The sequence below is a fragment of the Neobacillus sp. 204 genome (genome assembly GCF_046562815.1).
Lineage (GTDB): Bacteria > Bacillota > Bacilli > Bacillales > Cytobacillaceae > Neobacillus.
In genome coordinates, this window is record NZ_JBJORY010000008.1 from 1 (window position 1) to 57,671 (window position 57,671).

The window sequence follows — 57,671 nt, forward strand, 5'->3', positions numbered from 1 at the left end:
TATTCTAGAGATAGAGCAGAAAGTATCTAAAAAACTGCATTTTATAGACAGAAACACCACGCCAAGGAAAAAAGTGTTACTTTTCATTTGATTTGTCGAATGTTTTTTCAATAAAAATGGCAAGAATACTCTTTGCTGTATCAATGACCTCTTTATTGATACCGGATAGATAATTGATTTTCATGATTCGTTCAATTTGAGCAAGTATCCGATCTAGTGTTCGGAAGTGTTTCTTTTAAAAAGGCTCTGTTAAACTTGCCTGGTGATTTCCGCTTCAGGCGCTTCGCTATCCGCGGGCGGTCCGGGGAGCCCTAGGATTTGGTCTATTTTTGACCAACTCTAAGAAGAGAAGCTATTTTTCGCTTCTTCGCTTACTTGGTTAGATAGTTAGCCGTACTGGCTAGAGTAGCTCCTTCTTTAGCACGTTAGTTGAACAATAAATATCCAAAAAATCCAATTTATGGTATTGTTTAATTATACAGATAAATCCAAAGGGGGATATAACAACATATGAAAAAAATAATAACTATTGTAATTACTTTATTAGTTTTATTAGGTTTGAGTTTTGGGATAACTTATCTTACGCATACAAAATTCATTGATTATTCGTTTCTGATTGGATTGATAGCTACAGTTATTATTTGGGCTTCTAACTCCAAAGGGGGTTTCACATCACGACATATGGATATGACTATTCAAGGAAGCACAGGAATTAAAATGGAAGGACAGAAGTTTGAGTTCTCACCTAATATTGCTTTTTTCACATCCTTGGCATATACCATCATCACATTAGGTGCAATGCTATATTATTACAGAAATTTATTGGATTAAGTTCGTTCGGCTACATACATAAAAGGGCTACCCATTGATAATTCAGCAAAATTAAAAGGACTCAATAGGAGTTCTTTTTTGATTTTCCTAAAATTGTAATAAGATAGAATATTACAAAATAATGGAAAAAACCTTCTTGAACTCCCTCAGTTTGATACGAATATCTCTTGAATGCTCACTTATTCGTAGGATTTCATAATCCTTATAAATAGAATGACTGGTAATTGGAATAAATTCAGATCATTTTGCTTCGTGAAGGCATAGTTAAATAAAGGAGTTAGCTACTACTCCATATTTTAGTATGTACATAAAAAATTCCCGTTTGGCTTGCCCATTCTGCCACTAAAACGTAGTCTCATCTATTCTAGTCGTAGTATTTTTTATATACTCTTTTGTTTCTTTACATAGATAATTAGCTACATAATCCGTTCATGTCAAAGAGGTATCTTTGTCCATACAACTGACACGAGACAAACATATACTGAATAATACCTTTGATTATATATAGAGAGGAGAAATCAGCTTTGACAAGATATCGGATCATCTCCTTTGATGGCGGCGGCACCTTAGGTGCATTAAGTTTACAACTTTTGAACAGACTGGCTCGACAAAAACCACAATTAATTCGTCGAACCAATGTTTTCGCGGGGAATTCAATCGGTTCATTCACTGCCCTTGCGTTAGCAAGTGGAAGATCGCCGAAGGAGACACTTCAGTATTTTAAGGATAAAATCTTACCGGCATACAGCGTCTCCCGACCAGGTGGGCCTGTTTTTAATCAACAATTACCATATTCCGGTTTTATCGAAGCGGTAGAATCATTTTTTCCACCAGATCTTCGTCTCAAAAACTTAAAAAAACGAATTGTTGTCCCTTCATTTCAATTATTCTCACCGGAGCTGAATCGTTGGACTCCTGTGTTATTCCACAACTTTCCTGGCTCTCCCTATTTAAATGAAAAAGCAAGTGATGTGATACTACGGAGCAGTGCTGCTCCCGCTACGCAACGAGCCTATCAAAATTACGTGGATGGGTTTGTCATAACAACTAACCCTAGTACAGCTAGTATCTCGTTTGCAGTGGATAAAGCCAAACAGCCGTTGGATCAAATTGCGGTCTTATCCATTGGAACAGGTGAATCCCCGATTCAGTTAAGAAGAGATACGAAGGGGTGGGGGATGGTGAGTGCAGATAACATACGCCCCGAAAATCTAAACAACCTTCCTCCAAATTGGGGAGTCCTATTCGACCGATCGCCCAATGAACCCCTACTACCATTTCTTCAGCTTGTCAGTAATGGAACCAGTTACTATGAATCCATGGTCAGTTCTCAACTTTTAGGAGATCGTTTTTTTCGGTTAAATCCACGAATCCCTAACTTCTCCAAAACAGATCCTTCAGTGTATCCCGCTCTAATTGAAATTGCTAACAATACCAATTTATTACCTGCAATTCAATTTATCGGGAAAAATTGGAACTAACTTTCGTTGAAGAACAAACATTCTCCGGGCATTTCTGAAGTCTAGCTGAATGCTAGGCTTTTTTACTTTTTTAGCGTACGCAAGGGGAAAGTCGAAGGAATTCATGGCTTATGAATGGTTTAGGAAGATTTGAAGGGAAATGCCATTCGACGCGAAGTTAGTGAAAGTCATCGCGGACGGAGATGATATCACTGAAACAGTAAGGGAATGTGAAACCAGACAAATTTAATGATTACACCCGAAAAATTCGGTATACCTTTGTTAACGAATGAAAAAGCAATCTAGGATGGGGCTGTTGACAAATAATTAATTAATACAAAAAGAAGACGAATTCCTACTACATATAGGATTCATCTTCTTTATTAATATCTATATCTTTTGCCATCAACTGTAACTTTTTAGTTTGTCAACAGTCCCGAATGGATGCCTTAATTTAAGAAATGTTGGATATTAGCCCTTGCTTTAGTCCGCAGGACGAGTGAGCGACTTCTCCCACTAACGCACCCTTTACTTGAATAGGAATGTATATCCATAGTTATTTAATATTTAAGTTTATTTATTGAACAACAGTAAGTTCTACGTTTAGAAGCCATTTGTCTATTGTTGTTTCATAGCTGCTCCTTATTTCTAAATCTTATACGTCTATTCACCCTCTTTAATAATATCCATATCCCTTAATGTTTCAATCGTAATCCGTTTTGCTTCTGTTCCTGACCCATTAAGATTCATTGCAAATACCCAGGTATCTTTTTCTGTATCAATAAATCCTACATACCATCCTAAGCCCATATCCGAAAGCCTTGTTCCTGTTTTTCCATGAAGCGTATATTGGTCCTGTTCATCTTGTATCATCATTCTTTTTACTGTTTTCTGGTTTTTTTCCTTAAAAGGAAGATTTTCTTCCACAAGGTCTTCGATAAAGTCAACTTGTTCCATAGCTGAAATCTTTAGTGTGCTATCGAGCCAGAATTTATCAATACCTCCTGATATATCCCCGTTTCCATATCCTATTTGGTTGATATAATCTTGCATTTTCGTTACACCTATTTCCCTCGCCATATCTTTATAAAACCAGATGGCTGACTCTCTCATAGCGGAAGCTAATGAGTGATCCCGATTCCAGCTTTCGAATTCCCTTGTCACACCATCCCAGCGTTTCACTTCATACTCGTCCCTTACAGCACTTGTTTCCAGCCCAATTAACGAATTTGGCACTTTAAAAGTTGATTCAGGCGTAAGCCTTTTTTGGCTTCTTTCGCTGTTATAAACGTAAATATTATCGGTTTTTAAATTCTTAATGACCAAGGTGCCGTCTTTTCCATTAAATAATTCTTCAATCTCTAGATTCTTTGCTTTTTGAACCTCTGCTTCAGTGGACGTTGACAGACTTGTGAAAACCAGGATGACAGAGAGTAAGAAAAATACTAACCCTTTACCTTTGTAAAATTTGTACATATTCTATTTCCTCCTTTTTTCTGAAGTATATGAAACTTCTATCATTTATACTAAAGAGGAAACTTGCATTGGGGAAGATGTTAAAATTGTCATCTGTACCCATACAAAATAAAGGGGTGAAGGAAATTTTGGAAACCAAATATCAAGAAATCATAAATCAGATTCATGTTCAAATAGCTGACGGCCGTCTTCAACCCGGGGAAAAATTACCCTCAATTCGGTCACTTTCAGAAGACTATGGTTGCAGTATAAACACAATCGTCAAAGCTTATAGCGAATTGGAAAAAGAGCATAAGATCTATTCTGTTCCCAAAAGCGGTTATTATCTTGTTGGCAGTCGGCACTTTGAACATGATCCTTCACAGGAAATGATTGATTTTTCATCTGCAGGCCCTGACAAATGGAACATGCCCTATCGGGATTATCAGCATTGTATGAACCAGGCGATTGAACTGTATAAAGAAGAAATGTTTCAATACTCAGAACCACTAGGTTTGTCTACTCTAAGGTTTCAACTATCGAAGCAGCTGCAAGAGTTACAAGTATTCGCACCAGCTGAAAGGATTTGTGTTGTCTCTGGTTCTCAACAGGCCCTTGATATTCTTGTGGCTCTACCCTTCCCAAATGGAAAAGAGGAAATCTGTATAGAGCAGCCTACCCATTTCAGTATGATAGAATCTATTTCATCAAGAGCATTAAATGCAATTGGAATAGAAGTGACAAGCGATGGAATTGACCTAAACAATTTAGAGAAGATATTTAAAGAAAGGCCCATAAAATTCTTTTATACCGTTTCCAGATTTCAGAACCCTACGGGATATAGTTATACTAATAAGGAAAAGAAGAAAATTGTGGAGTTGGCTAAAAAATATAATGTATACATAATCGAAGACGATTATATGGGGGATCTTGATACAAGAAAAAAGTCTGACCCCATGTTTGCGTATGATCCATCTGGCAGAGTAATATATACAAAAAGTTTTTCCAAAGTTCTATTACCTGGTTTAAGGCTCGGGGAAGCCGTTTTGCCTGATTCACTTATTGATTCGTTTACCAAGGCCAAATTCGCCGCGGATGTTCATACCCCTGTATTAACTCAGGGAGCCTTGGAAATTTATCTGCAAAGTGGGATGTATGGTGCTCACATACAAGGCCTGAGAAAAATCTATAAGAAAAAAGGAGAAATACTTAAACAAGCTTTCTATACCTATCTTCCCGACGAAGTTACATTCACTGGTGCTGAATCAGGTTTTTATTCAACGATTCAGTTACCCTCCCATATGAAGGCATCACATCTCGTCCACTCCCTTAAGAAAAAAAATGTCCTTGTACAAGATGCGACAGGGATGTATCTTCCACAATATAAAAAGGAAAATGTAATCCGTTTGAGTGTTTCTCAGGTAGAAGATACGAAAATTGCTGAAGGAGTTCGGAGACTTGGAGAAGAGGTTGTTGCTCTATTAAGGTAAAGGTTAAATATAAACAAATAATGGCTCCATACCTTGTTCATAAACCATCCCCTACCAGGATGGTTTAGTTTATATATCACTATATTTTCTCGACTAAATGGGTAAACATTATACATGATTGTCCATTCTTTCTTTAACTAGCCTTTAGTTGAACAATCTTGATTTTAGAATTAAAAAAGCATTCTTCATTAAGAGAATGCCCCAAAACAACAGTTCTGAACTTCCGAATGGGTAGGAGTTCTGAAACCATAGGAGATTGAAAAATCCTTCTTCAACCTGCCTCCTTTAGTACAATATTCCCTAAAAGGAGATAAGATCTACCATATTCCTTAACCTATAAATACACCTAATACCAATGTTACCACTGATCCTTCATTATCTTTGGTTACTCCTAAACCTGAGAAAATACCAATAAAAGATAGTATCCGCATCATGGTCTGTAACAAACTTCGCCCACTTCCCTCAAGATTCTCTTCTAATCAAACGTTTGATTAAACTTACTTCTTCCCTTGGTAAATCTAGGTTAGTCCTTCCCCATGCAAAAATAAATTGTTGAAAAATGAACAAAAAATTGGTGAAAAACATCATTTTAACCTCAATCGGCACGAACCGACACTCTTTCGACTAAATACGATATAGGCTATACTAATCAAACGTTTGGTTGAAACATCTTCAAGTCCTGATTTATAAGACTTTCAACTGCAAAATTAGCACGAAGAATGTCGAGAAGTGCTTAGAAATTTCGCAGGAAATAATCCATCTTTTTACAAAAACAGATGGGTTTCTCACAAACTTCCATTATTCTATTTAAACCCCGCCTATTCGATACTACTCAAACGTTTGATTAAGAGTCCCCTCAGCTGGCACCAATTCTGAATTTATCCCTTCAAATGTGCGAAAAGAATGTCGACAGTTTCTTCCAAACAGGCATCATTTAAAAAGGAAGCTACTCTAACAACCGAGTGAGGAAATGTGCCCGAACTTTATACGGTCATTTTTTATATAGTATCTCTCAATAGATTTGGTTTTGATTACACGTAGAAAACTCTCCTTTTCCAGGATACCTACAATATCGTAATAAATGATTGATCGAGCTATCTTTTCACCGATATTTGTCTAAAAAGGAACTATTTATTATTTGATATTGAAAGATCCAAGATAAGGAATACAATGAATCTTAAAGGAATGGAGGAGGGTATTAGTTGGATTTAAAATTTGAGAATGTTATTTTTCCAAATGACGTGATAAAAGGTAAACAAATTGAAAATATCATCGTTAGTCCAATTGACAACCGCGTTGCCATAGCTGCGTTATCAGGCAAACTGAAGAATATGCACTTATTGAGACTGTACCAGTTGAAACGTGGAGGAGATCAGAACTACTTTCCAACCCATGAAATTGGGGCATTTACGTTTTACTCAAGGAAAGAATTAAAGGACTTTGTGAATCGGTTACCTAAGATGTCAGCGATTGAAATACTGATGGTCATGAGTCCAGAACCAGTTATTACTCATTAAGCTAAACAAGGTAAGAGCAGTAAATGCTCTTACTTTGGTTCATCTCATTTTTATTTGCTGATTAAGGATTTACCATGACTCGAACTTTACAAATTATACGGAATTTCCCTTGTTGCTTGATTCTCTAATTCTGCTATTCTTGATGTATTCTACATAAACTTATCTATATTGTATTTTTAAATTGAATAAGAGGAGGATTGTATTATGGCAAACTTTTTATTTTTTTTTCATATTAGGGTAGTCAATATCAATCATTGGCTACCCAAAATGCACTTTTTCCCCGATTGCGGTCGCCAATAGCCTCGATTGGCTACCCAAAATGCAACCTTTCGTTTAAGTAGAAACCTTCACAATCTCTTTTACACCTCATGTCTATGCTCGGCGCATATATGCACGTACTGTGATAGGTGCAAAAATCACTACAATGACAGCAGCCCCAATGAGCGAGATGCCGAAATCCGTACCAATGGTTCCAGAATTGGCAAGCTCTCTGACAGCTGTTACAAGATGGGAAACTGGGTTGAACTTCACGAACCACTGAAGCCAATTAGGCATTGTCTCAACCGGGACAAAAGCATTAGAAAGAAAAGTAAGTGGGAACAATACTAGCATCGAGATTCCTTGTACGCTTGAAGCCGTACGGGCAATCACACCGAAGAAGGCAAAAATCCAGCTAATTGCCCAAGAGCATACAATCACAAGTAGTCCAGCGATTGCGACATAACCTAGACCTCCATCAGGTCTATACCCCATAATATATCCCATAACAAAAGTAAGAACAGTGGCAATGGCATACCGAATGTTATCGGCCAACAATGCTCCCGCTAACGGAGCAATACGTGCAATCGGTAATGACTTAAATCGATCAAACACGCCTTTATCCATGTCCTCACGCAGTTGGACGCCAGTGACAATAGAGGTTGAAATCACAGTTTGAACGAGGATACCAGGAATAATGACTGGTAAATAGTCCTTTACGTTTCCAGAGATAGCCCCGCCAAAAATGTAAGTAAACATCAGAGTGAAAATGATTGGCTGTAGTGTAACGTCAAACAATTGTTCAGGTGTGCGACGAATTTTCAACAAACCTCGATACGCCATTGTAAACGAGTTTCGTACTACTTGACCGAAGCTCGTGTTATTTTTTAATTGGCGATTAGAAACCGACTCCATCGTATTGTTTTTCATATGCCTACCTCCCCTACTTCTCCCGATTCACCAGGCAAGTTTACTGTGTCCTCTACACCATGACCAGTAAGGTTCAAAAAAACTTCATCAAGTGTTGGTTTTTGCACACTCAACTCAGCCAATTGGATTCCTGACTCACGGAAGGCTAAAAGTAAGTCAGTCACTCTGTTAGCATCCGCCATTGGTGCAATAATCTTTACACCTTCGGACGACACATTTGACTGAACCTGGAGCACCCGTTCAACCGTTTGACGAGCATTCTCCATATCTTGTGTATTTTTTAATCTCAATTGTAACGATGAGTTCCCAACTGACGCTTTCAATTCGTCGACAGTTCCCTCTGCAACAACTCTGCCACGATCGATAACCGCTATCCTATCAGCCAGTTCATCTGCCTCTTGTAAGTATTGCGTTGTTAACAATACCGTTGACCCCATCATTACCAATCGGCGGATGGTCTCCCACATTTGATTACGTGTACGTGGATCCAGTCCTGTTGTCGGCTCATCCAAGAAGATAAGCGGCGGCTGTGTAATGAGACTTGCCGCTAAATCTAATCTGCGACGCATACCACCAGAGAAATTTTTCAAAGGACGTTTTGCAGCTTCTGTTAAACCAAATTCCTCTAACAACTCGTTTGCCTTACGCTTTGACTCCGCTCGTCCTAGTCCTAACAGTCGTGAAAAGATGACTAAATTTTCCGTAGCACTAAGTGACTCGTCTACCGATGCGTACTGGCCAGTCACTCCAATTAGTTGACGTACAATCTGTGCTTCCTTCACTACATCGTGTCCAAAGATTCTTGCTGAACCCTCGTCAGATCGTAAAAGTGTCGCCAGCATTCTGATTGTGGTAGTTTTCCCTGCTCCATTAGGACCAAGCACACCGTAGATCGTACCTGCACGTACGTTCAAATCTACCCCATCAACAGCACGGTTGTCGCCAAACGTTTTAACAAGTCCACGCGCTTCAACAGCCCAATCTCCATTTTCCGGAAATGTTATCTTTCTATTTATATATTTCATTTCATTTCCTCCTCTTATAACTAAATACTCTTAAAGAGAGTAGCAAACATTTGTGAATTCAAAATGAACTATCGACTATTTCAACTAAAATCGCCACAGGATATCCTAGTATGTTGGCCGCACTTTTATGTCTGAAAAGCCCCCCTTAAGTTAATAATTTTTTTAGATCAATTTCATCTCTAGTCCTGACTTCTTTTAACGCAGTCATCTTTTCGTTACATTAAATTAAAACGCGAATCACTTGGTACTCAAGAGATTCGCGTTTTTGTATTAAATCATATATGCTGGAACAATTTTTCAGTTCACAGTACCTTTATTTAACTTCAATTCCTTTTCTTGAGGAACGGACCGTTTGATAAAAAATGTGGCAAACCATGCGATGGCTACAAGCCCAAATGCAAGCAAGAACGAGTTTTTCATTCCAGCAATCATCGCTAGAATTTGCAGTGGAGACTCATCAATTGTAGTTAAGGTATTTTCCATAAAACGCCTTGAGGTAGTTGTCATGATGGATACAAGCAATGCTGTACCGACTGCGCCTGCCACCTGTTGAAGTGTGCTGATAATAGCCGTACCGTGCGGGTATAAATGAGGTGGCAGTACATTTAAAGCGTTAGTCATGACCGGCATCATAACCATCGAAATACCCAACATCAATAGCGTATTATCAATCAAAATTTTGCTGTACGAGGTTGAAAATGTGATAAATGCAAATTGCAAAAGTGAATTTGCAACCAACCCTAAACCTACGAGCGCAAGCAGCTTGGCACCAAACTATCAAATAATCGGCCTGTAATCGGAGACATAATCCCCATGACAATACCGCCTGGCAGCATAACCAATCCTGCCTCCAACGGACTGTAATTTAACGCATTTTGGAGAAAAATCGGCAACAACATCATCGCAGAAAACATCGCCATCATGACGATCATCATAATCAAAGTCGACAACCTAAAAATGTTGTATTTAAATGTTCTTAAATCTAGCAACGGTTGTGCAATTTTCAATTGCCTCCATGTAAAGAGGACTAGAGATACAATGCCGATTACAATTGAAAGAATGACTTCATTGCTCGACCAACCCCCATGACCTTCACCAGAACTGCTAAATCCGTACACAATCCCCCCGAAACCAATTGTTGAAAGAAGAAGTGATATTGGATCAATCTTAGGATTCGTTGTCTCCGTCACATTTTTGAGCCTAAAATAGGCAAATATCATAACAATCAGCGCAATTGGCAGAACACCGTAAAAGAGAACCCGCCAACTAAATTGCTCGACAATGATGCCCGAAAGAGTAGGTCCAATCGCGGGAGCAAATGTAATGACAATTCCAATCGTCCCCATTGCCGAACCTCTTTTTTCAATCGGAACCATGGCAAATACTACATTGGTTAGTAACGGAAAGAGCAGCCCGGTTCCCGCCGCTTGAAGCATCCTTCCAGTTAAAAGAACGGCGAACCCTGGGGAGATTGCAGCTACAAATGTCCCTACCGAAAAAAGTCCCATAGCCGTAAGGAATAAGGTTCTTGTCGTGAACCGCTGAATTAAATAAGCAGTGACTGGTATAAGAACACCTATGACTAGCAGATATCCTGTTGACAGCCATTGCGCCGTACTTGGCGCGATTCCGATGTCATCCATGATTTTTGACAAGGCTACGTTAAGTAGCGTTTCATTCAAAATGGCTACAAATACACCTAGAATCATTATTAGGACTAATAAAAAGTTTCCTTTATTACCAAAGGTCCCTCCGTGTTGTTCTGATGCGTTATGATTCTTCAAATTCTTTCTCCTTTCATTTCCAAATGTCTACCTAATGTGTTGTTGAATCACTAGTTAAAAAGGTATTTATTAAAACGTACTTTATACATATTTTAATATCAAGAACATACGTTCCTATAAATACTACCACAATATAATTACCTATTTCAATTATTTTATCCAATTTTTGAATATTACCAATTCCCGCCCCAATAATCAATGCCAGTTAAAAATGACAATCCTGAAAAAGCCATCGAACCGTCCATGGTCTGCTAAAATTAAGATTAACAAAAACCCAAATCAATAATGTTAATTTATAAATTAATCATTTTAATTTTTTTTATAAAAAAATTAATTTTCATTATTTACTATTTGAATTTATTGATTTATAATCAAATCAAATAAAGGAAAGGAATTCATTATGGCATATAAAGTAATCACAAATTGTCCTGTCTGCAGCAAAACATTGAAGATTACCAAGCTGCATTGCTCTCATTGTCACACGACGATTGAAAATGAGTTTGAATTATCCAAGCTGGCGTCATTATCAAAGGATCAGCTTCATTTTGTGGAAGTATTTTTAACGTGCAGAGGGAATATCAAAGAAGTTGAAAAAGAACTGGGGATTTCGTATCCAACGGTTCGAGGCAAGCTAACAGACATCATATCAGCCCTTGGATATGAGCAAAAGAAGAAAAATGAAGTAGACGAGAAAAAGGTTGTCTCCATGTTGGAAAATGGCGAAATCACTCCTGAAGAAGCCATTAAGCTCTTAAAAGATGAATAGGGAGGAATTTACCATGAAAGAAGAAATTGCAAAAGTATTAACCATGGTGCAAGAAGGGAAAATTGATGCAGATAAGGGGTCAGAACTGATCCAAGTATTAAAAGAGAAAGAAGAAGCCGGAAGTAAGCTATTAGAAAAACCGACTAAATATTTAGATAAAACATTAAAAATTCGTGTTATATCCGCTGAAAATGATAACGTCACGGTCAATTTGCCTATAAAACTTATCAAGGTTGTATTAATGGCTGGACACAGCATCGCATCGAGTATTCCTCAGTCAGAAAAATATGTAAAGGATCTCGACATAAACCTTATTATTGAGGCAATCGAAAACGAATTGGATGGCCAAATTGTTGATGTTAAATCGGCAAACGGAGATACCGTTTCTGTCATCATTGAATAGTGGATTGCTTATGCTGTATGTAAAAGTGAAAGCAAAAGACGTTAGCTTCACCATCCCAATCCCATATGCGATTTTAAACATTGGTATTTCCATTTTGTCTTCAAAATTTATTCATCAACAGGCAAACAAATGGACAAAAGAGCACTTCGAAAGAAAAAAACTGGACTTTTCCATCCCAATGATAGACAAAAAAATGCTAAAGCCCATCGTCAAGGAACTGAAAAATCATAAAGGGACCGTGCTGGTAGATGTCAAAGCTAAGGACGGTACTGAGGTTAAGGTTAGACTCTAATGTTTTAAAGAATTCACCGGTCACTGACCGGCTTTTTTATTTACCTCTTCGTAAAAGCAAAATCAACTGCAGCTTTTGCATGTAATAATGTTGAATCAAATAATGGGACAGATGTATCTTCTTGTTTTACTAGAAGAGGGATTTCAGTACAACCCAGGATGATTCCTTCTGCTCCTTGTTTATAGAGGCGGTTTATTATTTGTAGGTATTGATTTTTTGAATCCTCCTCAAACACTCCCTTACATAATTCATTATATATAACGTCATGTACGATTTTTCGATCTTCTTCATCTGGAATTACAACCTCAATGCCATTTTTACTTAAATATTCTTTATAAAATGGCTGCTCCATTGTAAATTTGGTTCCCAGTAACCCAACCTTCTTCATACTTTGTTCATTAATTTTTTCAGCCACAGCATCAACGATATGGAGTAAAGGAATCTTCACTTCATTTTTTACTTCTGGAGCCATTTTGTGCATTGTATTCGTACAAATCACGATCATATCGGCTCCACCATTTTCAAGCGTTTTAGCAGCATGAATCATTTGATTTGTCGCTTGATCCCAATCACCGTTATGCTGCAGGTCCACCATTTCCTGAAAATCAAATGAATGCAATAAACACTTCGCCGAATGTAATCCACCCAATTTTTCTTTTACGAAACGATTGATATAACTGTAGTATTCTGAAGTGGATTCCCAGCTTAACCCACCTATTAATCCAATGGTCTTCATATTATTCATAATATATAGCCGCCTCCTTATTTATTAAACATATGATAGCATGCTATACTGGTATGGTTTAGTGCCAATTAATCATTATATTTATAGTACCAGTTAACAAAAAGGGGTTTGCTAATGCTATCGATTCAAATAGATCGCTTACAAAATAAAACATTAACCAAACAGGTATATGAGCAAATTAGGGAAATGATATTAAATCAAAAATTAAAGGATAATGAGCGTCTTCCCTCAACAAGAGAACTCGCAAACTCCATTGGTGTATCAAGAAATATAACACTTGAAGCATATGAGCAGCTTGTTGCAGAAGGATATTTAATTGTTCGCCCCAGGTCCGGTACATATGTAGCTCCAGGAGCGTCTCTTCAGGTAAAAGGAGGAAAATCTCAGCATGCTATTTTAAAAGGAGAATATCCAGCAATAAAGGATGAGGGAGTTATTGACTTTCGGGCAGGAAATCCAGCAACGGATCATTTTCCTAGACAAATATGGGGGAAGCTTGCAAAGGAAGTTTGTCTTGAAGCGCCAGACCATATATATGGTTACAACAACAGCTCTTTAGGTATGAAGGAATTAAGAATGGTCCTATCAAGCTATCTTTCAAGAACAAGAAATGTTCAATGTCACCCAGATCAAATTTTTATTACCTCTGGAGCCACACAGGGTCTTTCCCTAATTACAGACTTATTAGCAAAGAGGGAAAACTATGTAGCAGTTGAAGATCCTGTTACAGATGAAATGAGAAATATTTTTTCTTTTGCAGGTGCAAAGATCCAGCCAGTACCGGTAGATGAACATGGGATAATCCCTGAATATCTTTCTAAATCAATTATACCAAGCTTTGTTTTTGTTATACCCTCACACCAGTTTCCAATAGGAGGGACATTACCGATTCAGCGTCGGATCCAACTTATTGAATATGCACGAGAAATGAATTGTTACATTGTAGAGGATGACTATGATAGTGAATTTACTTACGAGGGAACAGCCGTTAATTCGATGCAAGGACTTGATCAGGAACGTGTAATATATGTTGGTACCTTTAGTAAAATACTCTCTCCTGCATTAAGGATTGGATATGTGATCCTTCCAACCCAGTTAATTGAGAGATTTAAGGAAATAAAATGGTATAGTGATCGCCATAGCTCATCACTCGAGCAATTAGTATTAGCACGTTTTATAAATGAAGGATATTTCGACCGGCATGTTCGAAATATGAAAAAAATCTATCGGAAACGAAGAGAAGCACTAGTAACTAGTTTATACGAGCATTTTAATACTCCAGTTATTTTAGGCCAAGCAGCAGGAATGCATTTAGTCGTTGAATTCGCTGGTGTAAACTTTAATGATTTATTAATGAACTGGATCCAAAATTATGGTGTTAAAGTCTATCCAGTTGAAAGGTATGCTATCAAAAAAGGGTACCACATAAATCGTATTATTATGGGCTATGGCAGTTTAACAGTCGAAGATATTCAGGAAGGAGTAAAAAGACTTAAAAACGCAATAGAGAATTATCATGAAAAATAAAATAGAAAAGTTGGACCTATTCTCTATTTAAATTTTTTCGCTTTAAACTTTAGCTGAATGGGGGTATCCCCAATATTCTAGAAGAGGTGTCTAAGCTTAAGGAAATTGTAACAGAACCATTTAATTTGATAGAAGTTGGACACTAGGAAGATTTATTGCAACATACGGACAAAAATACAGATAACCTTTCGTATAGTTTATTAGCTTTCTTTTTTTCATTTCGGTCATTCTCCCTTCAAATGAGATGACCGCTTTTTTATATCTAAACCTACACCTCTGAAAAGAAGGTGTATTTTTTTTATGCCTTAAAGGGGTGATGGAAATCTGTGAGTTGGTGCAACCATCCCCATCGACATTTACATTACCACTTCCTGTGAATAGAAAAACCCGAGCAACAGTCACTTTTTATTCAGTGTCCATTATTCGGGTTATAGTTCATCCTGACCACGTCCTTTTTTAGATTAATAGTATCAGTATGTCCAAGATAGATTTAGAGGTTACTTGTAATTGTGTTAAACTTTTTGCACCAGAACCATTTTTTGAATTTCCCTGACTTTTTTCGAAATAGCAGATGCAAGACCTTCTATAAATTCATCATTTGCATTTGGCATCTTTGGACGATAATAATTCACGCCCAACTCATCCGTAACTACTTTACATTCATAATCATTATCATATAAGACCTCTAAATGTTCGGCTACAAAGCCGATAGGACAGTATATAAAAGATGTATAACCATGTTGTTTGTATAGTTCCCTCGTGAGCTCTTGTATATCTGGACCAAGCCAAGGTTCTTCAGTCCTACCTGCACTTTGCCAACCAACTGAAAAACTTTTAATATTGGCTTTATTAGCTATTAATTCGGCTGTTTTAGCAACCTGTTCAGGATAGGGATCACCATTTAATAGAATTCTTTCTGGTAGACTATGAGCAGAAAAGATAACAATGGACTGGGATAAATCATCTATCGAAAGCATAATTTTCTTTATTTGATTTGCCCAAAAAGTAATAAACTTAGGCTCGGCGTACCAAGAATTAATGGCATGGATCACAGGACCATTAATTTTTTTAGACATATTTTTAGCACGATCATTATACGCTTTTACACTATAGATAGAATAATGTGGGCTAAGGATAATACTTATTGTCTCTTCAATTCCATCATTCTTCATTTGCTGAACGGCATCTTCAATAAAGGGAACAGTATGCTTAAATCCTAGATACATAACAAATTCATGTGTTTCAGACCAATTATTTAGTTTAAGAACTAATTTCTTCGCTTGGTTTCGCGTTATTTTAGCAAGTGGGGAAATTCCACCTATCCCCCTATATCGCCTTTTTAAATCTTCTAACAAATCTGCAGAAGGCTTTTTTCCATGACGAATGTGAGTATAGTAGGATTCCACCTCATGTAAGTTATTCGGAGTTCCATATGACATAACTAGTAACCCTATTTTTTTCATCATAACACCTCGCATAACTAGTTTTAAACTTAACATGTATAATAGTGGCATCGTTTAGAAATGAACAGCTATTTTCCTGCCGTCTGGTTCAGGATAACGAACATCCGTTATTTCCGATTCAGTAATTCGTTGTCTCATTCGACTTTGTTTTTCCATTTCTTCTTCTACAGCAAATATTTTTATAAAAAGATCTAATACATGGTCCTGATTACCATTAGCAACCATTTCTTTCATCCTGACTAGAGGATAATGAAGCATCTGATTCACAATGGTTTTAGAGTACTTTCGAATAATTTTCAGTTCTCTTTCTGTCAAATCCGGTAATTTATTCTCTATATGACGATAGGCCTCTTCCTGTATCGCTAATGACTTTTCACGTAATGCAGCAATGACCGGAAAAACCCCTAAGGTGTTTAACCACGAATTAAAATGAGCTAGTTCTTGTTTAATCATATACTCGATTTTTTCAGCTTCTCGGGCTCGCCCCTGGAGATTACTCTCGACAATGCCTTCCAAATCGTCAATATCATATAAGAAAACATTATTTATATCGTTAATGGTGGGATCGATGCTCCTAGGAACAGCAATATCAATTATAAATAGAGGACGCTGGTTTCTTTTTTGAGTAATAACTTCCATTTCTTGTTTTGTAATGAAGTAGTCTTCTACTGTTGCAGAACTAATGACGATATCAGACTGGATTAGAGCTGACGAAAGTTGCTCTACATGTAAGGCTTTACCACTAAATTTATCAGCTAAGCTCCTTGCCCGTTCATACGTTCGATTAACCACAATCATGGTGGTAACTCCGTTTTCATAAAGATGTTTTGCTGTCAGTTCCCCCACTTTTCCAGCACCAATCATAACAACCTTCTTATTATAAAAATGTCCAAAGATTTTTTTACAAAGCTCGATAGCGGCATAACTGACTGATACAGCCTTTTTCCCTATGTCCGTTTTGGAATGAGCCTGTTTTGCTAGTGTTATAGCCTGTTTAAAGAGCATATTAAATACTGTACCTGTCGACTTAAGAATTTGACTTTGAATAAAGGAATCTTTCACTTGTCCTAATATTTGGGTCTCTCCTAGAACCATTGAATCTAATCCACAAGCAACACGAAATAAATGTCTTACGGCATCGTTGTTTTCTTTAATATATAAGTAGTCTACAAACTCGCTTTTATCTGTTTGAAACCATTCAGCAAGGAAGCTTTTTACATAATGTCTTCCAACATGTAATTGATCGACTACCGCGTAGACTTCAGTCCGATTGCATGTTCCAACAATCACACACTCTTGAATACTTTTTGCCTTCAGCAACATCTGAGTTGCTTCCACTTTAGTCTCTTCCTTGAAAGCAAAACGTTCCCTGATCTCAACGGATGCTGTTTTATAATTTAAACCGATAACTATGACGTGCACTTCTTCCACTCCTTTCATAAGATATTTTTTAATTACAGTCTAAACAGATTCCATGAACCTCAAAGAGATGTCGGCTTACCTTAAAATCTAATTTTTTCTCAACATATTGCTCTACTTCTTTTAAACTAGGGTAGTTAAAATCACTTATTTTGCTGCATGATGTACAGGTAACATGGTAATGAAAGGAGGTTTTCCATTCATAACGGCTTGAGAATGGGCCAAAAGTGAGTTCATTTATAAGGCCGAATTTTTTTAAACATTTTAAATTATTATATATGGTAGCACTCGTCATATTAGGCAACTTATTTGTTAATGCTTTAAAAATGTCATCCGCCGTTGGATGGGATTCACAATTCGCTAAATATTCCAGTATCGCAGCACGTTGGGGTGTCATCCTGATGCCATTCTTTTTTAAGACGTCCGCCCCTTCCTCTAAACGATGTTGACTCATATTCAACACCTCCATTATTAATTTTTCAAACTATGATGTAGAAAAGATCATCATCAAGATGATCTTTTCTATGGGGATATTTGTAGTTATGTTAAATCACTAGTAAATGAGAATAACAGATTAAACTTCTTGTGGAACAGATAAACCAAGTCCCTCAGCGACACGTCTTCCATACTCTGCATCTGCTTTAGAAAAATGCGCGATTTGGCGAAGCTTAATGTCATCTCGCTCCACTGGTTTCATTGCCCCAACAACCGTTGCAATCAAACGTGATTGCTCTTCTGCACTCATGAGACGGAACAGGTTGCCAGCTTGTGTGTAATGATCATTATGATCATATGGTACTTCCTCTGCCAGACCGGTAATCGGGAAAGCAGTTTGCTTATGTTCTGGAGCTTCAGTTGGTCCATTAAGGCTGTTCGGCTCGTAATAAACAGAGCGGCCGCCATTTCCATCGAATCGCATTTGTCCATCACGCTGGTAGTTGTTCACTGACTTTGGCCTGTTGATCGGCAGTTGGTTGTGTTGAACGCCAACACGATAACGGTGGGCGTCAGCATAGGCAAATATACGGCCTTGAAGCATTTTATCCGGGGATGCTTCAATACCAGGTACAAAGTTTCCAGGTGAGAAGGTTGCTTGCTCTACTTCAGCAAAATAGTTTTCTGGGTTTCTATTTAACGTCATACGGCCTACTTCAATTAATGGATAGTCTTTATGAGACCATACTTTCGTCACATCAAATGGATCGAAGCGGTAGGTATCGGCATCCTCCAACGGCATGATTTGAACATGAAGTGTCCAGGATGGGAAATCACCATTCTCAATGGCATTAAATAAATCTTCCGTATGGTAATCAGGGTTTTCACCAGCAATCTTTGCAGCCACATCAGGAGCCATGTTCGTAACACCTTGATCTGCTTTAAAGTGATATTTCACCCATACTCCATCACCGTCCTGATTTACCCATTTGAATGTATGGCTGCCATAACCATTCATATGGCGCAGTGTGGCAGGGATACCTCGGTCACCCATTAAGTATGTGACCTGGTGAAGTGCCTCAGGCGATAAAGACCAGAAATCCCAAATGGCATTAGGGTCTTTTAAGTGTGTTTGTGGATGACGTTTTTGTGTATGAATAAAGTCAGGGAATTTAATCGCATCGCGAATGAAGAAGATAGGCGTGTTATTCCCAACAATGTCATAGTTTCCTTCTTCCGTATAAAACTTCACGGCAAATCCCCGTGGATCGCGTACTGTATCAGCAGAGCCAAGCTCTCCGGCAACGGTAGAGAAACGAATGAACATTGGCGTGCGTTTTCCTACCTCTGATAAAAAGTTTGCTTTTGTATAGTTTGATAGATCATTAGTTACTTCGAAATAACCATGTGCTCCAGCACCCTTGGCATGAACAACTCGCTCAGGAACACGTTCACGGTTAAAGTGAGCTAATTTTTCTAATAAATGAACATCCTGGATTAATGTTGGCCCTCTTGAACCGGCTGTCATAGAGTTTTGGTTGTCCCCAACCGGGGCACCCCAGCTAGTTGTAAGATTATTACGATTTGTACTCAATAGATTCACCTCATTAGTATTTGTTTTTAGTAGCTTACTTTAATAATATTATTTATGTTCCCTGATAAGCAACGGCGTTTCTTGATAAGCGTAAAATTAAAACTATGCATTTAATTTAATATCTGGATCGATGTCCACTAGAACTTCTTTTTGATCATGTTCCTCTCCTTTACCGTTAAGGAAAAGATTTAATAGGAATAACACAAGCGTTCCCATAACTACCCCGTTACCTACAAGCATTTTCGCAGTGTCAGGAAATGCTGCAAAAGCTTCCGGAACTCCTTTTATAGCTAACCCTGTTCCAATACCGACTGCAATGACTAACTGATTTGTAGGCTTGCTTAAATCAGATTTGGCGATGATTTTTATAGAAGCTGCAATTAACATGCCAAACATTGGAACCATTGCCCCGCCTAGAACAGGTGCTGGAATCATGGTAGCGATAGCAGCAAATTTAGGTAATAATCCTAAGATTAATAGAATAACCCCTCCAGTTACTACAACGTACCGATTCGTAACTTTAGTCAAGAAAACAAGTCCTACATTTTGTGAAAATGTAGAGTGGTTAAAGGAATTAAAAATCCCACTAAACACAGCAGCTAATCCCTCTGCTCGCAACCCTTTTTTCACTTCCTGATCTCCAATCTCCCTTTTACAAACTTCTCCAAGTGCAAGGAATACCCCAATACTTTCGATCATGATAATCGTTGCTATAACAGTCATCGTTATGATGGAAGAAAGCTGGAATGTTGGCAATCCAAAGTAAAACGGCACAATAGGTGTAAACCAATCAGATGTACCTAATATAGAAGCATCTACTTTTCCCTCGAGATAAGCAATTACAGAGCCTATAAACATAGCGAACAATACTGATACCGTTTTCAAGAACCCTTTTAAAAAGGTATTGAATAGTAAGAATAATAGTAATGTCACCAGCGCTAATGACAAATTAGTCATGGATCCAAAATCTTTTACACCCGAGCCCCCGGCTGCATTTCTCATCGCTATAGGCATAAGTGAAACACCGATAATAAATACGATTGATCCTGTTACTAAATGAGGGAAATAGGGAAGAACCTTTCCTATAAACTGTGCTAAGGTAGCTACTATAAACCCAGAAACAATTACCGCTCCAAAAACTCCTTGGATACTATGAATCTCTCCAATGGCAATAATCGGCTGCACTACAGTAAAGGAAACAGCCATCATAGCTGGCAATTGAATACCAACTCCCCTAAACCCTAAAACCTGTATTAAAGTAGCAACTCCACAAGCAAATAGGTCAAATGAGATTAAATAAACGAGTTGTTGTTGAGTTAATCCAAGTGCTGGAGCAATAATTAAAGGTACTGCAACTGCTCCTCCATACATAACACATACGTGTTGGAATCCTAGTAATATAAGTTTCCAAATCGAAAGCTTTTCATCTGTCATCCAAGCACCTCCTATTCATCTTTTACTCTTAATAATAGACCCCACTGCATGTAAAGCAGCTTCATAGTTTGGATGTGCTGTCACTTCTAAAACGTATTCCACATACGTCACTATATCTTTTTCATCAACAACAAATATTGCTCTGCACTCTAAGCGATTTTCCTTAATATACGTGCCATAAGCCTTTCCAAAAGACATCTCATAATGGTCAGATAAAGTTTGAATTCGTTCAATTCCAGCTGCACCACACCACCTACTTTGGGCAAAAGGAAGATCTACACTAATTGTAAGTGCAACTACCTCCTCTCCGAATACGCTTACAGTTTCATTGAACTTTCTCGTTTGTGCATCACATACTACCGTATCAAGTGAGGGTACGACCGTAATAAGACGGATCTTCCCCTTTGAATCTTCAAGAGTGACCTTTGAACGATCATTTGCTAGCACTTCAAAATCGGGTGCTTTATCACCAACATGAACTTCACTTCCAATTAAGGTGACTGGCTTCCCTGCTAATGTTACAGCACCTGGTCGTTCTTGTATCATATCGATTATCTCCTTCACGAAATTATTTTTAAGTATTAGATTACTAGCTCCCCCTATAAGTACTATATCCACCTGGTGCAACAAGAAGAGGGATATGGTAATGCCTATTGCAATCAGCAATACCAAAACGGATAGGGACGCAATCTAAAAATGGAGGGTTAGATATAGAAATACCTTGAGCTTTAAGGTAATCACCTGCATAAAATAAAAGTTCATATTCTCCAATGGTTACTTCCTCTCCTTCTAGAAGTGGAGAATCAACCCTGCCATCACTATTCGTATGCACAGTTTTTAGTAGATTCCGGCTCCTTTCACTTTCAATGTGCCATAACTCTACCTTTATCTCTTTAGCTGGCAGCCCTTTTGACAAATCTAAAACATGTGTTGTTAAACGGCCACTCATACTTGTGTGTAGGCGGATTTAGGTGTTGCCTTCTCCTTTTCAAGATCTTCACGTGTCACAGCGAATCCTTGGAAACCATATGGTGGGCGCGGCTCAGTGAATACACTGCCCTCAGAGTTTGGAATGTTTTCAACAATCGTTTCCCAAGTACGGTTGTTTGTACCAAAGCGAACTTCTACCAATTGTGGAAAACGGTCAAGAACTCTTAAACCAATATGATAGATTAATTGTTGAATAGATCGGTTGTCTAACTGATGGAATACGGACTGCGCAATATCGCGGACTTGCTCTGCTGCAACATAACGTTCTGGATCAGCTCCAAAAGCATCTACGATATTGGAATACTTCCAGTCAATATTTAAATAGATAAATAGTGGTCGATCATAAGCTTCTGGCAAGGTTGTATATTCATCATGAATATACCCATAGAATGAACTTCCTTTTACTTTAATAAGATGTACCTCAGAGATTCCGCTCGTTTGTTCGATAATTTTGCTTCCTGTAGCCGTCCGCTCAACTTCAACAGCTGCTGTAGCAAACTCGTTACGAGATTTTCTATAAACAACATCACTGTGCTCTAATGTAGAACCTGATGGGACCAATACGGAATCAAAAGGTACTTCATTAGCTGAAATTCTAACAGCATCGATGTGGGAGTATTTGTCAAGGAAGCGCTCGCAAACAAATGTTAAAAAGCCTTCCATAGTGGAACCTTCGTAACTCGCAGCTTGTCTGAGCATGAAGTTTTTCATGGAGTCAGTAGCGATGACAAGGCTGTTGTCCCCTTCTGTAAAAGAGCTTAAAAATGCATCGCCTTTTAGGGCAATTTGTGCGTTCATCCCAAAAATGACATTATTCTTGCTCGTAAAGTTTGACTCAGGAATCACTTTTAATCCTGTTAAAGGCTTTACATAAGTACGGAAAACAAATACATCCCCTTTTCCATAAAACATTGTTCTTTTTTGATTATTCTGATTATTCATTCCGAACATCTCCTTTTAATTTTTGATTACAGTTTCTAAACGAAATTGGGCAATCCGATAAATTTGATTCAATGCTTCCTCTAATTCGTTGCGTTCAGACAACTTTAGCCGAGTTTGCATAGCGTTTCGGATCGATTCTTTGGTATGGCCTTTTACTGCCAAAATAAAAGGGAAAGCGAATTTTTCCTTATACAAATCATTTAGCTCTAAAAATTCTTTGTATTCCTCTTCCGTTAGTGCATCAAGACCTGCACCAGCCTGCTCCTTTACGGAAGCATCTGCCATTTGCACACGAGCCGCTAAATCTGGATGCTTCCTGAGCAAAGCTAGTTTTTCTTCGCCTGAAGCCTGTTCAACGACGTCTTCCATACTCTTTTGCAAATGTGCAAGAGAACGAAACGGTCTAGAGCTCCAAGCCCTTTCGGCAACCCATGGCGAGTGTTCAAATATCCAACCAAGCTCTTCGATAAAGTCAACTTGGTTCAGCTTGTTTAGATCATCAATCAAAAGACTAATAAAAACCCCCCCTTTCTTTTAAAAATTTGTTTGTTCACATTTTTGTCACACATCGATTGTTAACCTTATTTTATATGGAGGGTTATTCCCAGTCATTAGATGAAAAAGACAATAGTTTTCATTTATTTTTATGCTCAGAGCACAACCAATATGGTTGACGACTTAACAATCCACCATGGATAATGAAGTTAAAATATGGAAAGGGTGAACATCTTGGGCTTAACAGTACATGAGGCTTTATCTATACCGCCATTGGACCGTTGCTCTGCAATTGCAGGCACTCGTGGACTTTCTCGTGAAATCAACTCCGTTAACAGCTTTGACGCTCCTGATGTTATGTCCTGGTTAAAGCCAGGAGAATTAGTATTAACCAGCGGATATGTGTTTAATGATAGTTTTAACTTAGTTGAACTAGTAGAACAATTAGCCAAGCGCAATTGCGCTGGATTAGCGATAAAAGTATCTAACCTGCCAGCTGAGATGTTAGAAACAGCCAACAAACTAAATTTGCCAATAATTGCAATACCTGATAATGTTTCTATTTCTGAATTACTCGGTCCCATTCTTAGACAAATATTTATGTATCAGGGCCAACAGAACGATCAAGATAAAAAAAATGCTTTCATAAAACAACTCATCCATAGGGAAATAAAGAATGGAGAGGCTATTTTTACAGAAGGGGGAACATTCAGTTTTAACCCAACAAAGGCATATGCATGTTTATGTATAACACCTTCTCTTTTTAACAGTAAGTTTAAAATGGATCTTGTTCATCTTTTTGAAAAAATAAAAGAAATTGGAAAAGAATTAGGTTATCAACCTTTTATAGGGGCATATGAAGGAATGACTATTGTCATATTGCAGGATTCTTGCTCACTGGATGGGTCTCTGCCTCTCCAATTTGCTTTTAAAATAAAAGAGGAAATCCTTGAGTCCCCTTTCCATATTGGGATTGGTACTTACAAAATAGGCATTCAACATTTCTATCAAAGTTATGATGAAGCCTGTCAGGCCATTCAAATCGGAAGTAAACTTTCGCCAAACCAAACGATTTATGATTACTCATCCTATCAAACTTATGTGGTTCTTCAACATACACCTCAACAGGTAACAGAAAACTTTATTAAAACGACATTAGGCCCTTTGATAGAATATGATAAAGAAACAAACTCTAACTTGATCAAAACGTTAGACGTTTACATAGAGAAATGTCTCAGTCCAGTAGAAGCAGCCCGTGTATTAGGGGTTCACCGAAATACAATCCATTTCCGACTCTCTAAAATTAAAGAATTATTAAGTACTAATTTAAACGATGGAAACATTCTATTTCAGCTCAATTTGGCTAGCCGTATGCTATCCTTATCGAACTTATCATCTAAAACAGTTAAAAACTCCCCTAACTGAACATAATGTTAGGGGAGCCAATGTAATCCATTTTTTAAACCTTGGTGCTTCTGAATGCCTCATGATAGCGCTAACAATATTACGATTTAACTAACAATCTAGCAACTTTTAATCCCAACTGTAGCCTAAACCATTCTTCTCCGTCTCTTAAATCTATATTTAATATTTCCTCAACCCTATTGATACGAAACTTTACAGTGTTCCTATGAAGAAAGAGTGAACGGGCGGTATCTTCAATTTTGCCTCTATACATTAGAAATACTTCCAATGTTCTTAACAGGTTAGTGTCATTTTCTTGATCATATCGAATTAAAGGATCTAACGTTGAAGTTAGATAACTTGTCAGAGTTAATTCTGGTAACTGCTGAAGAAGAATCTCTGGTTCCATTTCCGCATAGTCATATATTTCGCTTGAACCTTCAGATTTCTTATGTAATCCCAACTGAATGACGTCTTTTGCTTCCTTATAGCTTGAGTAAATATCAACAATATCTTGTTTAATCTTTCCAATTCCAATCGTTATCGTTTTACCTGGAAAAAGGTCTTCAAAATGCTTTACTAATAGTGCAGCAGCTTGCTTAACAAATAGCCTTAGTATAGGAGGATCTATATTTTTTTGAGGTTGAGCAATAATAATATAATGATCTAGTTTTACTACTACCATTTTCAAGTTGCATTTTACCTCGATATCACTAACTAACTGATAAAAAGCGTTTGTATTAAAAGTAGAAGAATGATCATGTTTGTTTACCACGCAATACATAATATTATAACAATTTTTAAAAAACAGACCGAAGTCTTGTAGCTGTTTTAACATATCATCACGATTTGAATATTCACCTTCAAGGAGTTGGGTAAAAAACTCTTTTTTCCTCTGTTGATCGTTGAAGAAGTTATCACTATTAAAAATTTCTCGCGTTATGCATATAAGTAAGTCTGATAGGGCTAAGTCATAAGGAATCTCAAGCAATGGGAAATTAAGCCGATTAGCTTCTTTAAGCATTGCTTCAGGTGTAGAGGACAAAAATCTCTTTACTTTTATCGCTAAGCCGGAACATTCCCGTTTATCCATTTCCTGAATTAATTTTCTTTGCATTTCAGGACTATCCTTAAAAACAAAACCTGTTGTAAGCAGGAAATCCCCCTTTTTTAACATCGTTAGATCAGGAGTATCCATTATACTAGCAGTACGGATTATACGACTTAACCCTCGGTCACCCGCTACTACTTGACAGTGTTCTACCAATTGAATGTTTAATGCCTTTGACACAGTTAGATAAATGGTAAAGCCCCCCTTTAAAACTCTTTTTTTTCGGTTTAATAGTCTCGGGTTTTATAATTCGCACAATTTCATTTTAGAAAAAAGTGATTTTCATAATAAATAGTATAATGTTAATATTCTGATAATGATATCAAATAAATGTAAAAAGTGTTATTTACGGGAATCCCACAAAATTTTAGCTTTTGAAGGTGCAGTTTTTGATTTATCGTCTAGTTCTACCTGCTTTCTCTACTCAAATGGGCTATTTCTAAATTTCTTAACTAGGAGAAATATCTTCAATTAAAAGGCATTCAACGACAGCCTTTCGACTAAATACCGCTTAAGCTATACTAATCAAACGTTTGGTTAAAACAGTCTCAAGTACTGATTTATAAGAACTTTACTAGCTAAGCACGAATATAATTTGTCGAGATCTGGAGGATAATTCCGCAGGAAATAACCCATCTTTCCACAAAATCAGATGGGCTTCTTTTTAACTTACACGATTCTATCAATTCCTTCCCTTTTCGTAACAGTGCACCGGAACTTTACGCTATCTGTCTTTATACTTATCATACTTTATTTCTACCAGGTGTCCGTTGTATCAGAAAGCAGTTTGTATTAAACTGGTATCTGATAAATTCATATAATATGAATACGAAAAAGGATGAGTGGGATGGATACTAGATTAGGTCATGGCAAACTCAGTTTATACACACAACGGTCCTTGTTTTCTATGTTTCTTGTATTTTTTGTAGCAATAGGTGTAATGCCCTTGTCAGGAGTACCCCTGGGGCGAATGGATTCTGAAGGGATCAGCACCGGTTGGCAATCGCCGGTTCAATGCAAGCAGTTGCCAAAAGAAAAACTCCATCCGTTCCAGCTGCTTGCAGCTTAACGAGATGGAGCTAACCTAATTAAGAGCCTTTGAACTCTTTTTTGCGCTTTATAATTGAATTTAGATATTTATTGGGTAATCGCCCATACACGCACAAAACACAGGCTGTTAATTATAAGAGTGATGATCCATTTATCAAATGGGATTCATGGGAAATTTATTTTTTCCTCTTTTTTATCTACCTTCATTGTTGTAATTAGTAATTGAACAGTAATAATTAACATAAAAATCAAAATTACAGCGCTCATATAGTATTGAATATTAGGTTTATATCCATACGTACCGAATAGAAAAAAAGATAAGATAAACAAAAAAGATAAAAACAGCTCAAAAATTAATGTAATGATAAAAAATAGTACATAAGGAATAACAATTTCTTTGTGAGAAACGTGTTTTAAAGTTAATCCCTCCCAACATAAGTCTGCCAATTTATTTATTTTCCTCATTGGTACCACTCCTATTAATCCCAACTCAAATAAATTGCGTCAATTAAAGAATATATAAATATGACTAATTATTTCCTTATTGTTGGAAAAATAGACTATTATTTTTCATTTATTGTATTTGCGTTGGTTTTATGGCGGTACCTCTAATTTAAAAATAGGAATAAATACTGATCAATATTTTTATAGCACTTAATAAACACTTCTTGATTATATTGGACCAATCATAAAAATAAAGTTGGATACTCAATTATTTACTTCGGGGCAAATTCCGGTTGATCAGAAAACAGAAGAAGTTGTAGAAGGTGGTATTACAGAGCATGCACATCAAGTAATAAAAAACTTACAGGCTGTGCTGAAAGAAGGAAAATTGGATGACCAAAATATTTTAACATACAAAAAAAAGAGAGTTTCTCTCTCTTTAAAATGATAATCTATGTTATTTAAGCCCGTTTTTTAAACGGGTCTTCCCTATAATCTGCTTTTCGTTTATAAACAACTTTTCCTGATTCTTCTTTTCCATGTTTGGAGGTAATAACTGCTCTTACACCTGTAACAGTTTCTCCAAGTTTATACGAATTTTTTTCTTCTTTCGATATCACTGTTCTTTTCATGAAGAAGCACCTCCAAAAATATTATTTATTATACTCAAAAGATTATAATTATTAAGAAATATATCGTCAATCTGTTCTTGACTTAATACCCTTCTTCCGGTTATTGCAACTGTCAGAACTAACTGATTTCCTATAGGATAGCATAATACATAGGTATTATCAAAGGCATTACTATTTTTTTGTAAAACCAGCTCAGTACTTTGTAAAAAACAATCAATTACAATAATTCTATCTGAATATCCTCTATTTTCATTAACATCAAATGTGTAAAATTTTCCTTTGCCATCATTTCCAGCAATCTGTCTCAAACCTTCGCTGCCCTCCGCTTGCCAAACTCCTATTCCTTCAACATAATATGAACCTGGGGCTTGATAAGCGTTCCTAACAGCTTCTTGTAGATGTTCAAACTTTTTTGTTGGATCCACTAAGAGCCTTTTAGATAGCGTTCTTAGTATACGGATCAAGGCATAGTCTTTATCCATGTTTGTTTGGGCTTCCGCTAAGAGCCTTGATGGATCCTGAAAGATGCCCAATTCTTCGACTTTTCTTATAATCGAACTACAAGCAATATTTACTGCAGCATCGTAGTTATTATCCCTTCGAATTTCGTACCTTAATACAGCAAGACCCTCCAAATCTGAAGGTAGACGAAACCCTTTAGCACCCTCACTTTCAGGTGTATTTCTGGGAATAATGTAAAAAACTCGTCCTCTTCTTAACCTTCCCCAGAATAACCCCATTTCAAACAAAGTATTGTCCCTTGTAGTAAATGTTAAGGTGCCTCGAATATTTATAATGTCATCGGGTGAAAATACAAATACTGCAAAATCATTTTCATCTAATTGTCGTTCAAGATTTTCCATATTGTATTCAAGCGGGCGAAATGCACCCGCTGACCAAGGAGTTACTTCAGCAACATGAGCGAGTGAATTATGAATCGCATTAACATATTCAATGGACTCTTTTGCAGATCCTATAAATACTTTTGGTTTCATTTGAGTCATAACTCCTCCAACAAATATAATTAAATCTTCAAAATACTTTTAACTTTCAACCATAATTTCTTCATTTTTTTGAAATGCATCGAAAAAGAATAAACTACGGTATAAACAAAAATCAATATACAAAAAACAATATCCAACACTAAAGTTAAATCAAAGAATGGTTTCGTCATTAATTCCGAAACTATTTTGTAACTTGTTAAGATAACCAGCAATAACGGAAAAACCAATATATACAAATAACCAGCTAAGGAACTAAACAGTTTAAAATTGTTTAGGTATGACTTTCCTTCTCTAGTGAACATTTCTCCTTGAGGATCGTAACATGAATTTAACTCGCCCTCGACCTTATGGATATAATTGTATTGTCGTTCAACAACTATGTTGATTTGAAAATACCTGACCACCAAACACAATAAAACAAACCATAGCATAGTGTGAATTGCATCTCGATTAATACTCAATGTGACTTTGAGTTGTTCCTTAACAATGTCTGAAACAGCTTTTGACGGATCAACAGGTATTATCGTCAGAATAAACATTGCCGCGAAAACTAGCAAAGTATAAACGAATAATCGGTCCCTTAACTTCAAGTATTCCCTTTGTAAAGCAAAAGTATCTTTATAATGGTCATGGAGTGTTTGAAACTTTACATCTTCCTCACCCATAAGATTACCTCAACCTATAGATTTTTTAGTGCAGACATTATTCATATCTTTAGGAAATAAATTAGTCCATGATACACCAGCAACCTTAAGTTCCTATTTACATCAAGTTATGATATATTTCTAGAAAAATGTCCCATTTCCTGCAAAATTTCATTTATTATTTCCATATACATGGTCTAAACAAAAAGCCCTTCCATTGTCATCCATACATGAAAGGGCATTGTTTTTAGTTATTTTACAACCATAAGCTCGATTTAATGTCTTCATGAAAGTCGATTACACTCTCCATGCAATTGCCGTCCCCCTCTATATTATTTAAAATCTTTCTCTGTTTGTTATAGAAACTGCCCAACTGGAAAATCAAGATTAATAGTAGTATGACGCAAGATCGATTCATAGGCCTTGGCTTTTTCTGAAAACAGACGCATCAGAACAACAACGTCTAAGGATTCGCTAGATAAAGCATCCTCATCTCGACTTCCAATGAGCACCACATCTGTTACGACAGGCCAAGCACCGGCACGAGTATAGAAAGAAGTTAAAGATGGGTTACACGTGAATATCCCAAAATCTATGTCTCTTTGTTTTTCAATCCATTGAGTAGCGGCAGCGACTATACGTAAACCCAACCCTTGACCATGATACTCGGGATCTGTAGCCACACTGCTAAGTCCACCAATATTGAATGTTTGTCCATTGTGCTTGATAGTCTTATGCACCACACCTGCATAGCTGACCAACTTTCCATCTATGTAGGAATAAAATGAGCGTGCATTAAGTTCTTTATCGTGAGCTTCCAGAATCTTTGCCCCCGGCATAGGACAAGCATCCGGCCAAACCTGATGTAGCATTATGGCAATCTCACGTTGTAATGTTTCAGGTGCTTGATTATAATAGATTGATTGCACGGTAGTTGTCATAGGTTTTCCCCCTACTTTCTTCTATGTAAAGTTCCTCATTGTGTTTATTTATCTTCAATACAATCATTCTCCCTAAAATGATGTAATTCTACTTTAACTTTTTTCATTCTTAATACTCACAGCCCCAAAATCCCCTACCCATATTTTCTACAAATAATTTTAAACTATCCAGCCCAGTAGGTCTTCTACAATTATCTGGCCCGATTCAAAAAGAACGCCCTTCTTATTCAAGAAAGGCGCACTTTAATTGAAGAGCAAAGCTTCTATTAGCTGGTTAGTTTAACAAGCATACTATTTTAGTTTACAAACCTCTTATAAGTCTATTCGAATGATGTTTTTGTCGGTGCTCAACTCTGCTTCGACGACTTAGCGCCCTTGCTTTTCAACCAGGCAACCAAGGTATCCCTCCGAGTGTCGAGACTGCCCGCCGCATCAAGTGCTGTTTGATCAGTGTAACCAGGGACCCCATTTATGTCGGCTCCTTTGGAGAGGAGATATTCGGCAACACGACGTTGGCCTCCACTGCACGCTTGCCAGAAAGCCTCGGTAATGTCATCCACAGTAGGTGCCGGATTGGAGCCCATCAGTTCCTCTACGCGAGACATTATCCCTAGAGCTGCTGCGTGCCAAAGCTTGTTCACACGCGCGCCCCGCTGTACCAAAAGTCTCGCAACGTTCCAACATCCATAACCCACTGCATTGTCCAAAGGGATACCACCTGCGATGGAGCCACCAAGCACTTCAATGTCGGCTCCACCATCGATTAACGCAGCAGCAACATCCACATCGTCACTGCTGGCCGCCCAGTGCAATGGGGTCTCCGAAAAGGTTCCTCCTGTAGCTGGGGCATTAGGATCTGCTCCTGCGTCAATCAGCATTTTTACAATTACGGGGCCGTTTGGGAAGTATCCTGGCCAATCTGTAACTACGTGCAAAGTAGTACGCACCCCCCCTTTGTTGTCTATCGCTCTCTTTGAGGCCATGCCAGGAATCTCGTTCAAAAAACGACGTAATACATCCACGTCGCCCGTTTTGACCGCGCGCACGAACGACACAGCCACTTGATCGTTATGTTTTATTAACTCCATGATATCCTCTCCTTAGGCATCATATATTATTTTTCTTCCAAAGTGGCTAACTTCTTCGCTAAGAAATTCTACCTCTTAAATGCAGTAGATAATTATTGTAAGGAGTAACCTACTCCTTCTTAGGTGGCATTTGTCAGCCACCCTCTATGCAAGTTGTGTTGGAGCTTCCTACTACTTTATTTAATTCAGTTATTAAAACATGAAGATTGTTATCGTTTACTAATACTTGTAATGTCTTTTCTGAAATTGGAACATTGTATCTTTGAAAAACCTCAAATGTTACTTCCCATACCTCGCTTATAGCCTTTGAAGACATATTTGATTGGATTACCAAAAAAACAACCTCCTTAAATCCTTATATTAACACTTTTTGATTTAACTACCCCTTTACTTGAAGAAGAAAAAGCATTACCGTCGTTCCAGTAATGCGTCCGATTGCAGAAGATCATTATAAGTTATGCTGGCGACAGGGATTTTTAATATTGCGCTTATAATTAAATACGACTATATCCATTCATTCCTATGCTTAGTAATGAAATTAATATCGTTTTAAAGCGAGGGCAAAGAATATCTCCTAACATACTCATATGTTGCATTGCAAATCTAAGCTTTTTTTATCTATCCAAACTCCTTTTATTATCATTTTGAATGTTGTGTGGTAAATTCCATTTAAAGTAGACTGATAATATCCTAAAGAAAACGATTACGATTAAGAGGAAAATTGTGGCATAGGGTCCACGTATCAAATCTAAACCAATGGTAAAACCTGCAAATGCTGCCCATAAGGCATAAATTTCTGAACGAAAAATCATTGGTTTTCGACCTGCAAATACATCTCGTATCATCCCACCACCGGCTCCTGTCATGGTAGCTGCTATGATTACGGCAATAAATGGTGCATCAATCGAAACCGCATAGTTTGCACCTTGAATGGCGAATGCCGCCAAACCAATAGCATCAAAAAATACCACACACTTTTTTAAATGGTCAATCCAATTATTCGGCAAGATAAAAACGATGGTAATAGCCAAAAAGGCAATTTCAAATAAATAATCTTGCTTCCAAATGTTTTCAATAGGTATTCCAATTAATAGATTACGAACAAGACCTCCTCCGAATGCTGTCGTAAACCCTAAAACGTAAATTCCTAATATATCATAATCCTCTTCCCTTGCGATAAGGGCACCACTTATAGCGAAAGCAAGAGTACCAATGATGTTAAGGATGTCCCATGTCAAAGCGCCCGCTCCTTTCCCCAATGGTCCCATTTATTGTCATAAGTCAAAAACTCAATCGTAATACACCGAAGCATGTGGTCATCTATACCACACCTTACAAACAATTCTATTCTTTTTCCTAATCTAACTCATAATAACCGCAAACAACATATCCTACTGCCTTTGCTGCCACGATAAGGGCATCTTCATCGATATCAAATTTAGGATTATGATTAAAATAAGGTTTTTCTACTCCTTTAGGTGTACAAGCAATGTAAAAGAAGCAAGAAGGGAATTTTTCAGCATAGTAAGCAAAGTCTTCAGATGGCGGCATTGCTGGAAACTCCTTTACTTCTTTAATATCTTTATCTTTAGCATTCTTGAGAAACTCAGCAACCTTTGCTGTTATTTCAGGATCATTATATAAAGGTGGATAATCATTCGTATAGGTTAGATCACATGTTACACCAAATTCTTCTTCAAGCCCTTTTACAAGACGTTTAACTTCTTTTTCAATTGTTGCTTTTGTTTCAACAGTCATATAACGAATATCGCCTTCAAGCTCTACGCTGTCTTTAATTACATTAAATGTTCCTTTTCCATCAAAAGAACCAATTGTAATCACACCAATATCAAAAGGACTTAATCGACGGCTAATAATCGTTTGAGCGGCTGTAACAAAATGAGCACCAGCCACAATGGCATCATTCGCTAGATGTGGTGAGGAACCATGTCCACCTCTCCCTTGAATTTTTAATTTCATATAAGCCCTGCCGTTAAAAGAATATCCAGCGTGATACCCAACAACTCCGGCTGGGGCCATTGGCAACAGATGGATGCCAAATATATTATCTAAATCGTCAAGTATGCCGGAGTCTACAATACTCTTTGCCCCGCCTGGAGGAACTTCTTCCGCATGCTGATGAATAATTTTTATTGTACCTGGAATTTCATCTTTTAATTGAATTAGGCAATCCGCTAAAACTAACAAATAGGCTGTATGACCATCATGACCACACGCATGCATAACGCCTTCATTTTTTGATTTAAATGGTACATCTGTTTCTTCGACGATTGGGAGTGCATCAAAATCAGCGCGCAAACCAATGTTTTTTCCAGGTTTTCCACCTTTAATTGTCACGATAATTCCGTATCCATTACCTACATTCGATTGAACTTCTACGTCCTTACCTTTATAAAAATCAATAATAAATTGAGCTGTTTTTTCTTCTTTAAAAGAAAGTTCAGGATTTTCGTGTAGGTATCTGCGAATTTCAATCATTTCATCCTTACGAGATTCTAACATTTCCATTAATATACTTCTCATCATCTTGTCATCCTTTCCATATTTTTCAAAAAACCACTAAGTGTGGCGTTTTACATTCCTGACTGCTTATTATTCTGTAACAAGGCCTCCAGCCTGTGATTTTTTAGGAGCAGTAAATGTTTTACCAGCATCTCTTGGCACCAAAAAGATAATAGATAATATTGAAAGTACACCGAATATAACGTTTACGATAATTCCTACTGAAGCCGCTGATTCAAGATCTCCATTTGCAGCGATTGCACCGTAAACCGCTGCTGAAATCGCGACACCGAATGCACTGCCAAGTGAGCTTGCCATTTTATAAACCCCAGCTGCTTCACCGACTTTGTCAGCAGGAGCATTAGATACAGATGTATCTGTTGATGGGGTCGCATAAAGTCCAAGTCCAAGTCCAAATAGTGCAAAGCCAATGAAGACGACAATTGTATAAGTAAGGTCAGGTAAGAAGGTTAATCCCATCACGGCCACACCTATTGTCGTAATCAAGGCACCCCAGATCATTGGTGATTTTGCGCCTACTTTTTGCAAAATTTTCTCTCCGACACGAATCATCGCAAGCACAGCTACTAAATAACCAAGTGATAACATACCTGATTGGAATGAATTAAATCCACGGCCTACTTGTACATACGTGTTGGCTACAACTAGTGTACCAGCAATCGCATTTAGCAAGAAATTGGATATAGTCGCACCTGCATATGGCTTATTTTTAAATACAGAAAAGTCAATCAATACGATATCTTTTCTTTTTTCAACTTTGATGAAAACAATCAAACCGATGATTGTGACAATGAGTAGGACGATTGAAAGCGGGCTTGTCCATCCAAAATCTGATCCGTAATTAATAAATACATTCAAAGCAATCATTGTGATGATAAAAATAACTAAGCCAGTGTAATCGAATTTAAAAGCACCTGTAGATTTTTGTTTACTTTCTGGTGTTTCTTTCAGTAGAAACATACCAATTATTGCAAAGATGATAGAAAAGATAAAAATCCATCTCCATCCCATATATGTTGCGATTGCACCGCCGGCAAAAGATGCAATCCCCGAACCGCCCCATGAACCGATGGACCAGTAACTTAGTGCACGCTGGCGATCTTTCCCTTCGAAATAAGCTTTCATTAATGCAATGGTTGAGGGCATAATACATGCAGCAGAAAGCCCTTGAATGATACGTCCAATTATCAGCAATGCAGACCCTTGAGCTAAAACAAGGCATAGTGAACCGACTATACTTAAAATAAAACCAATATAAGCAATCTTTTTACGCCCAATTTTATCGGCAAGTCCACCAGCAGCAACGATAAACATTCCTGAGAACAAAGCCGTTAAACTAATGGCAATGTTCACCGTTCCAAGTGAAATACCCAAATCTTCTTGAACAGCTGGAACCACATTGACCATTGCTTGTGCAAATAGCCAGAATGTAATAACACCAAACACAATTCCTATGATCATTTTATCTGTACCTTTATAACTTGTTTCCACGACTAAAACCTCCTGATAATTCAATAAAACCAACTGTAATATTGTTTAATATTATTGTCGTCTTCTTGTTTAATAATTTACGACTAATACGCAAAAAATAAAATTGCCGGTTATAAACAGTTGAAACTTTGAGATGGGGATCTTACTGACCGCTATTTCGGGATAAACTTTTATATCGTCTTTTTTCGTTTACCTTCCTCCTGAATCTTCATATAGCCATCTAACTGTTTTCCACAAGTTAATTATAAGACTGCTATCTAAAAATAGTGAGTCATTATTTGCGCATATTCCTCTTATAAAAAGTAAAATATTTCACTAACGTTGATTAATATCAAAAAAAGTAGGTTAATATTTAACTTAGCAAGTAAATAACCATACGAAAGAACTTTTCACTAAAATGCAAAAAAGCCATTGAAGCCTCCTCGCAACAATGACTTTTTCATATAATCGCTTTTCTAATATCAAAAAAATGAATCGCATTAATCGTTAAATAGGAATAAAAAGACCATTCACTAGCGATCGTTTCATCAAATATCTCTAAATCCGGATGGCTTGATCTATTGATGTAATCAATAATTTCCAAATCCATTCCATGCCTACTGTTTAAATTCCACCATTTCGTATATAAAGCACCGTGATCTTTATCAAAAATATGTTTCCGAATCTGATACTCTCCTGCTTCTAGGCCAGTGATTTTCACTAGAATCTCTTTATTTAGCTTTTGAAGAAAAGCTTCCTCAATGGAATAGTAAGGATTTACAGTATTACAGTTCATAAGCACTAACTGATAGCCTCGATCATTTTGTGTCATCAAATAATCTGACCCTTGAGCAATTACAGTCCCGTTCAGTCTCTTAGCAAACACCATTGCAAAATATGCTGGCCGTTTCCCACTGAAATAATGAAATAATTCCAAGCCTTCAATACGAATCCTCTGACCTTTGCCCCCGCCTTCATGCAATGCAGTGTTAATCCAAAAGCCAATAGATTCTACTTCATTCACTACATCCAAAACACTTTTCAACACTAATGCAGCACGAAAAAAAGTTCCGTTGGTAAAGCGTGTGTTTCCAGACAGTGTGTTCCATGAGATCAGATGAAGCGGCTTCTCAATATGATGCTTTTTTAGATATGATTTAATTTTCGCCGTTTTTTCTTTCAAATAATCTTTAGCCAAGAAAAAGCGGTCATCACTCAATTCCTGAAAATCAATGATGTCATTCTGGTTGGAATGATAGCCAATAAAATCTATATGATTGCCTTCCGTTAACAGCCATTTATGAGGATCATTGGTTTTCTCATCTTTAAAGGAGAATGGTAAAAACACACCTACATGAATGTCTGGAACAAGTTTTTTTAGTAAATTATACATTTTAAAATACACGCGTTTTAGTTCCTTTGCTTCAACAGCGGTATAATAGGGTTCATAAAAGAGAAAGTGCCATTTATTTAAATAGGATGCTCCGTATACTTGTAAACAATGCTTCATAAAACCATAAAGCTTTTGAAAATAATTTTCTTCATTTGTGGAAATTTCTTGATATTCAATCCTGATAAAAAGAGAAAGTCCATTCTTTTTCATAAAATTCAAGGCAACATCTGATTTAAAGTAAGGTGAACTTGTTGCAATCTCTTCATCTGTTTCAACATCTGCTGTAATCGTTTCTCCACTTAATAAATGGCTAATCCCTACATAATTAAGACGCATTTCTTCTTTTGCCATCAGCATTTGGGATCTTACATCTTCTTTTAGCAGCTCTTTTAATTCTCTAATGATTAATACATGATCAGGGCGAGATATTTTCGCATTGATTGGTTTTGAAACATCTAGCAGCAATTCTTCAAAACGTGACTCCGTATTACTATATGATTGATCATGTTTGGTTAGTACGGTTCCCAATTTAGCTAAAATTTCAGGTGAATTAATTAATGTTTCAGCATCTTCAAAATGATAGCTTTGAAACGAATCAATTGGTTCTTCTGAATGATTCTCACGGTAAACATGAGGTGTAACTCCGTACATTTCTTTAAAAAGACTCGTAAAGGACTTTGTATTCGCAAATCCATTTTTCATTGAAATTTGTGAAATCGTATCATTTGTATATAGTAAATCTTTCACACTATGCTTTAACCTGATGTTCATTAAAAAACGACTAAACCCCATTCCCATCTTTTGCTTAAAATACCGAGATAAATAACCTGTTGATAGATAGGATTTTTTCGCCATATCTTCTAAAGTAATAACTTGATGATAATTCCTTTCCATATACTCAATCATTTTTGTGAGTCGAAAATCATTTGTATCAATTTTTTCAATGGCGCTTCCTTTTTGCTTAAACCGGCGAATCAGGATTAACAATATTTCACATATGTATCCCTGCATTTCAATTTGATAGCTCTCATCTCTTCTACTATATGTAATCATTAATTCAACAAGCAATTTTCTCATTTTATCGAGCATTATTTCTCTGCCCATTTCTATTTCTTGAGAAAAGCAATCAAACCTACTGTTTCGATATTCTGAATAGTATTGATCCATAAATGAATCTGAAATATTTAACAGTAACACACAATTTGTTTGATTTCCTTGTGCTTGAAAAAGTTGGTTTCGATTAATGAGAAGCAAATCTTGTTCTTTTAATACATAAAAACGACTATCTATCTCAATCGTTAATTCCCCGTTAATAACAAAGATAAATTGCAATCCTTGATTAACTCTTGGAGATAAAAATTGAATTTTCTTCAAAGAAATTTGAAAATCGGTCAATGGTTCATCCATCTACTCACCTCATGTTATTTTCTACAGAAATGCCAAATATATCATTGCTGACTTTCTTAACAAGATTATATTGTTATTACGAAAAATAAGTGTTAAATCATAAGAAAAAATCACCTGTCTTTTACACGTGAATTAATTTCATAATATTTTATAACACAAATTTCAATATCTTAAATGAGATTTTCACTTTATTACTACTTTGCATTAATATAAAGGAAACACATTGCCATTTTTCTTAACATTCTATTTTTAACAAACTTTAATACATATCATCAATCATTAATCGAACCTTGTAATAAATTATCATACTTTATAAAAAACAACACTTACTCCATTAAATGGCCCGATTGTTGAAGAAACTTGGCCTCGTATAATTTACTCATTAGCCCAACCATTGTATTTGCAACTGAGTAAGCCTCCTGTCCATTCGGGAACAGGAGGCTGTGATTGTTGGTGGAGCAGAAGTCTTTTTGCTATTACTGCGGTTGCTCTCCTGGGACATTCACTTGGAAAGTAACACCGAACTTGTCCTTTACTTGCCCGTACAATGGGCTCCAATCCGTCTTCTGAAGGGGCATGATGACTTGTCCGCCGTCTTCCAAAGCGGCGAAAATTTCTCTAGCTCTAGCCTCTTCTTTGGGATGGATGGCAATCTGAATCGTATTGCCTGGCTGATAAGGCATGCCTGCGAACGTATCGCTGAACATGAGATCCGTGTCGCCGACTTTCAAGTGTGCATGCATAACGCGATCCTTCATGTCATCCGTCAACGGATAATTCGGGTCTTCCGGCATATCTCCGAACGTCATGATACCACCTATAACTTTCCCTCCAAGCGCTTTCTCGTAAAAATGGACCGCTTCTCTCGTGTTACCGTCAAAAATCAAATACGGGTTCAAACTAATTGACATCATTCAACAGCTCCTTAATCTCTAATTTTTTACAATGCTTAAGTAATTTCCAGTGGCAGTAATCACTAACCATTATTACCCATAAATATACTTTATATTTCAGAACGTATGTTCGTTAACAAAAATTTAATTGAATACTAACAATTTTTTACGTTACACTTGCATTCTTTATAAGATGATCGCGCACGATTATAGAAAATCCAATCATATTCCTGAAAAGCGCCCTTTAATTGAATATCGTTCTTGAATAACCATGCTATTGATTTCAAGAAATGCATCCAAATGTTATTTATTTAAAGCTTGTTGAATATGTGCCAAATGATGATTACCATGCCATGCGTAAAGTGCAATACTTTGTTCAATTCTCATTTTACTACCATCAGGATACTGATATGTGCGCTGTAATTGAGTAGCTGTTAGATTTTTAAGTAAATATGTCCAGCGTTCATGTAGACTTTCTAATAACTGTAATGAAACTTTAATAGGCAACTCATAATCTATTAGCTTTGCCCATTCACTTTCTTCATACGTTTTAACCACTGGATTTTCTTCTGTCAAAGCTAATTTCATTCGCATATAACCATTTAAATGACTATCAATAATATGGTGAATAAGTTGACGTACATTCCAGCTATTTTCTCTATACGTTTTTGTTAGTTTCAATTCATCAAGGGATACAGTTAATGCAGTTAAACGACTAGGTAATGTAGTCATTTCTTTAATCCACATTTGAATATCTTTTTCTTGTACTTCATTAGGACAATGGAATTGTCCAATTGGGTATCTATTATCCATTATAAATTCCCCTCACTTTTCTGCCTTTTAATAACAATTATTTCAAATTACCATTATTTTCACAATAGATTACACTGCTGCTGTTTTATTGAACAAACATTCCCAGCTGAAACGTAATGTTCAAAGTGATTAAGGTTTTTTTGGCCGATTAACTTTTTTATCGCATTCTAATTCAGGGAGATAAGTAGTCGGCAAGTTTATCGAAAGTACCCTCAAGATCTTGTTGAAGCATTGGAGCCATACCGTTGTAAGTTTCTTGTTCCTCAGCGGAAGCGTTCACAGGGCAACCTTTCAGTTTTAAAACAGTTTTACCTTCGTCATCTTGTAGCGTTATGATATTCATAATTTCAAGAGGCCAGCTCACGCTAAAAGGCGCTCGGACCGTATTGCCTTGCTCATCGGAAAAGGATTGGATATAAGCCACTTTCTCAGGTTCGACAACCTCTTGGTATGCAAATTTTCTCCACATAACCAGATTTCCGTCAGGAGACGTCTGAAAACCTAAAAACTCGCCACCTGATCGAGCGTCCATTTTAACGACTTCGAGGGTGAACCCCTTTGGTCCCCACCATTTCGCGAAATGCCCGAGCTCTGTCCATGCTTTAAATACGAGTTCGCGAGGGGCATCGAATACACGCGTAAATGCAATTTCGAACGATTGATTCAGATTGTTATCCATGAAAATCCTCCTTGTTTTTTGAAGGGAACTATTCCCCTACTTTGCTACAGAGTGCTTGAAGCCTGAACCAGAAGATCGGCCAGGAGATCGTAATCGGGTGTATCCTCTTTACGGGTATTTTTGCATATCCCCCCGAAATGGTTTATTATGAAAAATCCTCCTGAGATGTAAAAGGTTCAGGAGGGATTTCGTAATATTTGATTGAGGGATAGAGCTACTGTTTTTAAAATTTTGTTCATCGATTTTTTTTCACAATCGCGCCCTTTTCTTGAATAAACAAAAAGCTGATATTAACTGGTATTGTTCAATTAAAAATCCTCAACTGTTAGTGATTAAGGATTGTAATCATTCTTGTCCCTTGTAGTAGAGTACCGGCGGTCATGCCGGTGCCCTACTACTTTTTGGCGAGTATTGGATTGAGAAACTTAATTCATTGGGCTTCCTCGTCGGCCGAGGGGCCGTAGATGCCCGGCACCGGAATATTGAGAAGCCGCAAATAAACCCCGAGCTGCGCCCGGTGATGAACCATGTGGCTTAATCCGAAGGTGCGGAGCGCGATCGCCCGCGGCTCTCGGAGGATGATATGGTCGCCGTGGCGCAGCGTCCATTCCTCGCCGAGCGTTTTCTCTTCGCATTCGGCGAGCAGCTTTTCCAACTTGCCGACGTTTGCGTCGAACTCCTCCAGAACGTCAGCGCGTTTTTCCAAAGGCTCGCGCCTCAGCGGCACGGTCGAAAGATCGAACTCCGGGTACTGAAAAATCGCGACTTGCCAGTTTAGCAGGTTGATCAGGTGCGTGGCCAGCCCGCCGAGCGTCATCGATTTCTCGTGCGGCTTCCACGACATATGCTCCTCGGGCAAGCGTTCCAGAATGCGGCGCGTAGTGGCCAGTTCATGCGTTGCGTCGCCGACGATCAGTTTTTTGACCATAAATTCCTCTCCTCCCTTATGGGGTATTGTAAAAGCAATTAACTTATTCTAGCTGGTAATGTTAAATATCAAAGAAGAGTCAGATCATTTTAGATCAACAATTGTTTGATTAAAGCTATCCGTTAGCTGAAAGAAAGAGCTGTGTAAACAGCTCTCGTTCTCAACAAACGTCACCTTTTTGAAGAAAAAATGGATTACTCTTCTCTTACCTATTTCTGATGAATCACATTATCAGAATACCAATAAAAAGCATAATCAGTCATAACTGAAGAATCACCCAATTGATGCAACATAGCTGAAATATTCCCTCTATGATAGGTTCCATGATTCACAACATGTAAGATCATTTCAGATAGACTTGTTTCTCTTAAACTTGCCCATGGATTATCCAGCATAATCCTCTTTTCTATATCCTCCTGACTTTTCAAAAAGGATTTAAACCGGGTTGATAAAGTGTGGAATTCCATTTCTAAGTCTTCAATGGGCAGTTTCTCTATCTTTTCTTGAAGTTGTAATGAAGATTGCATTGCTTCGTTCATATTCTGACCTTCGAGGATATTAAGCCATCCATAGTCCACTAAATAGATATGTGACAAAACCTTTGAAACAGAAGAAAAGACACTTTTCATTTCCTTTTGATATTTCTCAGGAGAAAGTGTCTTAAGATGATCAATAATCCGTTGATTTGCCCATACATGATAGTTATATAGATTTTCTACATGATTAACCATACAATCGCCTCCTTATCATCACATTTTTTAATATTCTTTATCAGAATGAATTATTCCTTTAAATATTATTACTTATCTGATGAGATCTTCAACTAAATGGCCCTATTGCGGAAGACTGATCTAATTGAAGAACCATTAAATTGGTATAGCAGGTATAACATTTTGATTCCAAAAAATATGGTTTTTTTATCTTTGATCATCCAGAAGACATGGAATGGTAAACAATCTGTCATTCAGTGGTACACTTTCTGTAATTTAGTGGTAAAAAATATGTCCGGGATGATACATTTCGTTGGCTGTAATCACCCCCAAGATATTTCCACCAGATCATCAGAAAGTCCCAATAGATCTTCCTGATTTCCTATTTACTTACATTATACAAAGTAGCAAAATAATCGTTTTGGGTCTCTTGTGTCAACAACCGATAAAATTCCCCCAAATTCAATGGTAAAATGCAAAAATAGCCTTCAAATAACATTTTTGAAGCTGTTTTTTGACGTTTCGCTCTAAAATTGCCTGCAAAAATGAGTTGAATGGGAGTCTGACCCCTGAATTTCATGCCGGGCACACAATAACAAAAAACACCGGTAGTCGGTGTTTTTTGCTGCGGCTATTTTAAACGGTTTATATCTTTGTTAGGTATTCATCTAATTGATCAAGAGTTCCGGTATATCCTTCCTGAGCCATCTCTTTTGAATCCTCGAAGGTTTTGATCTCTTCTTCAGTCGGGGATACGGGAGCCACAATCATTGTAAGGGTTGTTTTTCCTTCGTCCTCGCTGAACGTAATGGTATTCAGGGTTGCCATAGGCCAATTTGCGTCAAAGGGTGCACGTACATTGTTACCCTCTTCATCGGAAAAGAAACTAGTGTAAACGATTTTCTCTGGTGCAATCATTTCACTGTATACAAATTTAACCCACATTACGTTGCCGTCAGCAGGTTTCTGGCTGTAATGAAAGACACCGCCCTGACGGAAATCTGATTTAGAAACCTCAAACGTCCATCCTTTTGGCCCCCACCAGTTCTTTAGGTGTTCTGATTCAGTGAATGCCTTAAACACAAGTTCACGTGGAGCATTGAAAGTATGAGTGATTTTGATTTGAGTTGACATTATGATTCCTCCAATAATTTTAGTTTTCATTCTCTTTATTATCTCTCTTTTGCAGATCCTGCAAATAACGATCCAAGTTGTCAAATTTTTCTTCCCAAATGTCACGGTATTCTTTCAGCCATGACTCTAAGGCTTTGAAGGGCTCTGGCCTCAGCTTGTAGATTCGACGATTCCGTTCTGCATTAAACTCCACCATTCCCGCTTCATGCAGTACACGGAGATGTTTAGATGCTTGAGGCTGGCGAATATGAAGATGGTCTGCTATTTCCCCCACTGTTAGCGGGCCCCTACGAAGTAATTCAACAATCTGTAACCTACTAGGCTCGGCAAGAGCGCTTAAGATTGTTGTATAATCCATCTCTTATTTTCCCAACTCCTTTTAATCAATATTCCTTAATAATATACCCAAATAGGAATATTCCTGTCAAGGAATAATCAAGACAATCAAAGGTGATGTTATAGGAAAAAGTGTAAGAGTTTATCCTCATCTGTAATAGCATTCCAAACTGTTTCTTTATCTCCATCAATCATTACTGAACTTTTATCTGGTGTATTATCCATAACGATTCCTCCAGAAAATTAATGTAACATTTTATAAATATTAACACATAAGGCAAATCCTTATTCAACTGTCCCTTATTTCCCCATGGTCTATAACAAACTTCGCTCATTTCCCTCAAGTTTCCCTTCTAATCAAACGTTTGATTAATATCACTTCAGCCCTTGATAAATCTGGGTTAGTCCTTCCCTACTCATAAATAAATTGTTAGAAAACGAAAAAAAAATTGGTGAAAAACAGCATTTTAACCTCAATCTTCACTAACCGACACCCTTTCGACTGAATACGATATAGGCTATACTAATCAAACGTTTGGTTAAAACAGCTATAAGTACTGGTGTATAGGAATTCCCCTTGCAACCTAGAACGAAGATTGTCGATAACAACAAAAATATTCACCAGGAAATACCACACCTTTCCACAAAAAAATCACCAGAATTAACCTTCCCCCCCCCGATTTGGTAGATTTCTCAATGATACAAAATGATATGAAAACTAGCTGAAATTGCAAAAATCGGCTTCAAAAATCACTTTTGACCCCCAAAATGATACGTTTCGTTACAAAAACGGCTCCAAAAGTGAATTTTAGCCGTTCGATTTACGTAGCGAAACCCGATATTGTTGAGGTGCTGGAATCGTTCTTGAGCGATTGGAAGCACATATCCATGCGGTGGAAGGGTGTTTGAAATGGTAGGTTTAAAATCTGGCAATATCGAAGGATTCGAGCAGTTTTCACAATTTAGTTCGCTACAGGAATTGAATACACATATCGAAATGTGGTTAGCGGTACATAAGCATGATTTTTCAAAAGGAGCACTGGTCGGATTAAAGCGGCTGGTTCGTTTTTCTGCGAAAATACCTGGCGTTTGTAACGCTAAAATAGGGACCATTTTAAAAGCAATTCACGAAGAATACAATGATAACGGCATCTCACGCTCTACCTTTAAACGAATGATTCAAAAAGCAAAGGACTTAGGAATCCTAACAGTCTATGAAACAGAAAGAAAAAATGGTTCGCAGTCTAGTAATTTATATTCGTTTAATCGCTTTCCTTCAAATGAACTACCCAAAGAGGAAATCTTGAACCCCCCTAAAGAAACTAATAATCTTTTAAAAACTGAAAAAGATCAAAAGATAAAAGAACGTAAAGAAGAACCATCCGAATTAGATCATACTTATGTGAACGACCGAGTTCCACAGCCTTTTGTTCAGTTGGTGAAATGCTTCTTTCCTGAAGCAAAGACAATCGAGGAGTATTGGAAAATAGTGAAAATCACCGCCTATCAACACCTTTGGGAATATGATCCCAAACTCATCCTAGATGTCGCCATCCAATCCTTTAAACAGCTAATCAGGAAGCTGAAGTTCAACAACAACATCAAAAACTCATTCGGCTATTTTTATGGAATCTTAGAAATTAAGTTTTTCATGCTTTATCATGAAGCACTCGAAGATAAGTTTGATTTGAATGATGAGGAAATTGTATTTGGTCTGGGTTTGGGTCTGAATCATTAACAGTTTAGTGCCAACCCTTAGTTGAAGTTCCTTCTTCCGTGAAATCGTTTCGGCCGAAGTAAGGAACCTCCTGCATACGGTGCAGCGTGGACAACCTCTTGGATGCATGTCTATGGGTGCTTTGGGTGATAGACAGAGCTTGAGCCTCTAGTCCCAAGCCGATGACGGCCTCAAGAAAATCGTCGAAAGATGGACCGTTTTAATAGATCATTTTAACAAGACAACCTGTCCCCTGTAGAGTACAGGAAACAGGTTGTCTAGGTGCTTTTAGTGTCCCATTTTAAGGACTCATTTCAGCAAGGTTGAGTTTTTTTTCGTGATCCAGCAATTTCATTTAATAGGCACAGTGCATGTCACTAGATGAATAAGTTAAGACCGGCGTCTTCTGTGTCACTCAAGTATGTTGCAACGCCTGCAAAATCTATTCCTTCAATCAATTCTTCTTTTTTGATTCCCATCACATCCATGCTCATTGTACATGCGACAAGTTTCACGCCTGCTTTTTGGGCGGTTTGAATCAAGGATTTTAGTGTATCGACGTTTTTCTTTTCCATAACGCTTTTCATCATTTTAGTTCCCATTCCGCCCATATTCATTTTAGAAAGTGGCAGTTTGCTAGGCCCCTTTGGCATCATCATCCCAAACATTCTCTCCATAGAGTCCTTTTCCACACTCGGAGCATCTTCTCTGCGGAGAATATTCAATCCCCAAAATGTGAAGAACATCGTAACCTTCTTTCCCATTGCTGCAGCACCATTCGCGATGATAAAAGAAGCCATCGCTTTATCTAAATCTCCGCTGAAAACAACCATGGTAGCTCCGTTTTTTGTTTCAGAAGCAGCTGATCTTACAGTGTGACTATTTGCATTTCCTTTTTGGATTACAGCTTTTACTACTTTGTTTTCAAAGGAAGAAGAAACAAGTGTATGTCCTGTACGTTTGCTCCAGGCTTTTATATCGCTGGCAAAGCCGGGATCAGAAGCAGATACCTCCAGTATATCCCCCTCATTCAACTCCTCCAGTTGTTCTTTCACTCGCAGAATGGGTCCTGGGCATTGCAGACCACAAGCATCCATTGTTACCGTTTTTACTGAATCCATATTCTCTGCCTCCTTCACAGCATAGGTTTCTTTATCTTCTGATAGGCGATGTTCTGGCTGGCTGTTTTCCTGCACCGCTTTATATGTCTTATATCCGCCATCTAAATTCTTTACATGAAATCCGTTTTGTTTCAAAATCCGAGCGGCCAAATAACCGCGCAATCCGACTTGGCAGGATACAAATATCGTTTTGTCTTTCGGCAATTCGTTTAGGTGCTTCCTTATATCGTTTAATGGGATATTGAGGGAACCTGGAATATACCCCATTTCTCTTTCAACCGGTTCTCGAACATCGATGAGAAGTTCCCCATTTTGTACAAGTGTATCAATCTCATGCCATTGCACTGTCTCTACCATACCGTCGATGATGTTAGTTGCCACATAACCCGCCATATTTACAGGGTCTTTCGCAGATGAATAGGGAGGAGCATAGGAAAGTTCTAGATCCGGTAAATCATGCACTGTCAATTTCCCTTTTATGGCAGTCGCTATCACATCAATTCGTTTATCCGCGCCATCGGATCCGATTGCCTGCGCACCATATATCCTTCCGTTTGTTGGATGGAACAATAATTTAAGAGAAATTGGAGCTGCACCAGGATAATATCCCGCATGAGAGTTAGGATGGATATGGATCGCTTCATATGGCAATTCTAGCCGCTTCAATGTCTTTTCGTTATTCCCTGTAGCAGCTACTGTTAGGTCAAACACTTTGGCTATAGATGTCCCCATTGTGCCGTTATAACGAACGTCCATTCCTGCTATATGATCTGCAGCCAAACGTCCTTGACGGTTTGCAGGCCATGCAAGAGGGATCATTGTAGGATTTCCATTCACAAAATCCACCACTTCAATCGCATCCCCGATTGCATATATAGAAGGATCTTCTGTTTGAAGAGTTGGTTCGACTTTAATCGTGTTCTTTACCCCAAGAGCTAAACCAGCTTCTTTGGCCAATATGCTTTCCGGAGCAACCCCGATAGAGAAAATGATCATGTCAGCATCCAGAACATCACCGCTATTCAACACGACTTTTTTTCCGTTGTTTTCAAAGGCTTTTACCCCATCCTCTAAAATAAGACGTACTCCCTTTTCCTTTAGATGACTATGCAACATAGTTGCCATCTCATAATCTACAGGAGCCATAATTTGATTTCCTGCCTCCACCAAAGACACATGGATACCAAGTTCCCATAAATTTTCTGCCATCTCAACGCCTATGAATCCTCCGCCGATAACAACTGCTTGTTGCACCTTGTTTGACTCAACGTAGCTTTTGATTTTATCTGTATCCGGAATATTGCGTAACGTAAATAAGTTGTTAGCATTTTGGATTCCAGAAATCTCAGGTTTAATCGGTTTTGCTCCAGGAGATAAAATTAAAACATCATAAGTTTCTTCATATACTTCTCCAGTCTGCACGTTTCTCACTGTAATCGTCTTATTGCTGCGATTTATTTTTGTCACTTCACTAAAGTTGCGAATATCCATATTGAAGCGATTTGACATTCCCTCTACAGTTTGCAGCAATAACTTTTCGCGTGAGTCAATACTTCCGCCAATGTAATAAGGCAAACCGCAGTTGGCAAAGGAAATAAATTCTCCTCTTTCAAACATGACAATCTCAACGTTTTCATCCAATCGGCGTAATCTGGCAGCTGCTGTTGCTCCCCCTGCGACTCCACCAACAATAACAACCTTTTTGCTTTTCCCCATTTTAAGCACATCCTTCTCCTCTAGTTTAAAAAATCCGAATTTATAATGTTATTGAATTGACACTTGAACGCATAAATCTTATATGCGCCTTTTCTGCATATCGATGTTTTTATATAACTCTTAAGTTGTTCGTATAAATCAGCAAAAGTCTTCTTAATTACCCCACGGGGTATATCACATCGTAAAAAAAAACTTTTTGCTGTAAATTATCGGCTTTTCACTAACAGCTCAACAGCTTCTTTCACAAGGTCCCTATCACCGTATTTCCCTGTTTCTATCTGATCACGTAAACATTGTTCCAGATTCTCTGCTACAATTAGACCTATAGTGCGGTCGATCGCTGTACGTGATGCAGACAACTGGGTTACAACTTCCCTACAATCTTTATCCTCTTCCAACATACGCAGTACACCTCGGATTTGACCTTCAATCCGTTTCAATCTATTTTTTGTCCCTTGCTTATATTCCAACCATAACGCCTCCTTATTAATAAGCCTATGCCATACTTATTTTTCATTTAAACTATAGACAAAGCTCATCTATCTATATACCTATATGGGTATACATATCTTACACTTAATATATACCCTCGGGGGTATTGAAGCAATTCTTTTGATTTGGAAGTTTAATCCATAGACTGTATGTATTTTACAAGTGTAGCTTTAAAAAGTTGGATCAAAAATAGGCTATGAACGTTGATTTTTCATCACAACCAATTTTTATTTTTTTTTATAAACAATTATACTTATTGGACTTTTGAAGAAGCTTGGATGTTGCATAAAAAAATTGGTGTTTTTTCAAACTCTAACTCAATTAAATGGCCCGATTCATAAAAAGAGCACAAATCTCGTTACAGATAAGCGTCCTTTAATTGAATAAGGATTTTTTGTTTATTAGTATAGTGCTAAGAAATTATCATTTCATTTGTGATTAAGATTAAGACTAAGTACCGAAAAACTCGTCCCTAGATTGGTGAAATAAATTGGGCCAAATAAAAAAGACTATAGATCACTATAGCCTTCTTATTGTTATTATTCAAAACTCACATATTTAATGATCCAAGTCTTTAAGTTGACCACGCAATAAATAGCGTTATTTTATATGATAACCATGTTCATATTGTTTCGGTACATTTAACTGCTTGCTCCGTAATTCAATAGCTGCATGGGTAGACCAATATGGATCCACTAGCATTCCGCGGGCAATTGCAACCAAGTCTGCATCTCCATTCCCAATCACTGCCTCCGCTACAGCAGGTTTCTCGAGCATTCCTACTGCAATTACCGGAATGCTAACCTCCTCACGAATCTTACGGGCAAATTCCTTCACGGATGCCTTGTCCGACTCCTTCTTCATTTCCATAGATAGCTGCAGTATCAACACTACGATAACCATTCTTAATAGCTGCTTTTACCGCATTAACTAACTCAGGTCCCTCTTCTACTTTAAATACTCCTATACCAAACCAAGGCATTTTTATCCCGTTATGCAACGTAGTTGTATCCTGTAAATTTTTAACCATTAAAATTACCTCCATTATTATCTATTTGAATTTTTATTCGAATGCGTGCGTTTTTAAAATGTCCGACTTTTGGAAAGAAAGTCTTTATCTGCTCCCGTTACACCACTTTGTCCCCAGTTTCCTGGAATCATTTCACGAATGACGATAAGTACTTTATCCAAAGGTGCATGAGTATATTTAGATGTTATTTGTGTAAGCTGGTTTACCCACTTATCCTTTGTATCTTGATCAAAAAATCTGATTCCTCAAATATTTGGGGAATCAGATTTTTTAGTTTGAAAATCTTCTTTGTATACAAAATTCTCGTATACCCTTTTATGCGTCATTTTCGTTGATAAAAAAACGACAAAACAAATGAAAAGTTACAGGTGAAAAACCGTCAAGGTCTGCAGACTTTAATGAATATGATTCGAGCAAATGATATCGTTGTAGCCGAGAGTATTCACGTTTAGGCCGTAAAACGATTGATATTCTAACCATCATTCAAGAGTTTAAAGATATAGGTACAATTTGTTTCTTTAAAGGAGAATATGGATACACGAACGTCAACAGGAAAGGCTATGTTTCAAATGATGTGTGTTATTGCCGAATTGGAACGGAATCTGATCGCTGAACGGGTATAAGAAGGATTAGAAGCAAGCAAGAAGCGCGGGAAAAAGCTTGGAAGACCAAAGGTTGACAAGGATAAAATAGCTTTGGCTTTACGAATGTATGACAGTAAGGAATGATCTGTAAAAGAAATTATAGATGGTACTGGTATTTCACAAGGCTCTTTATACAGAGCTATTCAGAAACGGACCCTAGAAACAACATAAGGAGCATGCACTTTGTTCCTGTGTTCCCCATCATCTCTCAACTTATCCTGCTACTTTACGGTCTATGGCAGCAACCCTGTGACTAGGCCTATAGGGAAGCAACACCTCCGGGATTTTAAAGTTTAATGTGCTGGCTGTTTGATGATCTCTCTCTAGATTTTGAATGAGATAGATTGTATAAATGTAATCAACTATCAGCTGCTCTTCTTCATCCAGAATCGGTGCTTTTCATCTCCATCCAAATGTTGCTTTAAAATAAAGTTGATCATTTTTCTATCTATGTTGCTCAACAATCGCGCCCGTTTGCTGAATAAAGAAAATGTAAAAAAGCTACAAAAATGGCACCTCAGTTATTTTACTAATGCTACCCGTAAATAAGAATTTCTATATTAAGCTAGCTTTTTAACCTCATGGCGTTTTTCTATACGCTTTTCAATTTTTTCGATTGCTTGTTTATCTTTAAGTAATTCTTGCTTATTCTCTTTTATTAACTCTTCAAATGATTTTTTATGCTTACGCATTATAACACTCTTTTCTTTTTTAGATCGGTCTATTATAACATATCTGAATAATAAAACAATTCTGTTAGTTAAAAATAATAGAAAAATTATTTAGAATATTATTTTTCCTAATTATCTGGCCCTTTACATAAAGAAAGAGCGCATTTCTTATTCTGGAATTGCGCCCGTTTGTTGAATAATACCTTTTGAATTTATATTATAACTTCCTCAATAATTGAATTTCCCTCAGTTTCTTCAGCATCAAGTCATTTCCATTTCTCATACAGTCTAATTCGCCCATCAGCTAAGATTTCAGGAGTCGAAACACATTCTCCTCCTCTTATTTCATTTTTTGTATTTACGTGGTTATATCTAACTCTAAGCTACCATCTTCACTAGCAATACCAATTAGTAAACCTTTGACGATTTCTCCTCCACTATACGTTGCTGAGATAATATTCCCCTCTTGCTTATATCTAAAAGTTGTTTTTGAAGAAACTTCTCCGTTAGCTGTATTTTCACAATTGAAACAAATGTACGATCGTAATAATTTATCATATTTTTTACTCCCCCTTTTTCTTGTACTTACATTTTACAAACAACGCATTGTTGACTCTTCGTGATAAATTTGCAATCCACGATCATCGTTTAAACGGTATGACCCACGCCCACGTACGACTACCTAAACTCTGGTAAGCTTATCTGGGTTTCGTACGGCGTATATTCTTGCGATCTTTCCGCGGAGGGGTTGTATAAATATAGCGGCCACGATTTCGTCTCCCGCACGAAGCAATATACCAGTTTCACCGTTCAGCGGAACAATCTCAAAGTGAATCTTTTCTTGAAAATAGAACGCTGTGTCCTCGAACCCTTTGAGCAAGACTCGAGCTACACGATCACGCATTTGCACTGGATGCTTGAACGCGGTTGCTTTTCCTCCTCCGTCGGCGACGAACATGACGTCTTCGGTCAGCAGAGACAATACATGATCGACGTTACCTTCCTCGAGGGATGTGAGAAACCGGCTAACCCATTTCGATTCGACCGCTTCGGCCATGACCGTCTCCTCTTCGGATATTTCCATCTTGGTTCTTGCCCGACTCATCAGCTTGCGGCAATTCGCCTCTCGCTTGCCGAGCAGTTCAGCTATTTCGGAATAATTGAAGCCCATCGCCTCACGCAGGACGAAAACCACCCGCTCTGTCGGCGTCAACCGCTCCAACAGTACCAGCATAGCGTACGACAACAGATCGTTGCGTACAACCGTCATCTCTAGAGTAGCCTCCGGCGTCTGAATCGGTTCGGGGAGCCACGGACCGACGTAAACTTCCCTCCTCTTCCTCGCCGACTTTTGCAGATCGAGACAGCGATTGGTTACCATTTTGCACAAATACGCCTTTGGCTCCTCCAAACGTTCCGGAAGTACCTCATACGCCTTAAAAAACACATCCTGCACCACATCTTCCGCGTCTTCTACAGAGCCTGTCAACTGATAAGCCAGTGTGAACAGCAGCGCTTTATATTGATCATATAGTTCTTCCATTCGTTGTCTCTCCTTTTCCGTGCTGTTAGAAATATGGAAATCTTGGTCTCTTTGTTTCTATAGAAGCTTACTGCCTGCATCCCATGCCAGATTCCTGAATTTCCACGCAAACTTTCCTGTTATAATCATATCAATTCCCCATTTGCGTCCCCACACCAATCCTCGATTTTCCCCCAGGCCGATGCAGAAGAAATCCATCACCGATTTGTGAACCGGCGCGGGGCTGCCCTCCAGATCGGCCATCACGATTTTCCCCAGTCGATCTGCCTGTAACCCACCTTCTCCGCACCTCATCCGATCCGCCTTGCCGGTTTTCGGGTCGACGACTCTCGTACAGTCGCCAATGCTGTATACGCCCGGTGCACCTTGAACGCGATAGGATTCATCCACCAGCACTTGGCCATCAGGAGTAAGAGGCAAGCCCATAGTACGAAGGGCCGGATTCGGAATCAGACCAATCGTCCATATACATAGACCAACTGGCAGACGATCGCCATTGTTCAACGTCACCACTCCTGCTTCCTCCCGCATCACCTTGCGGTTGTAAAGCACTGTCACTCCACATTCGCTGAGTATCTGATCCAATTTGCGTCCAACTTTCTCGGGTCCTTCCATGAACAATCGTTCATGTGCACTTAGCAAATAGACAGAGATATCGGACGGATTCAGTCCTAGTGACGATGCCTCCTTCTGCATCTCAAGTGCCAGCTCGGCGGATGTCTCAATACCACTGATACCCGCCCCCGAAACTGCGACTGTCATCAGTCGCTTTCGTTCTTTCGGATTTGTCTCTCCAACAGCTTGCCGTAGATTGGCGCGCCAGCGCTCCCTGATGACTGCCGCGGTTTGCTGATCGGTTAAAGAAATGCCACCCTGATCAGGATCAGGTTGCCGAACGACGCTACCGACCGCCACGACTAAAAGGTCATAACGAATTTGAGCATTATTTCCTTGCGTATCCTCATATCGAATCTGTTTTTCCCCACTATCCACAAACGTCACCGTACCTTGCACGAATTCGACTCCTTCTGAAAACTCATAATGCATCCATGGAATCATAATATTTTCCTCGCCCACGGCCGGCCGGAACAACAGTATTTTGCGCACATGACCGGGCTGTTTGTCTAACAGAACAAACCGAATCCGCTGTCCGTTCGCCATTTGTCGGGTCTTTTCCTTTATTGCTTTGAGCGCTCCAAGCCCTACATGGCCGCCTCCGATGATTATGCATGTCAAGTCGTTCATCATTCCTCAGCTCCTTTTTTTCGTTTCGTACATATAACGATGTAAGGATCTGATTTGTGACATCGGAAATGAGCAAATGAAGCTCAAGGGGTTTCAGCTTATCACCATTTATTATTTATGCAGGATTTTATACCTCGTTAATTCATCAATGCTTTTCGGCTTCTAAAGAATCCATTACACCTTCCCATCATCAAACTTTCTAACCAAATTTTAACATTCCGAACTTCGATTTACTATCTGAATTTTCATTTTCTTATTCAAGAATCTGGCCCGATTAATAAGGAAAGACGCCTTCCCTATTACAGAAAAGCGCCCGATTGTTGAATAACATGACTATCATTTTTAAACAACTTTATTATCATGAAACACCCTGGTTTATTCGCAAGAACTTCACCGATTCATTCATAATAAAATACAATTAAAAAATAGCTTGGAAACCTCCCAAGCTACATTGCCGTTAACAGCTTCTACCTTATTCCTTTTTCAATCGTTCCTTCTCCTGTTCACAAAACATTTCGACTGTAGGTTTACTCCAATAAGGGGTACCTGCAACCTCTTACTGAGGAGTAATTTTAATTACTTTTTCAAAAAATTAAACATTTTTAATAAATAAACGCCGTCTAGGTAATATCCTCGCCCTTACAAATAACTAGCCGTTGAACAAGGATCTTCTCTTTTATTGAACCTTATGTTCGTATTACCAAGCCAATGTAATTACTCGTTTTTTATAGTCCACCCTTGTCTGTTATATTCCACCATTTTTCTCATAATCATAAAGTAATCCTTCGTAAACCCCAACATGTTTTTGTTTTAAAATAAGGCATCAGGTTGAGTAATAAATAAAAGCCGTGCTGCTTTCGTTAGGTTCTTCTGATTATAGAGAACCTTCAGTATTTCCCAATTAGGGTAATCTTACTATTTTATTCCTAATTCTTCCATATATAAGTTTTTTATATCTCATTATAATTTTTTACCATTTTATTTATTTCCATTATTGCCTTATCATTGGTCCATAGCAATTAATAATTACTTCTTCAAACCCTGGATTAGGACTTCATTAACACTAAATCATCCTTATCTTTAGGCAAATTAATAGACGTACTGTCTGCAGGACAGAAATTACTTTAAAAATCAGGAGGAATTTTTATGTGGATTATAACTCGTTTTTTAAATTCAAATATTTCCTTGTTTGAATTCGAAACTGAAGAAGAAGCAAAAGATGCTCTAAAAAACATGAAGGGCTGTAAAATTCTTTCTGAAGTTGTATACTTCAATGATCCTTGTTTTCAGCAGGAAGCAGCTTAAGATACTTGCATTCTAATGAAGGGATATTAGATTGTTCAATATAAACATATTATTTTTTACTGTTTTTTAAATTAAGGAGAGATATTGTATGTCAACTTTACGTGAAGAAGCATTAAAGATGCACAAGGAAAATCAAGGAAAGCTTGGTGTTCATTCAAAAGTTCCAGTACGCAATGCGAAAGATTTAAGTCTCGCTTATTCTCCAGGTGTAGCGGATCCATGCTTGGAAATTTATGAAGATGAAAGCAAAGCGTATGAATACACTATGAAGGGGAATCTTGTTGCCGTTGTTTCAGATGGAACAGCCGTACTCGGTCTTGGAAATATCGGCCCAAAAGCTGCCATGCCGGTCATGGAAGGAAAAGCATTGTTATTCAAAGCGTTTGCTGATGTGGATGCATTCCCGATTTGCTTAGATACCACAGATCCGGACAAGATTGTGGAGGTCGTTAAATTATTGGAACCGACTTTTGGCGGAGTGAACTTAGAAGACATCGCAGCACCGCAATGCTTTGAAATTGAAGATCGGCTACGAAAGTCTTGTAATATTCCTATTTTTCATGATGATCAGCACGGTACAGCTATTGTAACGGCTGCTGGGTTGCTCAATGCTTTGAAACTAGTTGACAAAAAAATAGAAGAGATTCGCGTTGTAGCAAACGGTGCCGGTGCTGCCGGCGTGGCGATTGTCAAGTTGCTACTGCATATGGGTGTAAAAGACATCATTTTATGTGATACAAAAGGAATCATTTATGAAGGACGCCCGTTCGGAATGAATCCATTTAAAGAGGAAATGGCTCGTATCACCAATAAAAAACAAGAACAAGGTACATTGGCAGATGCTCTTGTGGGAGCAGATGTGTTTGTGGGAGTATCAGCCCCAGGTGTTGTCACGGAAGAAATGGTTCGTTCAATGAATCATAGTTCGATCATTTTTGCTATGGCAAATCCGGTTCCTGAAATCCTGCCTGAAATAGCAATTGAAGCGGGAGCACTCGTAGTCGGAACAGGTCGTTCTGATTTTCCAAATCAGGTCAATAATGTACTAGCATTCCCTGGTATTTTCCGCGGTGCCTTGGACGTTCATGCGAAAGAAATCAACGAAGAAATGAAACTGGCAGCCGTTTATGCGATTGCCGGATTAATTGCAGATGAAGACCTTCACGCTGATTATGTGATTCCAGATCCATTTGACCGTAGAGTGGCTGCTCATGTAGCGGCAGCCGTTGCTAACGCTGCAATGGAAACGGGTGTTTCGCAAAAGCTTGTTAATGTGAAAAAAGTGAAAGAGCGCTTATTAGCGTTGACTGAAGAACAAACTGTTTTAGTATAAATCCAGTCCTAACTTATGATAACCTGAGGTCTTATATTATTCATAAAAGTATATCTTGACGAACAAGTAGAAAGCCTGTATCCAATTAGGATAAGGCTTCTTTGCTTCTTATAATAACATGTTATGTGAACTAGAGTATATTAGACATGTCTAATATGTTTCGCCCCTTTTTATTCCATTAAAGCGCCCGTTTGTGAAAAAAGAAAGGAAAGAGGAAACTCCAATTCTATAGTATTAGCGCATCCTATTGTTATACGTTTGTTAAACTTATATACAATATTTGAAATAGAAAAATGTTAAAAAATAGTCGGTACCATTCCCCCATCCATACGAATTGGAGAACCTTTAAATGTGGATGCATAAGGACTACACACAAATGTAGTTAATCTACCTATTTCAATTGGCTTGATAAATCGTTGTATTTCAGATTGAGGTAGATTTGTAGTCATAAATTCTTTCTCTTTTTCTAAAAAAGTCATATCATCATTAGGGTATATACCCTCAATTATTTGATAAACATTTTCAGAGAGGGTTGGTCCTGGCATGATTGTATTGACTGTAACTTCTGTTCCTATTGTTAATTTGGATAAGCTTTTTGACAATGATAATAGCATTGATTTTGTCATACAATACTGAGGCATTTGTCCTGAAGGCATGATTGCTTCTTCACTCGCAATAAAGATAATGCGACCATAATCATTTTTTAACATTTTAGGTAAATAAAATTTAGATAATCCATTTGCAGCAAGAACATTAGTACGGAAGTATTTTTCCCATACTTCATCGTCAATGTCCTCATATTGCATAATTTCATAAATACCCATATTGTTAACTAAAATATCAATAGTGGGGTATTTTTTAAATAAAGCTTCTCTTTGTTGAATATCGACAATATCGGCTGTAGCGTTTTGAGGAGAGGTAGCCGGGAAATCCGATTTAATTTCATTTACAATTCGTTCTACCTCTTCATAATT

55 protein-coding genes and 5 pseudogenes (1 of these 60 running past the window's edge) are annotated in these 57,671 nt (G+C 37.8%); 15 read left to right on the plus strand and 45 right to left on the minus strand.

Annotated elements, in window-relative coordinates; all coding sequences use genetic code 11:
- The first annotated feature begins 510 nt into the window (after positions 1-510).
- Both ACJ004_RS16910 and ACJ004_RS16915 read left to right on the plus strand, forming a co-directional pair.
- Positions 511-831: a hypothetical protein gene (locus ACJ004_RS16910; protein ID WP_410894329.1), complete on the plus strand. Its 321-nt coding sequence runs from the start codon at positions 511-513 to the stop codon at positions 829-831.
- 524 nt (positions 832-1,355) lie between these two features.
- Positions 1,356-2,312, plus strand: coding sequence for a patatin-like phospholipase family protein (locus ACJ004_RS16915; protein ID WP_410894330.1), 957 nt, complete (start codon positions 1,356-1,358; stop codon positions 2,310-2,312).
- 642 nt (positions 2,313-2,954) lie between these two features.
- On the opposite strand, the gene blaOXA is transcribed toward ACJ004_RS16915, so the two are convergent.
- A complete protein-coding gene (gene blaOXA / locus ACJ004_RS16920; protein ID WP_410894331.1) occupies positions 2,955-3,767 on the minus strand; it encodes a class D beta-lactamase in 813 nt (270 codons plus the stop codon).
- A gap of 77 nt (positions 3,768-3,844) precedes the next feature.
- Here blaOXA and ACJ004_RS16925 point away from each other — a divergent pair, with 77 nt between their 5' ends.
- Both ACJ004_RS16925 and ACJ004_RS16930 read left to right on the plus strand, forming a co-directional pair.
- Positions 3,845-5,236 (plus strand): aminotransferase-like domain-containing protein, encoded by a 1,392-nt coding sequence (locus ACJ004_RS16925; protein ID WP_410894626.1) that lies wholly within the window; start codon positions 3,845-3,847, stop codon positions 5,234-5,236.
- 1,202 nt (positions 5,237-6,438) lie between these two features.
- Positions 6,439-6,753, plus strand: coding sequence for a hypothetical protein (locus ACJ004_RS16930; RefSeq protein WP_410894332.1), 315 nt, complete (start codon positions 6,439-6,441; stop codon positions 6,751-6,753).
- 372 nt (positions 6,754-7,125) lie between these two features.
- Here the strand turns inward: ACJ004_RS16930 and ACJ004_RS16935 are convergent, their stop codons facing one another.
- From ACJ004_RS16935 to ACJ004_RS16950, 4 genes are all read right to left on the minus strand, one after another.
- On the minus strand, positions 7,126-7,941 hold the full coding sequence (locus tag ACJ004_RS16935) for an ABC transporter permease (RefSeq protein WP_410894333.1): 816 nt from the start codon (positions 7,939-7,941) through the stop codon (positions 7,126-7,128).
- Positions 7,938-8,966 (minus strand): ATP-binding cassette domain-containing protein, encoded by a 1,029-nt coding sequence (locus ACJ004_RS16940; RefSeq protein WP_410894334.1) that lies wholly within the window; start codon positions 8,964-8,966, stop codon positions 7,938-7,940. The genes ACJ004_RS16935 and ACJ004_RS16940 overlap by 4 nt, the downstream gene beginning before the upstream one ends.
- Positions 8,967-9,263: 297 nt before the next feature.
- The gene (locus tag ACJ004_RS16945) at positions 9,264-9,587 is read right to left on the minus strand and encodes an MFS transporter (protein WP_410894335.1); all 324 of its coding nucleotides are present in this window, start codon (positions 9,585-9,587) and stop codon (positions 9,264-9,266) included.
- A gap of 125 nt (positions 9,588-9,712) precedes the next feature.
- On the minus strand, positions 9,713-10,750 hold the full coding sequence (locus tag ACJ004_RS16950; protein WP_410894336.1) for a DHA2 family efflux MFS transporter permease subunit: 1,038 nt from the start codon (positions 10,748-10,750) through the stop codon (positions 9,713-9,715).
- Between the two features lie 400 nt (positions 10,751-11,150).
- Between ACJ004_RS16950 and ACJ004_RS16955 the strand changes: the two genes are divergently transcribed.
- From ACJ004_RS16955 to ACJ004_RS16965, 3 genes are read left to right on the plus strand one after another with little or no spacing between them, the layout of a single operon-like run.
- Positions 11,151-11,516, plus strand: a complete 366-nt coding sequence (locus ACJ004_RS16955) for a DUF2089 domain-containing protein (protein WP_410894337.1) — start codon at positions 11,151-11,153, stop codon at positions 11,514-11,516.
- Between the two features lie 13 nt (positions 11,517-11,529).
- On the plus strand, positions 11,530-11,919 hold the full coding sequence (locus ACJ004_RS16960) for an SHOCT-like domain-containing protein (RefSeq protein WP_410894338.1): 390 nt from the start codon (positions 11,530-11,532) through the stop codon (positions 11,917-11,919).
- A 10-nt stretch (positions 11,920-11,929) separates the two neighbouring features.
- The gene (locus ACJ004_RS16965; protein WP_410894339.1) at positions 11,930-12,211 is read left to right on the plus strand and encodes a hypothetical protein; all 282 of its coding nucleotides are present in this window, start codon (positions 11,930-11,932) and stop codon (positions 12,209-12,211) included.
- Positions 12,212-12,251: 40 nt separating this feature from the next.
- Here ACJ004_RS16965 and ACJ004_RS16970 read toward each other — a convergent pair whose 3' ends face one another.
- Positions 12,252-12,947 carry an aspartate/glutamate racemase family protein gene (locus tag ACJ004_RS16970; RefSeq protein ID WP_410894627.1) on the minus strand — a complete coding sequence of 232 codons (696 nt, stop codon included), beginning with the start codon at positions 12,945-12,947 and terminating at the stop codon, positions 12,252-12,254.
- Positions 12,948-13,070: 123 nt separating this feature from the next.
- Here ACJ004_RS16970 and pdxR point away from each other — a divergent pair, with 123 nt between their 5' ends.
- Positions 13,071-14,483, plus strand: coding sequence for a MocR-like pyridoxine biosynthesis transcription factor PdxR (gene pdxR / locus ACJ004_RS16975; RefSeq protein ID WP_410894340.1), 1,413 nt, complete (start codon positions 13,071-13,073; stop codon positions 14,481-14,483).
- Positions 14,484-14,995: 512 nt separating this feature from the next.
- Here pdxR and hemH read toward each other — a convergent pair.
- The 9 genes from hemH to uraD form a co-directional block, all read right to left on the minus strand.
- Positions 14,996-15,949 (minus strand): ferrochelatase, encoded by a 954-nt coding sequence (gene hemH / locus ACJ004_RS16980; protein ID WP_410894628.1) that lies wholly within the window; start codon positions 15,947-15,949, stop codon positions 14,996-14,998.
- 51 nt (positions 15,950-16,000) lie between these two features.
- On the minus strand, positions 16,001-17,368 hold the full coding sequence (hemA, locus tag ACJ004_RS16985; RefSeq protein WP_410894341.1) for a glutamyl-tRNA reductase: 1,368 nt from the start codon (positions 17,366-17,368) through the stop codon (positions 16,001-16,003).
- Between the two features lie 28 nt (positions 17,369-17,396).
- Positions 17,397-17,819, minus strand: a complete 423-nt coding sequence (locus ACJ004_RS16990) for a Fur family transcriptional regulator (RefSeq protein WP_410894342.1) — start codon at positions 17,817-17,819, stop codon at positions 17,397-17,399.
- Between the two features lie 120 nt (positions 17,820-17,939).
- The gene (gene katA / locus ACJ004_RS16995; protein WP_410894343.1) at positions 17,940-19,394 is read right to left on the minus strand and encodes a catalase KatA; all 1,455 of its coding nucleotides are present in this window, start codon (positions 19,392-19,394) and stop codon (positions 17,940-17,942) included.
- 102 nt (positions 19,395-19,496) lie between these two features.
- A complete protein-coding gene (locus ACJ004_RS17000; protein ID WP_410894344.1) occupies positions 19,497-20,828 on the minus strand; it encodes a nucleobase:cation symporter-2 family protein in 1,332 nt (443 codons plus the stop codon).
- 15 nt (positions 20,829-20,843) lie between these two features.
- The gene (gene tpx / locus ACJ004_RS17005; RefSeq protein ID WP_410894345.1) at positions 20,844-21,374 is read right to left on the minus strand and encodes a thiol peroxidase; all 531 of its coding nucleotides are present in this window, start codon (positions 21,372-21,374) and stop codon (positions 20,844-20,846) included.
- A 43-nt stretch (positions 21,375-21,417) separates the two neighbouring features.
- The gene (gene uraH, locus ACJ004_RS17010) at positions 21,418-21,777 is read right to left on the minus strand and encodes a hydroxyisourate hydrolase (protein ID WP_410894346.1); all 360 of its coding nucleotides are present in this window, start codon (positions 21,775-21,777) and stop codon (positions 21,418-21,420) included.
- A complete protein-coding gene (gene pucL / locus ACJ004_RS17015; RefSeq protein WP_410894347.1) occupies positions 21,774-22,760 on the minus strand; it encodes a factor-independent urate hydroxylase in 987 nt (328 codons plus the stop codon). The genes uraH and pucL overlap by 4 nt, the downstream gene beginning before the upstream one ends.
- 15 nt (positions 22,761-22,775) lie before the next feature.
- Positions 22,776-23,267, minus strand: coding sequence for a 2-oxo-4-hydroxy-4-carboxy-5-ureidoimidazoline decarboxylase (gene uraD / locus ACJ004_RS17020; RefSeq protein ID WP_410894348.1), 492 nt, complete (start codon positions 23,265-23,267; stop codon positions 22,776-22,778).
- A 222-nt stretch (positions 23,268-23,489) separates the two neighbouring features.
- Here uraD and ACJ004_RS17025 point away from each other — a divergent pair, with 222 nt between their 5' ends.
- Positions 23,490-24,680 carry a PucR family transcriptional regulator gene (locus tag ACJ004_RS17025; RefSeq protein WP_410894349.1) on the plus strand — a complete coding sequence of 397 codons (1,191 nt, stop codon included), beginning with the start codon at positions 23,490-23,492 and terminating at the stop codon, positions 24,678-24,680.
- A gap of 79 nt (positions 24,681-24,759) precedes the next feature.
- Here ACJ004_RS17025 and ACJ004_RS17030 read toward each other — a convergent pair whose 3' ends face one another.
- A complete protein-coding gene (locus tag ACJ004_RS17030) occupies positions 24,760-25,950 on the minus strand; it encodes a PucR family transcriptional regulator (RefSeq protein WP_410894350.1) in 1,191 nt (396 codons plus the stop codon).
- A gap of 667 nt (positions 25,951-26,617) precedes the next feature.
- On the opposite strand from ACJ004_RS17030, the gene ACJ004_RS17035 reads away from it, so the two are divergent.
- Positions 26,618-26,839 carry a hypothetical protein gene (locus ACJ004_RS17035; RefSeq protein ID WP_410894351.1) on the plus strand — a complete coding sequence of 74 codons (222 nt, stop codon included), beginning with the start codon at positions 26,618-26,620 and terminating at the stop codon, positions 26,837-26,839.
- A 146-nt stretch (positions 26,840-26,985) separates the two neighbouring features.
- On the opposite strand, the gene ACJ004_RS17040 is transcribed toward ACJ004_RS17035, so the two are convergent.
- On the minus strand, positions 26,986-27,285 hold the full coding sequence (locus tag ACJ004_RS17040) for a hypothetical protein (protein ID WP_410894352.1): 300 nt from the start codon (positions 27,283-27,285) through the stop codon (positions 26,986-26,988).
- Positions 27,286-27,520: 235 nt separating this feature from the next.
- Here ACJ004_RS17040 and ACJ004_RS17045 point away from each other — a divergent pair, with 235 nt between their 5' ends.
- Positions 27,521-27,712, plus strand: coding sequence for a Rid family hydrolase (locus ACJ004_RS17045; RefSeq protein ID WP_410894353.1), 192 nt, complete (start codon positions 27,521-27,523; stop codon positions 27,710-27,712).
- 13 nt (positions 27,713-27,725) lie between these two features.
- On the opposite strand, the gene ACJ004_RS17050 is transcribed toward ACJ004_RS17045, so the two are convergent.
- The 17 genes from ACJ004_RS17050 to ACJ004_RS17130 form a co-directional block, all read right to left on the minus strand.
- The gene (locus ACJ004_RS17050; protein ID WP_335381920.1) at positions 27,726-27,896 is read right to left on the minus strand and encodes a hypothetical protein; all 171 of its coding nucleotides are present in this window, start codon (positions 27,894-27,896) and stop codon (positions 27,726-27,728) included.
- Entirely contained in the window at positions 27,893-28,891 is a 999-nt protein-coding gene (locus tag ACJ004_RS17055; protein ID WP_410894354.1) for a TIR domain-containing protein, read from the minus strand. The genes ACJ004_RS17050 and ACJ004_RS17055 overlap by 4 nt, the downstream gene beginning before the upstream one ends.
- A 29-nt stretch (positions 28,892-28,920) precedes the next feature.
- Positions 28,921-29,565 (minus strand): hypothetical protein, encoded by a 645-nt coding sequence (locus tag ACJ004_RS17060; protein WP_410894355.1) that lies wholly within the window; start codon positions 29,563-29,565, stop codon positions 28,921-28,923.
- A 335-nt stretch (positions 29,566-29,900) separates the two neighbouring features.
- Entirely contained in the window at positions 29,901-30,485 is a 585-nt protein-coding gene (locus tag ACJ004_RS17065) for a GNAT family N-acetyltransferase (RefSeq protein ID WP_410894356.1), read from the minus strand.
- 347 nt (positions 30,486-30,832) lie between these two features.
- The gene (locus ACJ004_RS17070; protein WP_410894357.1) at positions 30,833-31,573 is read right to left on the minus strand and encodes an ankyrin repeat domain-containing protein; all 741 of its coding nucleotides are present in this window, start codon (positions 31,571-31,573) and stop codon (positions 30,833-30,835) included.
- A gap of 133 nt (positions 31,574-31,706) precedes the next feature.
- Entirely contained in the window at positions 31,707-31,907 is a 201-nt protein-coding gene (locus ACJ004_RS17075) for a hypothetical protein (RefSeq protein WP_410894358.1), read from the minus strand.
- Positions 31,908-32,187: 280 nt separating this feature from the next.
- A complete protein-coding gene (locus ACJ004_RS17080) occupies positions 32,188-32,811 on the minus strand; it encodes a trimeric intracellular cation channel family protein (protein ID WP_410894359.1) in 624 nt (207 codons plus the stop codon).
- A 118-nt stretch (positions 32,812-32,929) separates the two neighbouring features.
- Positions 32,930-34,117 carry an amidohydrolase gene (locus ACJ004_RS17085; protein WP_410894360.1) on the minus strand — a complete coding sequence of 396 codons (1,188 nt, stop codon included), beginning with the start codon at positions 34,115-34,117 and terminating at the stop codon, positions 32,930-32,932.
- Positions 34,118-34,186: 69 nt separating this feature from the next.
- Entirely contained in the window at positions 34,187-35,578 is a 1,392-nt protein-coding gene (locus ACJ004_RS17090) for an MFS transporter (protein WP_410894629.1), read from the minus strand.
- A gap of 469 nt (positions 35,579-36,047) precedes the next feature.
- The gene (locus ACJ004_RS17095; RefSeq protein WP_410894361.1) at positions 36,048-38,387 is read right to left on the minus strand and encodes a helix-turn-helix domain-containing protein; all 2,340 of its coding nucleotides are present in this window, start codon (positions 38,385-38,387) and stop codon (positions 36,048-36,050) included.
- A 476-nt stretch (positions 38,388-38,863) separates the two neighbouring features.
- A complete protein-coding gene (locus ACJ004_RS17100; protein WP_410894362.1) occupies positions 38,864-39,298 on the minus strand; it encodes a VOC family protein in 435 nt (144 codons plus the stop codon).
- Between the two features lie 285 nt (positions 39,299-39,583).
- On the minus strand, positions 39,584-40,093 hold the full coding sequence (locus tag ACJ004_RS17105; RefSeq protein WP_410894363.1) for a YfiT family bacillithiol transferase: 510 nt from the start codon (positions 40,091-40,093) through the stop codon (positions 39,584-39,586).
- Positions 40,094-40,265: 172 nt separating this feature from the next.
- Positions 40,266-40,772: an SRPBCC family protein gene (locus ACJ004_RS17110; RefSeq protein WP_410894364.1), complete on the minus strand. Its 507-nt coding sequence runs from the start codon at positions 40,770-40,772 to the stop codon at positions 40,266-40,268.
- A 430-nt stretch (positions 40,773-41,202) separates the two neighbouring features.
- On the minus strand, positions 41,203-41,700 hold the full coding sequence (locus ACJ004_RS17115) for a DinB family protein (RefSeq protein ID WP_410894365.1): 498 nt from the start codon (positions 41,698-41,700) through the stop codon (positions 41,203-41,205).
- 209 nt (positions 41,701-41,909) lie between these two features.
- Positions 41,910-42,431 (minus strand): DinB family protein, encoded by a 522-nt coding sequence (locus tag ACJ004_RS17120; RefSeq protein ID WP_097969794.1) that lies wholly within the window; start codon positions 42,429-42,431, stop codon positions 41,910-41,912.
- A gap of 624 nt (positions 42,432-43,055) precedes the next feature.
- Complete coding sequence (locus tag ACJ004_RS17125) at positions 43,056-43,544, minus strand: SRPBCC domain-containing protein (protein WP_410894366.1); 489 nt, start codon at positions 43,542-43,544, stop codon at positions 43,056-43,058.
- Between the two features lie 19 nt (positions 43,545-43,563).
- A complete protein-coding gene (locus tag ACJ004_RS17130) occupies positions 43,564-43,902 on the minus strand; it encodes an ArsR/SmtB family transcription factor (protein ID WP_410894367.1) in 339 nt (112 codons plus the stop codon).
- Between the two features lie 888 nt (positions 43,903-44,790).
- Between ACJ004_RS17130 and ACJ004_RS17135 the strand changes: the two genes are divergently transcribed.
- On the plus strand, positions 44,791-45,618 hold the full coding sequence (locus ACJ004_RS17135; protein ID WP_410894368.1) for a hypothetical protein: 828 nt from the start codon (positions 44,791-44,793) through the stop codon (positions 45,616-45,618).
- A 19-nt stretch (positions 45,619-45,637) separates the two neighbouring features.
- Here ACJ004_RS17135 and ACJ004_RS17140 read toward each other — a convergent pair.
- The 6 genes and pseudogenes from ACJ004_RS17140 to ACJ004_RS17165 form a co-directional block, all read right to left on the minus strand.
- Positions 45,638-45,817, minus strand: a pseudogene (locus ACJ004_RS17140) (hypothetical protein); the annotation flags it as partial.
- Between the two features lie 157 nt (positions 45,818-45,974).
- A complete protein-coding gene (locus ACJ004_RS17145) occupies positions 45,975-48,434 on the minus strand; it encodes a CoA-disulfide reductase (protein ID WP_410894369.1) in 2,460 nt (819 codons plus the stop codon).
- Positions 48,435-48,640: 206 nt separating this feature from the next.
- Entirely contained in the window at positions 48,641-48,904 is a 264-nt protein-coding gene (locus ACJ004_RS17150) for a metal-sensitive transcriptional regulator (RefSeq protein ID WP_410894370.1), read from the minus strand.
- Between the two features lie 622 nt (positions 48,905-49,526).
- Positions 49,527-49,829, minus strand: coding sequence for an oxidoreductase (locus ACJ004_RS17155; RefSeq protein WP_486348391.1), 303 nt, complete (start codon positions 49,827-49,829; stop codon positions 49,527-49,529).
- A pseudogene (locus ACJ004_RS17160) lies at positions 49,753-49,956 on the minus strand (aldo/keto reductase); the annotation flags it as partial. The pseudogene ACJ004_RS17160 and the gene ACJ004_RS17155, both read right to left, overlap by 77 nt.
- A 53-nt stretch (positions 49,957-50,009) precedes the next feature.
- Positions 50,010-50,189, minus strand: a pseudogene (locus ACJ004_RS17165) (tautomerase family protein); the annotation flags it as partial.
- 135 nt (positions 50,190-50,324) lie between these two features.
- On the opposite strand from ACJ004_RS17165, the pseudogene ACJ004_RS17170 reads away from it, so the two are divergent.
- Positions 50,325-50,771, plus strand: a pseudogene (locus ACJ004_RS17170) (recombinase family protein); the annotation flags it as partial.
- Between the two features lie 389 nt (positions 50,772-51,160).
- Here the strand turns inward: ACJ004_RS17170 and ACJ004_RS17175 are convergent.
- From ACJ004_RS17175 to ACJ004_RS17185, 4 genes and pseudogenes are all read right to left on the minus strand, one after another.
- Positions 51,161-51,292 carry an FbpB family small basic protein gene (locus ACJ004_RS17175; RefSeq protein ID WP_251033777.1) on the minus strand — a complete coding sequence of 44 codons (132 nt, stop codon included), beginning with the start codon at positions 51,290-51,292 and terminating at the stop codon, positions 51,161-51,163.
- 245 nt (positions 51,293-51,537) lie between these two features.
- Positions 51,538-51,806 (minus strand): annotated as a pseudogene (locus ACJ004_RS30220) (avidin-fold protein).
- Positions 51,807-51,953: 147 nt separating this feature from the next.
- Positions 51,954-52,814, minus strand: a complete 861-nt coding sequence (gene sigJ / locus ACJ004_RS17180) for an RNA polymerase sigma factor SigJ (RefSeq protein ID WP_410894371.1) — start codon at positions 52,812-52,814, stop codon at positions 51,954-51,956.
- A 57-nt stretch (positions 52,815-52,871) separates the two neighbouring features.
- Positions 52,872-54,059: an NAD(P)/FAD-dependent oxidoreductase gene (locus tag ACJ004_RS17185; RefSeq protein WP_410894630.1), complete on the minus strand. Its 1,188-nt coding sequence runs from the start codon at positions 54,057-54,059 to the stop codon at positions 52,872-52,874.
- Positions 54,060-55,205: 1,146 nt separating this feature from the next.
- On the opposite strand from ACJ004_RS17185, the gene ACJ004_RS17190 reads away from it, so the two are divergent.
- Both ACJ004_RS17190 and ystJ read left to right on the plus strand, forming a co-directional pair.
- Positions 55,206-55,364, plus strand: a complete 159-nt coding sequence (locus ACJ004_RS17190) for a hypothetical protein (protein WP_410894372.1) — start codon at positions 55,206-55,208, stop codon at positions 55,362-55,364.
- A gap of 88 nt (positions 55,365-55,452) precedes the next feature.
- A complete protein-coding gene (gene ystJ / locus ACJ004_RS17195) occupies positions 55,453-56,697 on the plus strand; it encodes an NADP-dependent malic enzyme (RefSeq protein ID WP_410894373.1) in 1,245 nt (414 codons plus the stop codon).
- A gap of 296 nt (positions 56,698-56,993) precedes the next feature.
- Here ystJ and ACJ004_RS17200 read toward each other — a convergent pair whose 3' ends face one another.
- A protein-coding gene (locus ACJ004_RS17200) for an SDR family NAD(P)-dependent oxidoreductase (protein WP_410894374.1) crosses the window boundary here: on the minus strand, positions 56,994-57,671 show its 3' portion. It continues 117 nt past the right edge of the window; 678 of the gene's 795 nt are visible here — the last part of the coding sequence; its start codon lies beyond the right edge, outside the window — the gene reads right to left on this strand; its stop codon occupies positions 56,994-56,996.

Coding starts and splice junctions, on each gene's coding strand:
- ACJ004_RS16910 (WP_410894329.1), top strand. CDS start 511: ATGAAAAAAATAATAACTATTGTAATTACTTTATTAGTTTTATTAGGT.
- blaOXA (WP_410894331.1), bottom strand. CDS start 3,767: ATGTACAAATTTTACAAAGGTAAAGGGTTAGTATTTTTCTTACTCTCT.
- ACJ004_RS16925 (WP_410894626.1), top strand. CDS start 3,845: ATGTTAAAATTGTCATCTGTACCCATACAAAATAAAGGGGTGAAGGAA.
- ACJ004_RS16935 (WP_410894333.1), bottom strand. CDS start 7,941: ATGAAAAACAATACGATGGAGTCGGTTTCTAATCGCCAATTAAAAAAT.
- ACJ004_RS16940 (WP_410894334.1), bottom strand. CDS start 8,966: ATGAAATATATAAATAGAAAGATAACATTTCCGGAAAATGGAGATTGG.
- ACJ004_RS16945 (WP_410894335.1), bottom strand. CDS start 9,587: ATGACTAACGCTTTAAATGTACTGCCACCTCATTTATACCCGCACGGT.
- ACJ004_RS16955 (WP_410894337.1), top strand. CDS start 11,151: ATGGCATATAAAGTAATCACAAATTGTCCTGTCTGCAGCAAAACATTG.
- ACJ004_RS16960 (WP_410894338.1), top strand. CDS start 11,530: ATGAAAGAAGAAATTGCAAAAGTATTAACCATGGTGCAAGAAGGGAAA.
- ACJ004_RS16965 (WP_410894339.1), top strand. CDS start 11,930: ATGCTGTATGTAAAAGTGAAAGCAAAAGACGTTAGCTTCACCATCCCA.
- ACJ004_RS16970 (WP_410894627.1), bottom strand. CDS start 12,947: ATGAAGACCATTGGATTAATAGGTGGGTTAAGCTGGGAATCCACTTCA.
- pdxR (WP_410894340.1), top strand. CDS start 13,071: ATGCTATCGATTCAAATAGATCGCTTACAAAATAAAACATTAACCAAA.
- hemH (WP_410894628.1), bottom strand. CDS start 15,949: ATGATGAAAAAAATAGGGTTACTAGTTATGTCATATGGAACTCCGAAT.
- ACJ004_RS16990 (WP_410894342.1), bottom strand. CDS start 17,819: ATGAGTCAACATCGTTTAGAGGAAGGGGCGGACGTCTTAAAAAAGAAT.
- ACJ004_RS17000 (WP_410894344.1), bottom strand. CDS start 20,828: ATGACAGATGAAAAGCTTTCGATTTGGAAACTTATATTACTAGGATTC.
- tpx (WP_410894345.1), bottom strand. CDS start 21,374: ATGATACAAGAACGACCAGGTGCTGTAACATTAGCAGGGAAGCCAGTC.
- uraH (WP_410894346.1), bottom strand. CDS start 21,777: ATGAGTGGCCGTTTAACAACACATGTTTTAGATTTGTCAAAAGGGCTG.
- pucL (WP_410894347.1), bottom strand. CDS start 22,760: ATGAATAATCAGAATAATCAAAAAAGAACAATGTTTTATGGAAAAGGG.
- ACJ004_RS17035 (WP_410894351.1), top strand. CDS start 26,618: ATGGATACTAGATTAGGTCATGGCAAACTCAGTTTATACACACAACGG.
- ACJ004_RS17040 (WP_410894352.1), bottom strand. CDS start 27,285: ATGAGGAAAATAAATAAATTGGCAGACTTATGTTGGGAGGGATTAACT.
- ACJ004_RS17050 (WP_335381920.1), bottom strand. CDS start 27,896: ATGAAAAGAACAGTGATATCGAAAGAAGAAAAAAATTCGTATAAACTT.
- ACJ004_RS17055 (WP_410894354.1), bottom strand. CDS start 28,891: ATGAAACCAAAAGTATTTATAGGATCTGCAAAAGAGTCCATTGAATAT.
- ACJ004_RS17060 (WP_410894355.1), bottom strand. CDS start 29,565: ATGGGTGAGGAAGATGTAAAGTTTCAAACACTCCATGACCATTATAAA.
- ACJ004_RS17065 (WP_410894356.1), bottom strand. CDS start 30,485: ATGACAACTACCGTGCAATCAATCTATTATAATCAAGCACCTGAAACA.
- ACJ004_RS17070 (WP_410894357.1), bottom strand. CDS start 31,573: ATGGAGTTAATAAAACATAACGATCAAGTGGCTGTGTCGTTCGTGCGC.
- ACJ004_RS17085 (WP_410894360.1), bottom strand. CDS start 34,117: ATGAGAAGTATATTAATGGAAATGTTAGAATCTCGTAAGGATGAAATG.
- ACJ004_RS17090 (WP_410894629.1), bottom strand. CDS start 35,578: ATGATCATAGGAATTGTGTTTGGTGTTATTACATTCTGGCTATTTGCA.
- ACJ004_RS17095 (WP_410894361.1), bottom strand. CDS start 38,387: ATGGATGAACCATTGACCGATTTTCAAATTTCTTTGAAGAAAATTCAA.
- ACJ004_RS17100 (WP_410894362.1), bottom strand. CDS start 39,298: ATGTCAATTAGTTTGAACCCGTATTTGATTTTTGACGGTAACACGAGA.
- ACJ004_RS17105 (WP_410894363.1), bottom strand. CDS start 40,093: ATGGATAATAGATACCCAATTGGACAATTCCATTGTCCTAATGAAGTA.
- ACJ004_RS17110 (WP_410894364.1), bottom strand. CDS start 40,772: ATGGATAACAATCTGAATCAATCGTTCGAAATTGCATTTACGCGTGTA.
- ACJ004_RS17115 (WP_410894365.1), bottom strand. CDS start 41,700: ATGGTCAAAAAACTGATCGTCGGCGACGCAACGCATGAACTGGCCACT.
- ACJ004_RS17120 (WP_097969794.1), bottom strand. CDS start 42,431: ATGGTTAATCATGTAGAAAATCTATATAACTATCATGTATGGGCAAAT.
- ACJ004_RS17125 (WP_410894366.1), bottom strand. CDS start 43,544: ATGTCAACTCAAATCAAAATCACTCATACTTTCAATGCTCCACGTGAA.
- ACJ004_RS17130 (WP_410894367.1), bottom strand. CDS start 43,902: ATGGATTATACAACAATCTTAAGCGCTCTTGCCGAGCCTAGTAGGTTA.
- ACJ004_RS17135 (WP_410894368.1), top strand. CDS start 44,791: ATGGTAGGTTTAAAATCTGGCAATATCGAAGGATTCGAGCAGTTTTCA.
- ACJ004_RS17145 (WP_410894369.1), bottom strand. CDS start 48,434: ATGGGGAAAAGCAAAAAGGTTGTTATTGTTGGTGGAGTCGCAGGGGGA.
- ACJ004_RS17155 (WP_486348391.1), bottom strand. CDS start 49,829: ATGGTTATCGTAGTGTTGATACTGCAGCTATCTATGGAAATGAAGAAG.
- ACJ004_RS17175 (WP_251033777.1), bottom strand. CDS start 51,292: ATGCGTAAGCATAAAAAATCATTTGAAGAGTTAATAAAAGAGAATAAG.
- sigJ (WP_410894371.1), bottom strand. CDS start 52,814: ATGGAAGAACTATATGATCAATATAAAGCGCTGCTGTTCACACTGGCT.
- ACJ004_RS17185 (WP_410894630.1), bottom strand. CDS start 54,059: ATGAACGACTTGACATGCATAATCATCGGAGGCGGCCATGTAGGGCTT.
- ACJ004_RS17190 (WP_410894372.1), top strand. CDS start 55,206: ATGTGGATTATAACTCGTTTTTTAAATTCAAATATTTCCTTGTTTGAA.
- ystJ (WP_410894373.1), top strand. CDS start 55,453: ATGTCAACTTTACGTGAAGAAGCATTAAAGATGCACAAGGAAAATCAA.